Source organism: Microbacterium luticocti DSM 19459, from assembly GCF_000422405.1.
Classification (GTDB): domain Bacteria; phylum Actinomycetota; class Actinomycetes; order Actinomycetales; family Microbacteriaceae; genus Microbacterium; species Microbacterium luticocti.
The window spans coordinates 1-57,015 of sequence record NZ_AULS01000018.1 but is presented as its reverse complement, the minus strand read 5'-3'; the positions used below and the strand labels follow the sequence as shown (position 1 = coordinate 57,015).

Here is a 57,015-nt window from a genome sequence, read left to right as displayed (position 1 = left end):
GGCCGTATCGCGAGAGTCGCGCTTTCTCGGCAACGAGGACTTCGTCCCCGAGGACGGGATTCAGCTGTGGTTGGGAGACTTGGCGCCTACCCCGTAGGGGCGCCTTATGCTGGTTGTGCCTTTCGAGCGGGAAGCACTGCGCTCAGAGCAAGCCAGAATGCTCCGCTGATCAGTAGTACTCCGACGACCGCCCAAGTTCCGAAGCTCAGTGGGGAGGTTCTCCGGATGAAGTACGGCGATGAGGACTTGGAACCCGTGTACAGCCTCTGGTTCGAGCAGCCGGTCATGCTGGACTTCGAGACGCCTTCCCAGCACGGGACGACCCCACAATCCATTGCACGCACTGTGCCGTACCGGCAGAGCATTCTCCAACGGATGGAGCAGTATGTCGAATCCCACCACTGAATTCGTCCCCCACGCAGGCGGCTCGATCGTCTCTCGGAACGTGTTGGACGGAGTGGCGCCGTTGCGGTGGGCGTTCCGCGAGGCACAGGTCAACCCGGTCGACAACGGGTGGAGGTTCTTGTCTGCGATCGACGACGACGCGTACATCAACGATCCGCGGAACATGGTCGTCGTCGACTTCAACACCGTCGTCGGCCTGGAGCCGGCGGTGTTGCCGCTGCTCGACCTCCAGGTCGGTGCCGACATCACTCTCGAGCGTTCTGCAGAGGGACGGATCACCCTGATCGACAACAACACGGCCGAACCCCTCGAACTCTGAGCAGCCGGACCTCTACAAGAACCACCGGCTCTGCACGCTCCTCGCCGCCGGCGGCCTCGACCCCACCACCCGCACCTGAAGTCAGAAGAGCCGGTTTCAGCGTCGGGGCGCCCGGTCACCGAGCCACAGCTCGACCCCGTCAGCTTGGATCAGATCATCGTTACCCAGGAACCTCGTCTCCCGCGAAAGCTGCACGTCGAGCTTCCCCGTTGGCAGCTCGTAATACACCCGGTACTCGGTCGGCGCCGGGATCCCCGCTGCGTCAAAGGCGCTCGTCGCTTCTGCCAGATCGTCGTTCATCAGGGTCAGCACCTGCCGTTGTATCGCGATGCTGCTGTCGGTGCCGGTGACATCGCCCGGCAATCGGATGATGCCCCCTTGGTCGTAGAGCGGAGCAGAGTAGATCTGTTCGCTCCGCCCCAGCCGTTCGTGAGAACCGTACAGGTAGAGTGCACGGACATCAGGCGCATCGGCGAGATACTCCTTGGCAAGTGACACCCACTTTGAGACGAAGTCGTAGATGATGGCTTCTTCTGACATTCAGACTCCTACTTCATGACGGCCTGTTCGGGGTGTCCATTCACGATGTAATCCACGATGAACTGCGTCGGCCTTCCCGTGCTGGCATCCGTGATAACGCGCACATCGACGCTGACAGTACCTGGTGGTACGTCGTTGAGGACCGAACGCCAACTCCGTTCTAGCCCCTCCATACTCGCGCAGGTTGACGTTGTCGAGCATGCTGACGAGGTTGTCGAGGTGGGGCGAGCCGCCGGCCCCGTCTGTCGCGAGATGACCAGCATGATCATCCGGCCCCTTCCCCGGCGTATTCGGGTCGTGGCGTAGCCGCCCCTCGTGCTCCTTCAGCTGCAACTCGTCCGCGTGGAACTGGTCGAACCGGTTGCCGGCTCTGTCGTTGTCGACGTCGAGCGGGCTGATCCTCGAGAACGGCAGTGCCGTGGTCGCGATCTCGCGGGCTCCACGTGATTCCAGGGTTCTGATGTCGGGTGGAGCCTACCGGGTTCGAACCGGTGACCCCCTGCTTGCAAAGCAGGTGCTCTACCAACTGAGCTAAGGCCCCGTAGTGGCGGGCCGAAGCCCTCGGACGATCTTACATGCCGACGCGGCACGCGGCATCCGAGATGCTGCCCAGACACAGCCTCGACGAGCGCAGACACGGCGAGCACATCGACCACGACACCGTCGATCAAGCCGGTCCACGTGGCGACCTGACCGTCCGGGCGGTTGCCGACGCGCCAGAACACCCACCAGGTGCCGGACACAGGCAGCGGTCGCCGGCGGCGACTGCGAGGTCGATGAGTCCCGGTGAATCCAGGATTCTGCGTGGTGGGGGTACCAGGACTTGAACCTGGGACCTCTTCATTATCAGTGAAGCGCTCTAACCGCCTGAGCTATACCCCCGCTGACGTTCACCGTCAACCTCCAAGAGATTACCCGAATCGGCCCGATTTTCCGAATCGGTGAGGCTGTCCTCGCTTGTGCCGCCACGGCCCCGTTGCTTCACTGAAACCATGGACTCACCGGGCGCTCTGCACACCGACGAGCCGCACGGCGACAACCTCGGCCAGCGCCTGAACCGGCTGCGCGCCGGCGTGCTCGGCGCGAACGACGGAATCGTCTCGGTCGCCGCCGTCGTGGTCGGCGTCGCGGCCGCCACCACCGATCTCGGCGCCATCATCACCGCCGGCTCCGCCGCCCTCGTCGGCGGTGCGGTGTCGATGGCGCTCGGCGAGTACGTGTCGGTCAGCAGCCAACGCGACACCGAACGCGCCCTCATCGCCAAAGAGCAGCGCGAGCTCGCCGAGATGCCCGACGAAGAGCTCGACGAGCTCACCGCGCTCTACCGCCAGCGCGGTCTCAGCCCGGCCACCGCACGCCGCGTCGCCGAAGAACTCACCGCCCACGACGCCCTTGCGGCCCACCTCGAAGTCGAACTGCACATCGACCAGGAGGACTTGGTCAGCCCGTGGCAGGCCGCGCTCTCGTCCGCGGTGTCGTTCACGATCGGTGCGCTGCTGCCGATGCTCGCGATCGTGCTGGTGCCGGCATCCGCCCGCATCGCCGTCACGGTGATCGCCGTGCTGGTCGCCCTCGCGGGCACCGGCACCCTGGCCGCGCGCCTCGGCGGCGCACCCAAGCTGCGAGCGGCGACCCGGCTCATCGTCGGCGGCGCGCTCGCCCTGGCAGCGACGTGGCTGATCGGGATGCTGCTCGGCACCGCGGGCGTCGTCTGACCCGGCCCACCGCCGCCCCGCACGCCGCCTTCCGCAGGCTGCGCCGTGCCGCGAGAGTGCTCTTCCCGGACCAGAGTGCGGGCAATCCCCGCATCCTCGTCCGTCAGAAGCACTCTCGCCACAGCGACCACGGCCGCGATCGCCCTGCACCGGGAGGGCGCCGACCTCGGCCGGGATGCGCACAGCCGCGACCGACCTACGCCGGCAGGCGCCGGTCTCAGTTCGAGGTGAAGCCGATCAGCAGGCCACCGGTGATCTTGACCGCCAGGTTGTACAGCCCGGCGATCACCGCGCCCAGCACGGTCATCACGATGAGGTTCAGGATCGCGATGATCGCCGCCATCGCCATCACCTGCGGCAGACCGACGACCGATGACAAGGCGATACCGCCGTCGCTGATGCTCTTGAACAGCTCATCCATCTTCGCGATCAGACCGGTCGCCGACACCACCATGTAGATCAAGAAGAACGACACGATCGTCACGACCGCCATCGCCACCGCCGCCAGGAACGACAGCTTCACAGCCGACCAGAAGTCGACATAGACCAGGCGCAGCCGCACCTGCTTCGCACTCGTCTTGTGACTGGACTTCTTGGCCAGCTTGTCGGCTACCGTGCTCATGCGTCAGTACTCTCTTCGGGGGTCTCGGGGGCCGGGTCGGATGCTGTCGCCGCCGCGTCGGCCGCGTCGCCGGGCGCGGCATCCTCCGCATCCGACTCGCCCAGCCCACGCTCGGAGTTCCGGGCGATCGCGATGATCCGATCGTCGTCGTCAGGTCGGGCGAACACGACTCCCATGGTGTCGCGGCCCTTGGCGGGCACCTCGGCCACGGCAGAGCGTACCACCTTGCCGCTGGCAAGAACCACCAAGACCTCGTCGTCCTCGGTCGCGATCAGACCGCCCGCCAGATGCCCGCGATCGTCGTTGAGCTTGGCCACCTTGATGCCCAGACCGCCGCGGCCCTGCACCCGGTATTCGCCCACCGCGGTGCGCTTGGCGTAGCCGCCCTCGGTCACCACGAACACGTACCCGGAGTCGGTGACCACCGACGCCGACAGCAGGCTGTCGTCGCCGCGGAACGACATGCCCTTCACGCCCTCGGTCGATCGACCCATCGGCCGCAGCGCCTCGTCGGTCGCGGCGAACCGCAGCGACATGCCGTTGCGGCTGATCAGCAGCAGCTCGTCGTCCTCGTCGACCAGCAGTGCGCTGACCAGCTCGTCGTCCTCACGCAGCCGGATCGCGATGATGCCGCCCTGCCGGTTGGTGTCGTACTCGCTCAGCGCGGTCTTCTTCACCCGACCGCTGCGCGTGGCCAGCACCAGGTACTGCGCGTCGTCGTAGGTGCGGATGTCGAGGATCTGGGTGATCTCCTCTTCGGGCTGCAGCGCGAGCAGGTTCGCCACGTGCTGGCCCTTCGCGTCGCGCCCGGCCTCGGGCACCTCGTACGCCTTCGCCCGATACACCCGACCCTTGTCGGTGAAGAACAGCAGCCAGTGGTGGGTGGTGGTGACGAAGAAGTGCTCGACGACGTCATCCGCCCGCAACTGCGCCCCCTTCACGCCCTTGCCGCCACGGTGCTGCGAGCGGTAGTTGTCGCTGCGGGTGCGCTTGATGTAGCCCTCGCGGGTGACGGTGACCACCATCTCTTCTTCGGGGATGAGGTCTTCGATCGACATGTCGCCGTCGTATCCGGGCAGGATCTGGGTGCGCCGGTCGTCGCCGAACTTCGCGACGATCTCGGTCAGCTCGTCGCGGATGATGCTGCGCTGGCGGGCCGGGTCGGCGAGGATCGCGTTGAAGTCGGCGATCTGCAGCTCGAGGTCGGCCGCCTCGTCGATGATCTTCTGCCGTTCCAGCGCGGCCAGGCGGCGCAGCTGCATCGCCAGGATCGCGTCGGCCTGATCGTTGTCGATGTCGAGCAGGCCCTTCAGCCCCTCGCGCGCCTCGTCGACCGTGGGTGAACGCCGGATCAACGCGATGACCTCGTCGAGCGCGTCGAGCGCCTTGAGGTAGCCGCGCAGGATGTGCATGCGCTCCTCGGCCTTGCGCAGCCGGTACCGGGTGCGCCGCACGATCACGTCGATCTGGTGGTTCACCCAGTGCTGGATGAACCCGTCCAGCGCCAGCGTGCGCGGCACCCCGTCGACGATCGCGAGCATGTTCGCGCCGAAGTTCTCCTGCAGCTGGGTGTGCTTGTACAGGTTGTTCAGCACGACCTTGGCGACGGCATCCTTGCGCAACACGATCACCAGGCGCTGCCCGGTGCGGTCGCTGGACTCGTCGCGGATGTCGGCGATCCCGGCGATCTTGCCGTCACGGGCGAGGTCGCGGATCTTGATCGCCACGTTGTCGGGGTTGACCTGGTAGGGCAGCTCGGTGACGACCAGGCAGGTGCGGCCGTGGATCTCTTCGACGTTCACCACGGCCCGCATGGTGATGGAGCCGCGCCCGGTGCGGTAGGCGTCGTGGATGCCGCGGGTCCCGAGGATCTGCGCCGCGGTCGGGAAGTCCGGGCCGGGGATGCGGCGCAGCAGCGCCTCGAGCAGTTCTTCGCGGGATGCCTCGGGGTGCTCCAGCGCCCACAGTGCACCGGAGGCCACCTCGCGCAGGTTGTGCGGGGGGATGTTCGTGGCCATGCCCACGGCGATGCCGACCGACCCGTTGACCAGCAGGTTCGGGAACCTCGAGGGCAGGACGGTCGGTTCCTGGGTCTGCCCGTCGTAGTTCGGCTCGAAGTCGACGGTCTCTTCTTCGATGTCGCGCACCATCTCGAGCGCGAGCGGGGCCATCTTGGTCTCGGTGTACCGGGGGGCGGCGGCGCCCATGTTGCCGGGCGAGCCGAAGTTTCCCTGGCCGAGCGCGAGCGGGTAGCGCATGGTCCAGGGCTGCACGAGCCGCACCAGGGTGTCGTAGATCGGGGCGTCGCCGTGCGGGTGGTACTGACCCATCACCTCGCCGACCACGCGGGCGCACTTCGAGAACGACTTGTCGGGGCGGTACCCGCCGTCGTACATGCCGTAGATGACGCGGCGGTGCACGGGCTTGAGCCCGTCGCGCACGTCGGGCAGCGCCCGGCCCACGATGACGGCCATCGCGTAGTCGAGGTAGCTGCGCTGCATCTCGACCTGCAGGTCGACCTGGTCGATCTTGCCGTGGTTGTGGGCGGGTGCGTCGGTGGGGCGTTCGTCGTCAGCCATGTGTGTTCTCTCTGTGTCACGCTTCGTCTCGCCGTCCGTGCCCGCTCAGCGGGCCGGACGGGTCAGATGTCGAGGAAGCGCACGTCCTTGGCGTTGCGCTGGATGAAGCTGCGGCGGGACTCGACGTCCTCGCCCATGAGCACCGAGAAGATCTCGTCGGCCGCCGCGGCGTCGTCGATGGTCACCTGCCGCAGGGTGCGGGTCTCGGGGTCCATCGTGGTCTCCCACAGTTCCTTCGGGTTCATCTCGCCCAGACCCTTGTAGCGCTGGATGCCGTTGTCTTTCGGGATGCGCTTGCCCTCCGCGAGTCCGTGGGCCAGCAGCGCGTCGCGCTCGTTGTCGGAGTAGACGTACTCGTGGGGCGCGTTCGTCCATTTCAGCCGGTACAGCGGCGGCATGGCCAGGTACACGAACCCGGCCTCGATGAGCCCACGCATGTAGCGGAACAGCAGGGTCAGCAGCAGGGTCGTGATGTGCTGGCCGTCGACGTCGGCGTCGGCCATCAGCACGATCTTGTGGTACCGGGCCTTGTCGATGTCGAAGTCCTCGCCGATTCCGGTGCCGAACGCCTGGATCATCGCCTGGATCTCGTTGTTTCCCAGCGCCCGGTCCAGGCGCGCCCGCTCGACGTTGAGGATCTTGCCGCGCAGCGCGAGGATCGCCTGGGTGTGCGGGTCACGGCCCTGCACGGCCGAGCCGCCGGCCGAGTCCCCCTCGACGAGGAAGATCTCGCTGATCGACGGGTCCTTGCTGGTGCAGTCCTTGAGCTTGTCGGGCATGGACGCCGATTCGAACACGCTCTTGCGTCTCGCGGTCTCGCGTGCCTTGCGTGCGGCCAGTCGTGCGGTGGCCGCCTCGATCGACTTGCGGATGATGTTCTTGGCGGCGGTCGGGTTGCGGTCGAACCAGTCGCCCAGCCGGTCGCCGACGACCTTCTGCACGAAGGCCTTCGCCTCGGTGTTGCCGAGCTTGGTCTTGGTCTGGCCCTCGAACTGCGGTTCTGAGAGCTTGACCGAGATGACGGCGGTGAGACCTTCGCGCACGTCGTCGCCCGACAGGTTGTCGTCCTTGTCCTTGAGTAGGTTGTTGGCGCGCGCGTACCGGTTCACCAGCGTGGTCAGCGCCGCCCGGAAGCCCTCTTCGTGCGTGCCGCCCTCATGCGTGTTGATGGTGTTCGCGAAGGTGAACACGTTCTCGGTGTACCCGGTCGTCCACTGCATGGCGACCTCGAGCGAGATCTTGCGCTCGGTGTCTTCGGACTCGAAGTCGATGATCTCGTCGTGCACGTGCTCGGCCTTGCGCACCCGGTTCAGGTACTCGACGTAGTCGACCAGCCCGCGCTCGTACAAGAAGGTGTCGTGCCGCTGGGTGACGACCTCTTCGCCGTCGACGTCGTCGACCTCGATCGCCTTCTCGCGCTCATCGCGCAGCGAGATGCTGAGCCCCTTGTTCAGGAACGCCATCTGCTGGAACCGCACCCGCAGCGTGTCGTAGTCGAAGTCGACGGTGTCGAAGATCGAGTCATCGGGCCAGAACGTGATGGTCGTGCCGGTCTGGTCGGTGGGCTCGCCCTTCTGCAGCGGGCCCTGCGGAGCACCCCCGTCGGCGAAGGTCTGCCGCCAGACGTGGCCCTTGCGCTTGACCTCGACCTCGAACCGGGTCGACAGCGCGTTGACCACCGACGAACCCACGCCGTGCAGGCCGCCCGAGACCGCGTAGCCGCCGCCACCGAACTTGCCGCCCGCGTGCAGGACGGTCAGCACGACCTCGACGGTGGACTTGGTCGGGTCGGACGAGTGCGGGTCGACGGGGATGCCACGACCGTTGTCGACGCACCGGATGCCGCCGTCGGCCAGGATCGTCACCTCGATGGTGTCGCAATAGCCGGCCAGGGCCTCGTCGACCGAGTTGTCGACGATCTCCTGCACGAGGTGGTGCAGTCCGCGCTCACCGGTCGAGCCGATGTACATGCCGGGGCGCTTGCGGACGGCTTCGAGCCCCTCGAGCACCTGGATGGCGTCGGCACCGTAGTCGTTGTTCACGGGGGCGGGGGTGGGAGCGGGCTGCTCGTTCGCCGGTGCGGACTCGTTCTCCGGTGTCTGTGACGTCATAGGTGATCCGCACTCCGATTCGTTCTGGCCGACCGATCCATCTTACCAATGCGGGCACCGAAAAGCGGCATGTACGCCCGTCTGAGCGCAGAAAACGGTGACGGCCAGGCCCGGACCTGCCTTATCCGTAGGTATCGCGCGGACCGCGCCCTGGAACGGCTCTGGGACCCCATTTCCACGAGGGGACGTCCGGTCCGATGAATCGGATGCTGTCGACGCCCGCGTCCGGGTAGCGCCGCAGGATCTCGGTGAGGATGTGTGCACGCATCAGCTGCAGCTGTTTGGCCCAGGCGGTGGAATCGCACTGCACCGTCAGCATCCCGTCGGCCAGTCCCACCGGTCGGGTGTGTGCGGCGGTCTCGACGCCGGCGACCTCGTCCCACTGCCGCACCAGGTCGGCGCGGGCCAGCGACGAGTCCCAGCCGGCCTGGTGTGTGAACGCCTGCAGCACCTCGCCGACCCCGTGCGGATCACGGCCCGCGGTGAACGGCTGGTTCTCGTCGTCCACGCCCCGTCGCCGGCGCCGCCGGCGGGCGCGCGGCGACGGGTCGAGGCCGCGCAGTCGCAGATAGGTGGCGATGGTTTCGGGCAGCGGCTCGGGCTCATCATCGGTCATCGGCCACCCCCACGGGTGGGACGGCATCGGTCGCCGAGCCGCCGGCATCCATCGCCGGCACGCCGGTGTCGCGCACCGCAGGCTCAGATCCGCCCGCCTCGGATCCAGCCGACCCGGCCGCCACCGGTTCCCCGGCCGCGGGCTCGACGGGCTCGATGCCGACGATGGTACCGGCCTCGACCCGCACCACGTGGGCGCGCAGCGCCTCGGGCACGTCGGCTTCGACGGCGCTGGTGACAATGACCTGTTCGTAGTCCGCGGCGAGGGCGGCCAGTCGCGCGCGGCGGTCGGCATCGAGCTCGGCGAACACGTCGTCGAGGATGAGGATGGGGTCTCCGAGCATCGATTCGGAGCGCAGCAGTTCGGCCGACGCGAGCCGCAGACCCAATGCGACCGACCACGACTCACCGTGCGAGGCGTATCCGCGCACCGGCAGACCGCGCACGCGCAGCACCAGGTCGTCGCGGTGGGGCCCCACGAGGGTGATGCCGCGCTCCAGCTCGGCCGGGCGCTTGGCCGCCAGCGCGGCGCGGAACAGGTCGACGGTGCTGCCCTCGAGCTCGGTGCGTTCGTCGTCGGCCCCCTCTTCGGGGTCGGCGCCCTGCACCGAGAGGGCCCACTCCAGTCGGGGATCGTGGTCGGCGCCGGCGATCGCCGCATAGGCCCGCGACAGCGGGCCGGCCAGGTCGGCGGCCAGGGCGAGGCGGGCGTCGATCAGCGCGGCGCCCAGTGTGACGAGCTTGTCGTCCCAGACGTCGAGGGTGCCGAGTTGATCGCCCCGGATGCCGCGGGCCCGGGCGGACTTCAGCAGCGCATTGCGCTGTCGCAGCACCCGGTCGTAGTCGGCGATCACCCCGGCCATGCGCGGCGATCGCTGCACGAGCAGCTGGTCGGCGAAACGGCGGCGTGCGGACGGATCTCCGCGCACGATCTGCAGGTCTTCGGGCGCGAACAGCACGACCTGCGCGTAGCGCGGCAACTCGGCGGGCTTGACCGGAGCGCCGCCCACCCGCGCCTTGTTCGACCCCTGCTTGTTGATCTGCACCTCGAGCACGACCCGGCGCCGACCGTGGGCCAAGCGGGCGCGCACCACCGCGGCATCCGCCCCGTGCCGCACCATGGGCGCGTCGGTCGACACCCGGTGCGAGCCGAGTGTGGCGAAGTAGGCGAGGGCCTCGGCGAGGTTCGTCTTGCCCTGCCCGTTGCGGCCGATGAACACGTTGGCGCCCGCGCCCAGCACGACGTCGGCGGCCGCATAGTTGCGGAAATCCACCAGGCTGAGGTGCTCGACGATCACCGTATCAAGCCTACCGAGCGCCACCCCCATCCGCCCCCGGCTGCGCCACCCGCCGCCCCACCACGACGCGATGCCGTGCGGCAGCGACGACGCGCACGGGCACGACCGCGCAGCGACGATCCCGGTGACCGGAGGCGGGAGCCGCCGCGCGAGGCAGGCTCAGCGCAGCAACAGGTTGGGCTGCAGCAGGTAGCGGAAGGTGTCTTCGCCGCCCTTGTCGACCGAGGTCTGCGGGGTGATCAGCACCGGGCTGAGCTTGTTCGCGTTCTCGCTCGACGTGAACGTGATGCGGGTGAACTCGCTGCGCACCGCACCGAGGGCCTCGAGCAGGTACTGCGGGTTCAGGCCGAGCGTCACGTCGTCGCCGCCGGTGAGCGTGGCGTCGACGGACTCGGTGGCGCGCGCCTGCTCGGTGCCCGAGGCATCCATCGACACGCCGTCGGCCGTGAACGTGAACCGCAGCGGCGCCGACCGGTCGAGCACGAGCGCGACGCGGCGCACCGCCTCGGCGAGGTCGGCCGTGTTCACGACGGCGTAGTGCTCGGTCTGGTCGGGGAACAGGCGCCGCACCGGCGGGAAGTTGCCCTTGATCAGCAGCGAGGTGACGGTCTTGTTGCCCGAGGTGAACGCGATGATCTCGCGGTCGCCCGCACCCGAGAACGAGACCGAGATGTCGCCGCCGTGCGAGAACGTCTTGCCCACCTCGGTGAGGGTGCGCGCCGGCACCAGTGCCGAGGTACCTTCGGCGGATGCCGCCGACCCGCCGTCCCACGGAATGTCGCGCAGTGCGACACGGTAGCGGTCGGTGGCCACCAGACTCAGCTGGGTGCCGCTGACCTCGAGCTGCACACCGGTGAGCACCGGGGTGACATCATCGCGCGATGCCGCGAACGCCACCTGTGCGATCGCGGTGGCGAAGTCTTCGGCCGGCACGAGTCCGGACTCGCCCGTCACCTCGGGGATGGCGGGGTATTCCTGCACCGGCATGGACGCGAGCATGAAGCGTGCCGAGCCACAGGTGAGCGCGATGCCGTCGTCTTCGAGCTCCATCTGGATGGGCGCGTTCGGCAGCCGACTGGCGATGTCCGAGAGAAGCCGACCGTGAACGAGGATCGTGCCGGGCTCGTCGATGCTCGCCTCGATGGTGGTGCGGGCGGATGCCTCGTAGTCGAACGCCGACAGCGACAGGCCGTTCTCGCCCGCCTCGATGAGGACGCCGGCGAGGATCGGCTGCGGATTGCGCTGCGGCAGGAGCTTCACAACGAACGACACAGCCTCGCTGAAGACGTCGCGACCTACGTGGAACTTCACTTGCGCTCCCTTGATGTGGGCGTGGGCTTTCTCATGCTAGTGCCCTCGGTCCCCTCCTGCCGAGGCATCCGGGCACACCGGCCGTGGCCGGCCGGACCCCGGACCACTGTGCAGCCGGACCCGGAGCGCTGTGCAGAAGGTGATCGGATCGGTCTTTCACGGTTAAGTCTCTGTGATGGTGTTAACCGCTGTGGACACTGTGGATAAGTCGGTGGATGGGCGTCGGCAGTAGGGAACTACATCCGTGTGAGATGTGGATGTGCTGCGGAATCCTGCGGGACAACCCGCGGTGGCCGCGACCGACCGTCCCCGAGTTATCCACACCGTCCGGCGCATCGCCCACATCGGATGACACCTCGGAACGTGTTCTCCACAAGTTATCCACACTGTGCAGAACGCATATTCTGCGGATGCGGCATCCCGCTGTCAAGACCGGATTCGGCGTGGATCGGATGCCGACGTGACGGCGTGCGGAGCGTTCGCAGCCAGGCGGCCGACCTACGCATCGCTCACGGCCGAGAGGCCGACCTGTGCGTCGTCGACGGTGGGAACGCGGCGGCGGGTTCAGCGGCCGTTGCGGCCGAGCTGCGCGGTGATGTCGGTGACGTGGTTGAAGATCGAGCGGCGTTCCTTCATCAGGTCGCTGATCTTCTTGTACGCGTACATGACCGTGGTGTGGTCGCGCCCGCCGAACAGCTGGCCGATCTTGGGCAGTGACAGGCTGGTGCGCTCACGGCACAGGTACATGGCGATCTGCCGGGCCTGCGCCACCGCCTGCGACCGGCTCGACCCGTACAGGTCGTCGACCGAGAGCTTGAAGTAGGCGGCGGTGGCGGTGATGATGTCGGTCGGCGAAATGATGTTGGCGTCGTCCTGGTCGACGATGTCGCGCAGCACGGTCTGCGCGAGGGTCATGTCGAGCGTCGACCGGTTCAGGCTCGCGAACGCCGACACCCGGATGAGGGCGCCTTCGAGCTCGCGGATGTTGGTCGAGACCTTGGTGGCGATGTACTCGAGCACCTCGTCGGGGATCTGCAGCCGCTCGCTCTGCGCCTTCTTTCGCAGGATCGCGATGCGTGTCTCGAGGTCGGGCGCCTGCACGTCGGTGATCAGCCCCCACTCGAACCGACTGCGCATGCGGTCCTCGAAGCCGGTGAGGTGCTTGGGCGGCACGTCACTGGTGATGACGACCTGCTTGTCGTGGTCGTGCAGCTGGTTGAAGGTGTGGAAGAACGCCTCCTGCGTCTCGGCGCGCCCCTGCAGGAACTGGATGTCGTCGATCAGCAGGATGTCGACGTCGCGGTAGCGGGCCTGGAACGCCGAGCCGCGATTGTTGGCGATCGAGTTGATGAAGTCGTTCGTGAACTCTTCGCTCGAGACGTAGCGCACCCGGATGCCGGCGTACATGCTCTGTGCGTAGTCGCCGATCGCGTGCAGCAGGTGGGTCTTTCCCAGGCCCGAGTCGCCGTAGATGAACAGCGGGTTGTAGGCCTTGGCGGGAGCCTCGGCGACGGCGACAGCCGCGGCATGTGCGAACCGGTTGGACTGGCCGATCACGAAGCTGTCGAAGGTGTACTTCGGGTTCAGTCGCGTTTCGTTGCGTGGTGCCTGCGGTGCCGGTTCGAGACGCTCGGGATGCTGCGGCTCGACCGTCGGCGACGGTGCGGTCTGCACCGGGATCGCAGCCGTCAGGTGTGCGTCGGTGATGTCGGGGTTCACGACGACCCGGAACGACGAGACCTCGTCGCCGGCGTGCTCGAGCGCCTCCATGATCGGAGCGCGCATGCGCTTGTTGATCTGCGCCGCGGTGAGGTCGTTGGGCACGTCGATGTAGAGGATGCCGCCCATCACGCCCTGCGGCACGGCCAGGTGCAGAAAGCCCCACATCTGCGGGGTGATCCGGTCGTCGGCCTCGAGCAGGTGCAGCACGGTTCCCCAGATGGGGACGTCGGGATCTTCCTGTGCTGACATGGCCTCCCCCGGCGGTTGATGCGGCACAGGCGACAGCGGGTGCCCCAGCCTGTGGATAACGTGCCCGAGCAACGCTAGTCAGCGCGTGCTCAGAGAGCAAACTCCACTGTAGGGCCGGGCCGCGTGTCCCTTTCAGGGGATGTCGCCCACCTGTGGATAATGTGCGACCCGCGGCATCCGGTTTGAGTTATCCCCGGCTGCGACGTAGCCTTAGTCGGTTGACTTGTGCCCCCAGGGGCGCGGTCCCGCATCGTCGTCTCCGGGCATCAGACCCGGTGAACCTCCGGAGTGTACCCATGAGCAAGCGCACCTTCCAGCCCAACAACCGCCGTCGTGCCAAGAAGCACGGCTTCCGTGCCCGTATGCGCACCCGCGCGGGCCGTGGCATCCTGTCGGCCCGCCGCGCCAAGGGCCGCAGCGAGCTGTCGGCCTGACCCGATTCCGGTGCTCGCGAGGCCGAATCGGCTGACCCGCGGAGCGGATTACAAGGCCGTCGTCCGTCGGGGTGTGAAGTGTGCCGGTCCGCACACCGTGACGTACGTCGTCTCAACCGACGAGCAGCGGGGGCCGCGGTTCGGGTTCATCGTGAGCAAGCAGGTCGGCACCGCCGTCACGCGCAACACCGTGCGCCGTCGCCTCAAGGCAGTGTGCGCCGGCGCGCTGCCGCAGGTGCGCACCGGCGTGGACGTGGTGATCCGTGCACTGCCGGCCGCAGCGCACGCCGATTACGCGCAACTTCAGGCCGAGGTCGCCCGGTGCCTGGCGCGGAGGGCCGCGTGAGCGCGACCACGCTGCCGACGGCCTATGTCGGCAGCGGCGGGTTCCGTCACACCGGTCTGTGGCGCAGCATCCTTCTTCTGCCCCGTAACGTGCTGCTGGCTCTGCTGCACGGCTATCGCGCGACGATCTCGCACACCTACGGCGACGTCTGCAAGTACTACCCCTCGTGCTCGGCCTATGCGGTCGGGGCGGTGCAGCAGCACGGTGCCACGAAGGGCACGGTGCTGGCCGCGGCCCGCATCGCGCGGTGCCACCCGTGGGCGGCCGGCGGCATCGACGATGTGCGCGTGAACCCCCGCTTCTGTTACGAGCTGACTCCGCACGGATTCGTCGTGCCCCCCAGAAAGGACTGATCCGTTGCAGGATCTGCTGTTTCTCGCCGCGAGCACGCCCTCGCCGTCGCCGACCGCCTCAGGCGGCGGCTTCGATCCGATCGGGTTCGTGCTGTGGCCGCTGAAGTGGATGGTCGAGCTCATCCTCGTCGCCTTCCACGCCCTGTTCACATTCGTCGGTATGAACCCGGCTGGCGGTCTGACCTGGGTTTTGTCCATCATCGGCCTGGTCATCGTGGTGCGTGCGGCGCTCGTTCCGCTGTTCGTCAAGCAGATCAAGAGCCAGCGCAAGATGATGGAGATCGCGCCTGAGCTCAAGAAGATCCAGGGGAAGTACAAGGGCAAGCGCGACCAGCTCTCGCGTGAGGCGATGAGCCGCGAGACGATGGCGCTGTACAAGAAGAATGGCACCTCACCGGTGTCGGGCTGTCTGCCGATCCTGGTGCAGATGCCGGTGTTCTTCTCGCTGTACAGCGTGCTGTCGACGATCAAGACCAACGCCGAACTCGGTCACGGCGGCATCTTCTGGTTGACGCCCGAGCTGACGCTAGAGTTCTACAACGCGCGGCTGTTCGGCGTGGCGTCGCTGCACGAGTCGCTGCAGGGCGTGCTGCAGCTGAAGGAAGCCGGCTGGCAGACCACCACGACGATCATGGTGACGCTGGTCGTGCTGATGATCGCGTCGCAGTTCTTCACCCAGTTGCAGATCGTCTCGAAGAACCTCTCGCCCGAGGCCAAGCAAGGCCAGGCGTACAAGATGCAGCGGATGATGGTCTACATCCTGCCGTTCGCGTTCGTGTTCTCGGGTGTGTTCTTCCCGCTCGGTGTGGTCATCTACTGGTTCACCTCGAACATCTGGACCGCGGTGCAGCAGTTCATGGTCATCCGCAACATGCCGACGCCCGGCTCGCAGGCGGCCAAGGAGCGCGAAGAGCGTCTGGCGCGCAAGGGCAAGGCCCTGGACGCCAACGGCAAGATCGTGCCGATGGAGAAGTACGTCGCGGAGCAGCAGCGTCTGCTCGAGGAGGCCGAGAAGGCCAAAGCCCAGGCACCGAAGCGTCAGCAGCCGATGAGCAAGCAGCGGGCCAAGAAGAAGAGACCGGGTGCGGCCGATGGGCCGGCGCCCACGAAGTCCTGACCTGTCGAGAGTAAGGAACACCATGTCGACGACAGAGATCCCTGCCCCCTCCGACGATCAGGACGTGACGGTCGAGCAGCTCGAAGAAGAGGGTGACATCGCCGCCGACTTCGTCGAGGGACTGCTCGACATCGCCGACGTCGACGGTGACCTGACCCTCGATGTGCGCAACGGCCGTGCGTATGTGTCCGTCGAGGCGGAGGATGCCGCGGCATTGGGCGCTCTGGCCGACCCCGACACCGTGCAGGCCGTGCAGGAGCTCACCCGGTTGGCGGTGCAGAACCGCACCGGCCGGTTCTCGCGACTGATCCTCGACATCGGTGGATCACGCGACGCGCGGCAACGCGAGCTCGCCGTGCTGGTCGACCGCGCGATCGAAAAGCTCGAGGACGGTGCGTCACAGGCGTCGCTGCCGGCCATGTCGAGCTACGAGCGCAAGCTGGTCCACGACATCGTGGCCGACCGGGGCTTCGTCTCGGAGTCGTACGGTGACGGCGCCGACCGACACACGGTCATCCGCCGCGGCTGATGTTTCACGTGAAACATGACTGACGACACGGTTCCGCCGGTCGAGTCGGAGCCGGCTGCGGCGGCCGTCGTGTTCGGTGATCGCATCGAACCGGCCCGCCGGTTCGCCACCGCTCTCGCCGAACACGGCGAAGAACGTGGTCTTATCGGCCCACTCGAACGGCCGCGGCTGTGGTCGCGCCACATCCTGAACAGTGCAGTGATCGCGCCACTGTTCTCCGGGCGGGTGGGCGATGTCGGTTCGGGCGCCGGCCTGCCGGGCCTGGTGCTGGCGATCGCGCGACCGGACGTCGAGTGGGTGCTCATCGAGCCCATGGAACGGCGGGTGGCCTGGCTGCAGGAACAGAAGCAGCAGCTGGGGCTGGACAACGTCGAGGTCGTGCGTGCGCGGGCCGAGGAGTGGAAGCAGGGGCCGGTGCTGGATGCGGTGACCGCTCGTGCGGTGAGCGCACTGCGCACACTGATCCCGCTGACGGCACCGTTGGTGCGGGACGGTGGCGAGCTCGTGTTGCTGAAGGGTGCGGGGGCGCCGGCCGAGATCGAGGCGGCACAGAAGCAGATCCGACGGTTCGGACTGAGTGATGTGCGCGTCGAGCTGGTCGGTGAGGGGATCGTCCCCGAGCCATCTCGCGTCGTGCGGGCCACCGTCGGTCATCGTCGCTAGAACGGTGTGGCGCTGGCGTTTCGGTGCCGTGATGACGATTGACGACCGCGAGGTCACCGCACCCTGGGCGAATCACGGGAGGTGATCCCGGTCTGCACGCGCTGATGCGTCGTGGCGTTGTCGCATCTGCGTGGGGCTGGGCCAGTGGAGCTGGTGACGAACGGGACGACGTTTCACGTGAAACAAGCAGCATCCTGTTCGCCTCCCCCGCTCTGGCATCACTCGCGGGCTGGTTCGCCACCGGGTTGTTCGCCATCGGATTGGGGTGTGCGGGAAAGCGTCCGGTGATCCGCTGGCGCGAGCGGGTTGGAGCTCGCAGCTTGTGGACGTGGGGCTCGTTGTGTGAGGGGAGGCCGCACGCGAAAGCGTACGTCACGCCGGCACCCGGGTCCACGTGAACGTTTCACGTGAAACACTGCGATGACAGCCCGCGATGGTTGCCGAACCGCGGGCGGCAGAGGCGACCGGGCGGTGGGTGCGCGGTGCATGTTTCACGTGAAACGGAATGCGCCGGTATCGGCTCGGTCCGGTTGACCGGGTGGCCGCCGTCACCGAAGCGGTGGCCGTGTGGAGCGGACGTATCCATCGCATCGAGACGATGTTTCACTTGAAACGGCCCGGACCCAGCGGGAACACCTCTGTGTTGGACTCTGCGCCCCACTCGCGCAGGTCGTGTTGTCTCGATCACATCGTGTTGTGGCTATCACCACGCGGTCGCATCTGCTGCCGTGTTCTCACACATCGTTGGGCGTATCCGAATAGTTGATTCGACGTCAGTGCTGGTGGACGCGTCGGGTCACGCAGAGACGATGTTTCACGTGAAACGGGTCGGCCGGAGGGATCCTTCGCTTTCCGACTGCACGCTCCACTCGCCCACGTCGTGTTGTCTCGCCGACATCGTGTTGCGTGCGCCCCGGCCATGTTGTCTCACCTGCTGCCGTGTTCTGACACGTGGTTGGCCGTGATGGTCGGTTGGACGGCAGTCTGTGCGTCCGACGCGTTCGTTGCGATTAGACGATGTTTCACGTGAAACGGGTGGGGGCTCGCGGCGAACACCTCTGTCTGTTTCGGACCGCCCACTCGACACACTCGACTCGTCCGCGTCGCGCCCCACATCGTGTTGCATACGCCACCGCCGGGTTGTCCGAGCCGCTGCCGTGTTCTCTCGCGTGGTTGGGTAATGGCCGGATGGTCGACTCGGGGACGGTGTGTGGCGGCCGCACCGTCGCGCCGAGACGATGTTTCACGTGAAACGCGTCTGGCGCGGGAGGAATTGTTGATCGGCCTCCGGGTGCTTCCTTCCACGGCCGGCGTGCGGGTGTGTGACGCGGCGGTATCGGGGGCGCGATCGCGGCCCGCGTGAGCGTCCCGATGGGCCGGCGGTGGGGGAGGTGCCGTCTAGACTTGACGGGGTCGACCGCACGAAGAGGGAGTGTGTTTCACGTGAAACAATCCGAGAACTCGGACGTCACGGCACTCGACCCTCTCGACGACAGCCCCATCGCGCGCGAACTCGCCGATCTGACCGCGCGGCGCAAGAACCTGGACTCAGCGACGGTCTCACTTCCCGGGCGCACGCGCATCATCACCGTGTCGAACCAGAAGGGTGGCGTCGGTAAGACGACGACCGCCGTCAACCTCGCTGCCGCGCTCGCGAACGTCGGTGCTCGCGTGCTCGTCGTCGACCTCGATCCCCAAGGGAACGCGTCGACCGCACTCAGCATCCCCCATGGCACGGACACCCCCAGCGTCTACGACGTCCTGATCGACGAGTTCCCGATCTCAGACATCGTGCAGACCAGCCCCGAGTCCGACCTGCTCACCTGCGCACCCAGCACGATCCACCTCGCCGGCGCCGAGATCGAACTCGTATCTCAGGTCGCCCGCGAACACCGGCTGCGCACCGCACTCGAGGACTACCTCAGCACCGTGGAGCACAAGCCGGACTTCGTCATCATCGACTGCCCGCCGTCGCTGGGGCTGCTCACGATCAACGCCTTCACCGCCGCACACGAAGTGCTCATCCCGATCCAGTGCGAGTACTACGCGCTCGAGGGCCTGAGTCAGCTGCTCGGCAACGTGCGCATGATCCAGAAGCATCTCAATCCGGCTCTGCACGTCTCGACGATCCTGCTCACGATGTACGACGGGCGCACCCGCCTCGCACAGCAGGTCGCCGAAGAGGTGCGCTCGCACTTCGCCGAGCAGGTGCTCGACACCGTGATCCCCCGTTCGGTACGGGTGAGTGAGGCGCCCAGCTTCGGTCAGACGGTCATCGCCTACGACGGCCAGTCGGCCGGTGCCATCGCCTACCGCGAGGCCGCCGTCGAGATCATCCAGCGGTACAACGACACGCACGCCGAGTCGGCGGCGAATGAAGGAGGCGCCTGATGGCGGCCAAGCGGACAGGACTCGGGCGTGGCATCGGCGCGCTCATCCCCACGGCAGAGGCGACGCAGGAGCGCCCCGTCGACGTCTTCTTCCCGGGCGCGACGCCGCGCACGGCCGGTACGCGTACGGAGAAGCCGAAGACCCCTGCCACGGATGCCACGGCCGACGCCCCCGACGCCGAGCTCGTCGCCGTCCCGGGTGCCCGCCTGATCCAGGTCGATCCGCGCCGGATCGTCCCCAACCCCCGACAGCCGCGCACGGTCTTCGACGCGGACGATCTCGCCGAACTGGTGCACAGTGTGCGTGAGTTCGGTGTGCTGCAACCGGTCGTGGTGCGCGAGAACGGCGATGGCGACTACGAACTCATCATGGGCGAGCGCCGCACCCGTGCCGCTCGCGAGGCGGGACTGGAATCCATCCCCGCGATCCTGCGCGACACCGCCGACGAGCACCTGCTGCGCGACGCCCTGCTCGAGAACCTGCACCGCTCCGAACTGAACCCCCTCGAAGAGGCGTCCGCGTACCAGCAGCTGCTCGACGACTTCGGCATCACCCAGGAGGAGCTGGCCACCCGCATCGGACGGTCCCGCCCCCAGATCAGCAACACGATCCGGTTGCTCAAGCTGCCGGTTCCGGTGCAGCAGCGGGTCGCCGCCGGGGTGCTCAGCGCCGGCCACGCCCGCGCCATCCTCTCGCTCGACGACCCCGACGCCATGGCACGCCTGGCCGACAAGATCGTCAATGAGGACCTGTCGGTGCGCGCGGCCGAGGCCGCCGCGAAGGCGAAGGATGCCGCGGCGACCCGCAGCACGCCACCCAAACCGGGTGCGCGGCAGGCCTACCTCAACGAGGTCGCCGAGCGGCTCGGTGATCGGCTGAACACCAAGGTCAAGGTCAGCTTGGGTGCGAGAAAAGGCCAGATCAGCATTGACTTCGCAACGGTTCAGGATCTGAACCGGATTCTCGCCGAACTGGGGGAGTCGACCTTCGGCGCGTGACCGGCACGCCATGACGGGACTGGCTGCGGGCACGCGTAGGCTGGGACGATGACCGACTCCGCCGGCGACCCGACGCGCGATGTGAGCATCCCGCGTCGTGCGAGCCTCGAGTTGCTGCGGGCCGAGGCCGCCGACGAGCTTGCCGTGCTCGTGCACGAGCGTCTGCTCGGCGGCGAGGACCCGTGGGACTTCATGGAGGACCTGCCGACGGTCGACGAGCTCGTCGTCTTCACGCTGCGCGCCGAGAACATCGCCGCGAACGGTGGCGTGCGGCCGACCGCCGCCCGGCACTATCGGGTGCTGCGCCAGATTGCGCTGGAGTACCCACCGTTGACACCGGCGGTGTGGCGTCTGCTCGGTGACGCCAACACGCATCGGCGGTGGGATGCCGTCATCCAGGCCGACGCCTCCTGACCACCCACCCGGCAACAGCACATCCACCGAGCGTGCCCGGCACGCGTCGCTCGGTCGCCCCGCCCGCGCCACGCGCCTGCCCGCGCCCAGCCGCACTCCCACGTCGCACGCGGGGTCGCGCGGATCACGAGAAAGCCCCCGCGACCGGACGGTCACGGGGGCTGCTCCCTGAGGAAGGCTCAGCGCAGATACGCGGCGAGATCCTGCTCGAGCGCGAACTTCGGCTTGGCTCCGACGATCGAGGTCTTCACCTCGCCGTTCTCGAACACCTTCATCGCCGGGATCGAGGTGATCTGGTACTTCATCGCCAGATCCGGGTTCTCGTCCACGTTCAGCTTGAGGATGGTGATCTTGTCGGCGTTCTCGGCGGCGATCTCGTCGAGCACCGGCGAGACCATGCGGCAGGGGCCGCACCACGCGGCCCAGAAGTCGACGAGGACGGGGCCGGAGGCCTGCAGGACGTCCTGGTCCCAAGTGGCGGATGTGGTCGCCTTGGCGGTCATGTCTCTCCTTCGGTGGGAAGTCTGTGTGAAGCTACAACGCCGCAGCCGGCGACTTTGTTCCGCGTGGTGGCTCAGACGGCAGGGGATGCCACGTGGGCGCGCCCGCCGATCTCATCCGCGGCGGGGTCCGGGGTTCCCGCCTCGCCGAGTGCGGCGAGATAGTGTTCGGCGTCGAGCGCGGCGACCGTACCCGAACCGGCCGCGGTGGCCGCCTGCCGGTAGGTCGGGTCGATCACGTCGCCGGCGGCGAACACACCGGGAACGGACGTGCGCGAGGAACGCCCGTCGACCCAGACCGTGCCCTCGGCGGTCAGCTCGAGCTTGTCGTGCACCAGGTGGGTGCGCGGGTCGTTGCCGATCGCGACGAACACGCCCTCCAGCGCCAGCTCGCGCCGACTGCCGTCGACCGTGGATTCGAGCACCACACCGGTGACGGCATCCGTCCCCAGGATGTCGACCACCTGGCTGTTCCAGACGAACTCGATCTTCTCGTTGGCGAACGCCCGTTCCTGCATGATCTTCGACGCGCGCAGTTCGCCGCGGCGGTGGATCACGTACACCTTCGAGGCGAAGCGGGTGAGGAAGGTGGCCTCTTCCATCGCGGAGTCGCCACCGCCGACCACGGCGATGGTCTTCTCGCGGAAGAAGAAGCCGTCGCAGGTGGCGCACCACGACACGCCGCGCCCCGAGAGGCGCTCTTCGCCGGCGATGCCGATCTTGCGATACGCGGAACCGGTGGCGAAGATCAGCGCATCCGCCTCTTCGACCGTGCCGCTGCCGAGCGTGACCCGCTTGACCGGGCCGGCGATGTCGAGCTCGACCGCGTCGTCATAGCGGATCTCGGCGCCGAACCGCTCAGCCTGCGCCTGGATCTTCGCCATCAGCTCGGGACCCTGGATGCCGTCGGGGAAGCCGGGGAAGTTCTCGACGTCGGTCGTGTTCATCAGCTCACCGCCGACGTCCACGCTGCTGGCGACGACCAGCGGGTTGAGGTTGGCGCGGGCCGCATAGATCGCCGCGGTGAGCGCGGCGGGACCCGATCCGATGATGATGAGCTGGCGCACGGTATCTCCTGTCTGCAGGCGGCGGGCCGCCTGGATGCCTCAACACATCGTAACCGCGGGGCATTCCGGGCCGCCGCAGACTGCTCAGCGGCGCACCAGACGGCGGACCGCGGCGACGGCCGGCCGCAGTTCGGGGGCGCGCAGCGCGGCCAAGAACAGCACGTACACCACCAGCGCGACCCCGCCGATCAGCAGGCACCCGACGGCGGCGAGCACCCGGTTGTCGGTCGTCCAGCCGGTGGCCCCGCCGGTGAGCGTGAACAGGCCCCAACCGACCAGGCCCGCGGGCACACCGGCGGCGACGAACCGCAGCAGTGCGAGAAGCCACGACCGCGCCCCCAGGTCGCCGATCTTGCGGTGCAGCAGCCAGGTGGCCAGCAGCACCTGCACCACCGTGGCGATCGATTGGATGAGCGCGAGCCCGGCCGCCAGCACCGCCACCGGCAGCAGCGCGCCCGCGATCGGCGAGGCGACCGCGATCAACACCGCCTGTACGGCCGTGAACACGAACGGCGTGCGCGTGTCGTTGTACATGTAGAAGGTGCGCTGCACGGTGAACTGCACCGCGTGCGGGATCAGGCTGATCAGAAAGCACAGCAGCACGATCGCCGCCGCCTGTGCCTCGCCGGCCGTCTCGGTGAACAGACGCGACGCGGGCACGGATGCCGCGGCCAGGGCGGCCGTGGCCACCACGATGAACACGCCGAGGGTGCGGATGCTGCGTCCGAAGTCGGCACGCACCTGGTCGTGCCGCCCCGCGGCGGCGTGCTCGGCGAGTCGGGTGAAGTACGGGGTGCCGATCGAGATGATGATCAGCGAGTACGGGATCATGTACAGCAGCCACGCGTTCTGCGTGACGAGGATGCCGGGGTCATGCTCGGCGGCGGCGGACAGCACACCGGACTGCACCGCGCCCGAGACCTGACCGACCACGACCATCAGGAACGTCCAGCCGGCCAGTCGCCCGATGCGGTTCAGGCCGACGCCCCGCCAGTGGAAGTCGGGGCGGATGCGCAGACCGGTGCGCGGCCAGTACACGGCCAGCAGTACGGCCTGCACGACGATGCCGAGGGTGGCCGTGCCGCCCATCATCGCGATCTTTCCGGGTGTCCACGCCACGATGTCGCCGGTGGGCCCGAGCAGCACGATGAACAGCCCGAACCCGGCGATCGAGACGATGTTGTTCACGATCGGCGCCCACGTGAACGGGCCGTACACCCGCCGCGCGTTCAGCGACTCGCCGACCAGTGCATACAGCCCGTAGAACAGGATCTGCGGCAGACACCAGTAGGCGAAGGCCGTGGCCAGGGCCTGCTGCTCGGGCGGGAACTTGTACCCGTACAGGTGCACCAGCCACGGTGCGCACACCATCGCGATCGCGGTCGCCGCGAGCAGTCCGACCGCGCCGAGGGTGAACAGCTTGGAGATGAAGGCGCTGCCGCCGTCGGGATGCGACGCCGCCTGGATGACCTGGGGCACCACGACCGCCGCGAGCAGCCCGCTGGAGATGATCGCGTAGATGTTGTTGGGCAGCTGGTTCGCCAGCGCGAACGCGTTGCCGCCGGCCGTGGTCGCACCGGCCAGTGCCGCCACCAGCACCATCTGGCGCAGGAACCCGGTCAGCCGCGAGACGACCGTGCCAGCGCCGATGAGCACGCTCGCCCGTCCGATGCCGCTCATCGTGTCGTCCCGTCATCGTGGGCGTCGCCGGCGTCCGGGGCGTCGGTGCCCGCGTCGGTGTCGGAGGCGCCGCCGGTGTCGGGCGTCTCGTCGACGTCTCGGGCAGCGCCCGTGGGGGTGCCCGGGTGCGAGCCGGAACCGCCGGGTGTGCCTGTGTCGGGGTCGGTGCGTGTGCCGGCATCCGGATCGGCGCCCGGGCCGGTGGCATCCGTGCCCTCGCCGTCGGTGCGCCGCCGCCGCGTGATGATCATGCGGATCAGCCCGATCACCAGGAACGCCCCCACGGCCACGCCGAGCACGACCAGGCCGATCTGCTCCCAGTCGGCGTGCACGGTCACCGCGACCGACCGCGATTCGCCGATGCGCACGCCGGTGGGACTGCGCAACTGCAGGTCGAGGGTGACCTCGCCGCTGCCGATGCGGGCGCGCACCGGCACCCGCACCGTGGTGGTGCTCGACGCGTGCGCGACGACCGTGGTGGTGGTCTGCACCTCGAGCCGCAGGTCGTCGGGATGCACGATGAGGCTGAGGTTCACCGGCCAGGGCAGCTCGTTGCGCACCCCGAACTGCAGGCTCGCGACGGTGCCGGCCAGGTTCACGTCGCTCGACGGCGCCAGCGAGACCGCGTTCAGCGTCTGCTGCGTCGCGGTGCGGTGCTGCGCCAGCGCGTCGCGCCAGCCGGCGGCCTCGTCCAGCCAGCCTCCCCCGATCAGCTGGAGGATCGCGGCGCGCTCCGGACCGGTCAGCAGCGACGGATCGTCGAGGATCGACGCGAACGTGGTGAGCGTGCGCTCGTCGGACAGCAGGCCGTCCAGCGCGTTCACCCGGGCGGGGTCGACGACCCCGTCGCCCACCGTGACCGGGTGGGCGGATGCCGCAGACAGCTCCGACAGCGTCGCCGTCGAGGTGTCGGGAGCCCGGGTCACCGCCTCGACCGCGGCCGACAGGCCGAGCCCCGACCGCGTCGCCGACCGGTCGATCACTGCGAGCAGCGGAGCGCTCCCCGTCGTGTGCGGCGCCAGTTCGAGATAGGCGGTCGCGGCCGACAGCGACGACCCGCGCACGGCCGGATCGTCTTCGGTCGAGGCGGTGCGCAGCGCATCCGAGACCGCGGTGTCGTACACGAGCACGTCGGCGGTTCCCGCCCGCCCGCGCGCGGGCGCCGCCCCCGTCGCCCCGGCACCGGCGGTGTCGGAGGGGATGAGCGTCAGCGACGGGGTGCCGTCGGCCGAGATCGCGCCGAGGGTCGTGACATCCTTCGCCCCCGCCGTACCCGAGAACGGCCACAGCACCGCGCCGCGCGTGTTCGGACCGAGGTACTGCAGCGCCTCGAGCGTCGGGTACGTCGGTCCGCCCGGCGCGGGCGAGGGCGTCTGGTCGGGCGTGGGCGTCGCGGTCGGGGTGGGGCTCTGGCCGGGCGGCGGAGTGGGGGCGGTGGCGAAGTCCTCGGGCGACATGTACGACTGCAGCGATGTGGGCTGCAGCAGCGAGGTGCGCCCGCTGCGGGTCTGCACGGCCACGCCGGCGTCGCCGAACTGCAACGCGAACCGCTCGTTCGAGAGCATGGTCAGCCGGTCGAGCCAGTCGGTCGCGCTGCGCGGCGCCGACGACCCGAGCACGCGGATGGCGGCGGGCACCGCGGGGTCGACGGCGAGGATGGCCGAGGTGCCGGCGACGGCGTTGAGCTCGGCGGTGAGCAGGCCGTCGGGGGCGGTGAGCGCCTCGAGCTCGTCGGCGCCCAGCAGGCCGGTGCCCAGCGCCCCCGCGGTGATCGGCACGACCAGGCCGACCGGGGTGCGGTGCTTCGCATCGGGATCGGGCACGACGATGACGCTGGTGACCGTGCGGGCGGGACCCGCCCCGGTGATCGTCGCCGCCAGCGGGTAGACGCCGGGCCCCAGCGCGCCCAGCACCGGGTCGTCCTCGGGCACGGTGACCATGGTGCGGCCCACTTCGCCCGAGGCGACCGGGTCGATGGATGCCTCACCCAGCGCCTTCATGCCGGATCGGGCTGTGGTCGTGCTCAGCCACGTGGCCAGCGCGGCGCGGTCGGCGATCGGATGGGTGTCGATGCGCAGCGAGACCGAGGCCGGCGACAGCGTGGAGTCGGTGCCGTTGCGCAGCGCGGCCCACACGCTCAGCGCACGCCCGGCGCGCAGCACGCCGTTGTCGGTGGGCGAGAGGTAGGCGTCGACGCGGCCCGACAGCGTCGGTGTCGGGGTGGGGGTGGGGGTGGCGTCGTCGGCGACGGCGGCCGGCAGCGCGCCGGCCGTGCCGAGCCCCGACGCGGACGCCAGCGGCGACAGCAGCACGGCGGTGGCGACGGCGATCGCGCCCAGGATCGCACTCCGTCGGCTGGTGCGGGGGCTGGTGCGGGGGCTGCGGGTGTGGCGGCGGCTGCGGGGGCGGCCGGTGCGGTCGGCACAGGCGCGCGGGTCGGCGGGCGGGCGCTCGGCGGCGGCCTGTGACGCGCGCGTGACGGGATCAGGATCGGTCACGGACATGCTGGCTGGTCGCGGGCGGATGCCGCGGACTGGTGCGATTCTACGGGGCGGGCCCATCCGCCTCCCGAGTGCGCGCCGTAAGCGGCACACCGCGCAGGCCCAGAACGCAGCGCCACCCGGTCTGATGTCGTCGCACCAGGCGGGTTCTGCTCGGGTGGTCCCGCGCACCGTGACGACGAGAGTCCCGAGGCGGCGTGCGCGGTGTGCCGCGACAGCGCCGGGTCGCGCCGGGGCGAGCGCGCCGGTGCAGGCAGGGTTGAATGGGAGGATGCCGCTGCCCGAACCCGATCCCACACTGTGCCGCGCCCTCGCGGCCGACCTGGACGCCGCCGGCTACCGCACCGACGCGCTGCGGGATGCCTGGGGCACGGCCGCCGACGGAGTACTCGGCCGCGGGCACGCCCTGCCTGCCCGTCGCCGTCTGTCCGGTGAGCCCGGCGCGCTCGCGGTCGTGGCGAGGCTCTTCGGCCTCGGCGATCCGGTCACCGTGGCCGAGGCATCCGCCACCTTCACCGCCAGCGGCGTCGACGGCCTCGTGCGGCTCGGACTGGCCCGGCGCGACGGCGACACGGTGTGCGCGCTCGCGCTCATCCGCCCGCAGGCGTTCGCCGACGCGGCCGGTGAGGGCGAATGGTGGATCGCGAGCGACCTCGACGAGGCGGCCCTGGGCGGGCCGCTGCCCGCCGACCACGTGCTGGGCGTCGGCCGGGCCTCACTCACGCTTGCCGGACTGGCGTTGCCCGACCCGGTCGACCGGGTGCTCGATCTCGGTTGCGGCTGCGGCATCCAGGCGTTGTGGGCGCGGCGGGCCGCGGCATCCGTCGTCGCCACCGACGTCTCCCAGCGGGCACTGCGGTTCACGCGGCTGAACGCATTGCTCAACGATGTCGACGGCATCGACACCCGATGCGGCGACCTGTTCGCGCCGGTCGCCGGCGAGCGGTTCGACCGCGTGGTGTCGAACCCGCCGTTCGTGATCACCCCGCGCGACGGCGACGTGCCCGAGTACGAGTACCGCGACGGCGGACGCACCGGTGACGGCCTGGTCGCCGAGGTGATCGCCGGTGCCGCCGGCCACCTCACTCCCGGCGGCACCGCCGTGCTGCTCGGCAACTGGGAGAGCCGCGACGGCATCGCCGGACTCGACCGGGTGCGCGCCTGGGTCGACGCGACCGGACTGGATGCGTGGGTGCTCGAGCGCGAAGTGCTCGACCCGGTCGCCTACGCCGAACTGTGGATCCGCGACGGCGGCACCGTCCCCGGCACGCCCGCCTACGACCGGCTGCTGGGCGCCTGGCTCGGCGACTTCGCTGCGCGCGGGGTCGCCGAGATCGGGTTCGGGTACGTGCTGCTGCGGCGGCCGGTCTCGGGCGCGCCGACGCTGGCGCGGTACGAGCGGGTGATGCAGCCGCTCGCCGACCGCGCACTCGGGGAACACCTGGGGCGGTGCCTGGCCGCGCACGACCGGCTTGTGACGCTGGACGACGCCGGGCTCGCGGCATCCCGCCTCGTCGTCGCCGGCGACGTCACCGAGGCGCGGCATCACCTGCCGGGGGCGGCGTCGCCGAGCGTCATCGAACTGCACCAGGGCGGCGGATTCGGGCGGGTCATCCCGGTCGATCCGGCGCTGGCGGCCCTGGTCGGCTCGTGCGACGGCGACCTGGCACTGGGAGCGCTGATCGCGGCGGTCGCCGAGCTGATGGAGGTGGATGCGGCATCCCTGCGCGCCGAGCTGCTGCCGCGCGTGCGCGACCTGCTGCTGGTGGGCGTGCTCACGTTCGCGTGACCGCGTGCCGGCGGTCTCGCCCCGGGGCGGGATGCCACGGCCGATAGGCTGGAATCCATGCTGAACATGGCGGAGGGTCTCGCGCGCCTGGACGCGTTGGCGGCGGTCCCCGCGGTGTCGGCGCTCGCCGAGGCGTTCGCCGCCGCCGGCCACGAGTTGGCGATCGTCGGTGGACCGGTGCGCGACGCGCTGCTGGGCCGGACCACCCACGATCTCGACTTCACGACCGACGCGCGACCCGACGACATCCTGCGGCTTGTGAAGCCGATCGCCACCGCGCACTGGGACATCGGCCGCGAGTTCGGCACGATCGGCGCCCGCGTGGCCGGTGAACAGGTCGAGATCACCACCTACCGCGCCGACAGCTACGACGGCACCACCCGCAAGCCCGTCGTCGCGTTCGGCGACACGATCACCGGCGATCTCAGCCGCCGCGACTTCACCGTCAACGCGATGGCGCTGCTCCTTCCCGCCAAGCGGCTCGTCGACCCCACCGGCGGCGTCGAAGACCTGGTCAGAGGCATCCTGCGCACCCCCATCGACCCGCGCGTCAGCTTCGGCGACGACCCGTTGCGGATGCTGCGGGCCGCTCGGTTCTCGTCGCAACTCGAGTTCGACGTCGACGACGACACGGTGGCCGCGATCGAGCAGCTGCGCGAGACGATCCAGATCGTGTCGGCCGAGCGCATCCAGGGCGAGCTGATGCGGCTGTTGGCCACCGACGACCCGGTGCGCGGCATCCGGCTGCTGGTCGACACCGGGCTGATGGCACAGTTCCTGCCCGAGATCCCCGCGCTGCGCCTCGAGGTCGACGAGCATCACCACCACAAGGACGTGTACGAGCACTCGCTGACCGTGCTGCGGCAGGCCATCGACCTCGAGCACGCGCGCCATCCCGGTGCCGCACCCGACCTGCCGCTGCGGCTGGCGGCGCTGCTGCACGACATCGGCAAGCCCGCCACCCGCAAGCTCGAGCCGGGCGGGGTGGTCACCTTCCATCACCACGACGTGAAGGGCGCGCGCATGGCGCGCAAGCGGCTGCGCGAGCTGCGGTTCGACTCGGCCACCACCGACGCGGTCGCCACGCTCATCGAGCTGCACCTGCGGTTCTTCGGGTACGCCGAGGGGGCGTGGACGGATGCTGCGGTGCGCCGCTACGTGCGCGACGCCGGCGACCAGCTCGAGCGGCTGCACATCCTCACCCGCGCCGACGTAACCACGCGCAACAAGCGCAAGGCGCACCGGCTCGCCGCGGCGTACGACGACATCGAGCGGCGCATCGACGAGCTGGCCGCCCAGGAGGAGCTTGCCGCGATCCGGCCCGAACTGGACGGCAACCGCATCCAGCAGATCCTGGGCCTGAAGCCCGGACGTGAGGTCGGCGAGGCGTACCGGTTCCTGCTCGACCTGCGGCTCGACGAGGGCATGCTCGGCGAGGACGAGGCCGAGCGTCGGCTGCGGGACTGGTGGGCCGCGCGCGGCTGACGCCCGGCTGACGCGGCACGCGCGCGGTCGGCACGCGCGCGGTCGGCACGCGCGCGGTCGGCACGCGCGCGGTCGGCACGCGCGCGGTCGGCACGCGCGCGTGCGGCACGCGCTCGATCGGCGGGGCCGGGTCCGCGCCGGCCGTGCCGGCACGGCGGAATCAGACCCGCCCGATCAGCGCCCGCTCGACCCGAGCGCCTGACGCACCAGGAACGTCACGTCGACGCTGACGATGCCCTCGCCGGTGACCAGGTCGGGCCCGATCCAGGATGCCGCGGCGGCACGCTCCTCGGGCGCCCGGTCCTCCGGGGGCGTGGCCGGCACGGCCTGCGCGGGGCTCATCCGTCCGCTCCCACCGTCGGCGTCGGCGCCGGTCCGGTCGGCGATGGGTGCGGTGAGGCCCCGGACGACGCGTGCGGCGTGGCGGATGCCTCGGGCCCCGGCGTGGCGGATGCCTCGGGCCCGGGCGTGGCGGTCGTCGCGGGCGCTGTCAGCCGCTCCACCGACGGCACCTGCGCGAACGGCGGGGCTGCCGGCTGCGCCAGATCGGGAGAGTACCTGCCGTTCTCGTCCGGCTGGGCGCCCGCGGGGATTTCGGCCAGCGGGAACACGTTCCAGATCGGCGCCCGACCCGGTACCGTGACCGCGACCGGCACGGGTCCGCCGCCGCCGAAGAAGTAGCCGTCGGTGTCGTCGTGCGCGTACTCGGAGCCCACCGTCGTCAGTGGCCTGCCGTCCTGGTCGAACAGCTGCACATCGGTGAGCGGGTTGCCGTCCTTGTCGTAGGCGAACACGTTCCGTACGCGCCCGCCGTCCACCACGAGCCCGGGCTGAGACGGCTCGTATCCGCCGCCGTAGGAGCCGCTGTCGCGCCAGCTCTGGATCTGCGCGAAGGTGAACCCCACCAGGAACGGAAGCATGACGACCGACACCACGCTGAGCACGACGACTCCCGCGCGCAGCCAGCGGCGCGGCATCCATCGTCCCCGTCCCCACTGGACGCTGACCACCGCCGTCGCGGCCACGAGGATGCCGGCGAACCCCGAGCGGGGGATCGGCAGCGACTCCAGCAGATCGCGCCAGAGGGTCAGGCCGAGGATCAGCACGACCAGCACGTACAGCGCCCACCCGCGCGCCAGCCACCACACCGGCCGCAGGGCGACGGCGAAGTCGAGCAGCCACGCTCCGGCCCGGGTCGAACGGATGCTGCGGCCCGTGCGTTCCCGCCACTCGGTGACACGCTCACCCAGCGGTCGCCGCAGCCGGGCGGGCGCCGGCCGCTCGGGCAGTCCCGCGGCCACACGCAGCTCGGCGGCGTACGCCGCGGCATCCGGAATCGTGAAGTCATCGCCGCGCTCAGCGGCCTGCTCGGCCAGATCCGACTCCAGCCCGTCGACGATGTCGTCGACCTCGTCGACGGGCAGGTCGCGCAGTTGCGCGCGGACGGCGGCGGCGAACGCCGCGATCTCGGGGGTGACGGTGGTGTTCATCGGTTCTCTCCGATCGTGCGCAGAGCGGGAGCGGGCGCGGTGGACAGCAGCCCCGACATGGCGGTCGAGAACCGTTGCCAGTCGTCACGCTGCTCGTCGAGCAGGGTGCGGCCGGCGGGGCTGATCGCGTAGTACTTGCGGTGCGGTCCGCCCTCCGAAGGGACGACGTAGCTCGACAGCGCCCCCGCCGAGTACAGCCGCCGCAGCGTGCCGTACACCGAGGCATCCCCCACCTCGCCGAGGCCGGCATCGCGCAGGCGTCGCACGATGTCGTAGCCGTATCCGTCGTCGTGCTGCACGACCGCGAGCACCGCCGCGTCGAGCACGCCCTTGAGAAGTTGTGTGGTGTCCATGGCCTCCCCGCCTCTTCTGCCAGAGACAGTACCACGCACTGCACAGTAGTGTGGGAAACGCGAGAGTCGGCGTGTTCCGGGCAAGGCGGGACAAACGAGGGGCGAGGGACGCCGACACCGGACGCGCGAGAGAAGCAACGCGCGAAAGACGCGACGCGCGAAAGACGCGACGCGTGACCGACGGGACGGGGCGCCCGCTACAGCCAGCCGTTGGCCTCGGCGATGCGCGCCGCGTCGGCTCGGTTGCGTCCGCCGGTCTTGCCGATGGCGCTGGAGAGGTGGTTGCGCACCGTGCCCTCGGACAGGTGCAGGATGCGCGCGATGTCGGCGATCGATCCGCCGGTGCGCGCCACCGACAGCACGTCGGTCTCACGCTCGGTCAACGGCGAGTCGCCCTGCGCCAGCGACTCCGCCGCCAGCACCGGATCGACCACCCGCAACCCCTGCGCCACCCGCCGCACCGCATCGGCCAGCTGCGGCGCCGGCGTGTCCTTCACGACGAAGCCGGCCGCCCCGGCCTGCATCGCCCGCTTCAGGTACCCCGGCCGACCGAACGTGGTGACGATCAGGGCGCGACATCCCGGCACCTTCTCTCGCAGTGCCGCCGCCGCGGCGATGCCGTCGATGCCCGGCATCTCGATGTCCAGCAGCGCCACATCGGGCTGCGCCTGCCGCGCCGCAGCCACGACCTCATCGCCGCGCCCCACCTCGGCGACCACCTCGATGTCGCTCTCGAGGTTCAGCAGCGCCGACAACGCACCGCGCACCAGCGCCTGGTCATCGGCGATCAACAGCCGGATCATCACAACCCCACCTTCAGGCTGAACCCGCCCAGGTCGCTGCGGCCGACCGACATCCGTCCGCCCGCGGTCTCGACGCGCTCCCGCAGCCCGCTCAGCCCGGTCGACGAGGCGATGGATGCCGCCGGCCCCACGCCGTCGTCGGCCACCTCGACCTCGCGCTGCCCGAGCCGCACCGCGCACCGGCGCGCACCGGAGTGCCGCACCACGTTCGTCACGCCCTCACGCACCACCCACGCCGCCAGCTCGCGCGCGGCGGGGGGAACGGCATCGGTCGCCGTCGGCAGCTCGGCCGCGATGCCCGCCGCCTCGAGCGCCGCGCGCGCCGCCGCCAGCTCGCCGCCCAGGGTCACGCCGCGGAACCCGGCGACCGTCGCGCGCACGTCGGCCAGCGCGCCGCGGGCGAGCTGCTCGATGTCGCCGACCTCGGCCTTGGCCCGCGCCGGATCGGCGTCGATCAGCCGGGCCGCCAGCTCGCTTTTCACGGTGATCACGGTCAGCGAATGGCCGAGGATGTCGTGGATGTCGCGGGCCACGCGACCGCGCTCGCGCTCGGCCGCCATCTGCTCGAGGCTCTCTTGCGTGCGGCGCAGCTGGTTGAGCGCAGCGAAGGCGTTCGCGAACGCCGCCATCATCAACGAGATCGAGAACGTGATCGCCGGGATCCACAGGTCGTCTTCGGTGAAGCCGTCCAGCAGCGCCCCGAACCACAGCGCCGTCAGCGACAGCGCGGTGATGCCGAGGATCGTCACCCGCCAGCCCAGCAGCATCATGCCCAGCGACACCCCGACGTAGGTCCACAGGCCCCGCACGCCCCAGCTCAGCCAGGGGAACAGTGTGAACGACAGCGCGAACAGCGCCAGTACCGGCAGCGCGCGCCACGGCGCCGGCAGCGACCACCCGGTGGGCACGGTCACCAGGAACCCGAGGCCGAACAGCACGGTCAGCGCAATGCCGACGATCGCCGTCGCCACCGAACCGGACTGCGAGATCACATCCTGCCCGGTGCCGATCAGCCACAGCAGCGACAGGCCACCGCCGACGTACCAGCTCACCGCCCCGCGCGAGTACAGCGCCTGCGGCAGCGTCGTGAACGGCGCGGGCCCGGCCGCGCGCGGGAGCACCGGCCAGGGCGGACCCAGCGCCCGCCGCCGGTTCGCGGCCGTGTCCTCGTCCATCGTCCTCACCCTAATCTCGTGATCGGCCACACGACCGGCGCACGGTGCCCCACCACGGATGGCGGGTGCACCGTGCGCGCGCAGGGAGCGGTCAGACGCGCTGGGTGTCGCGGCGGAACAGCGCCGCGGTACCGGCGATGAACAGCGCCAGCCACAGCAGCACGTTCAGGAACGCGCCCAGGTCGAACCCGGCCCCGGTCAGCGGAGCCCGGCTCAGCTCGCCGATACCGAACACCGGCGTCCACGCCGCGACATCCTGCAACACCTGGGGCATCATGCTCACCGGGTAGAACAGGCCGCCGATGAACGCCAGGAACACGATCACCAGGCTCGTCAGCTGCATGGCGTTCTCGCCGGGCACGAGGTATCCCATCATCAGCCCGAGTGCGGTGAACACCGCCGCGCCCAGCAACCACGCCACCAGCGCCGACACGATCCACTGCGACCACGACATGCGCACCCCGGTGAGGGCCCCGGCCAGGTAGGTCGCGACGATCGCGAGCAGGCCGAACAGCATCCCGGCGATCACCTTCGTGGCCACGGCCGCGACCGGGCTCAGCGGAGTGAGCCGCAGCTGCCGGCTCCAGCCCAGTGACCGCTCGAGCGCGACGGCCGCGCCCGAGGCGGTGGCCGACATCATCGCGCCGTACACGGCCATCGACACCATGATGTAGGCGGCCACCGACAGCCCGCCCGATGCGATCGGCTGGTGGTCGATCAGCGGCACGTCGCGCTGCGGATACCCCACCATGAAGTACATCGCCACCGGGAACACCACGGTGAACACCAGCGTGCGGTAGTTGCGGATGCGGCGCTTGAGCTCGATGCCGAGGAACCGCAGGTTGAAGCCGCCGAACGGCGGCACCGTGCGCTCCAGCGACACCGGGGCGGTCGTGGTCACAGCGCTCATCGCGCCTCTCCTTCCGTGGTGAGCGCGAGGAACACGCTCTCGAGGTTCTGCGACGAGATCTCCACGTCGCACGCCGGGGTCGCCGTCAGCAGGTGTCGCACCAGCGCGTCGGAGTCGGAGGTGCCGATCACGACGCGGTCGCCTTGCACCTCGACGTCCTTGACGCCGTCGATCGCCGCCAGGGCCACCGGGTCGGCGCCCGGCAGCGTCGCCTTCACGATGCGCCCGGCCACCAGGTTCTTGATGTGTGCGGTGGTGCCGTCGGCGACGATGCGCCCCTGGCTCATCAGCACGATGCGATCGGCGTACGCATCGGCCTCTTCGAGGTAGTGCGTCGCGAACAACACGGTGCGGCCGCGGTCGGCGTCGGCGCGGATCGCCTGCCAGAACGAGCGGCGGCCCTCGACGTCCATGCCGGTGGTCGGCTCGTCGAGGATCAGCAGGCCCGGGTCGCTCAGCAGCGCCATCGCGAACCGCAGCCGCTGCTGCTGCCCGCCCGAGCACTTGCCCACCATCCGCGCGGCGATCTCGGCGATGCCCGCCCGCGCCAGCACCTCGTCGACCGGACGGGTCTGCGAGAACAGGCTCGCGGTCAGCTCAACCGTCTCGCGCACCGTGAGGTCTTTGAGCAGCCCCCCGGTCTGCAGCACCGCCGACACGTAGCCGCGGGCGATCGCGCCGCGCGGCGTGGTGCCGAACACGCTGATCTCGCCGGTGTCGGGGCGGCTCAGCCCCAGGATCATGTCGATCGTGGTGGTCTTGCCCGCCCCGTTCGGCCCGAGGAAGGCGACGACCTCACCCGCGTTCACGTGCAGGTCCACGCCCTGCACGGCACGCACCCGCCCGAAGCTCTTGGTCACCCCGCTGGCCGCGATGGCCGGCGGCGGGGCGTCGGATGCGGCATCCACCCGCCCTGCCCGTGTCACTGCTGTCGTTTCCATGCCTCCATGCTCGGATGCCGCGGCCGCCGCGCCCGCACACGCCCGTCACGATCCGCCCATGACATTCGTCACGGACGCCGGTGGTGGCCAGGGTGTCGACCGCCGGTTCGCGCGGTGGCGATGGATGCCGTACCCGGCCGAAGCCCCGGTCGGACCTCCGCCTGGGGCCCGCGTGTCTGACCGGCCAGACGTCACGTGATCGGATCGTCACCGTCGATCTGGCAGTGTGTACATAGAATTCAGGACATCGGCGCCGACCCGTAGGCTCCGCTATCCCTCAACGACGAGGAAGGTACGACATGCGAAGAATGCTCGCTCTGCCCGTGGCCGCGGTCGCGGCGGTACTGCTGCTGACCGGCTGCGTGAACAACGAGGCGGCCGAGAACCCCGGTGCCTCAGGCGACGGCGGCTCCGGCACAAGCGCGGGGGCGAACCCGTACGGCGTCACCAAGGACGACGCGCTCGCCGCCACACTGCCCGACGCGGTCAAGACCGCCGGGGTGCTCAAGATCGGCACCGACCCGACCTACGCGCCGAACGAGTACAAGGACGACGCCGGCAACCCGATCGGATGGGACATCGACCTGGCCGACGCGATGGCCGCCAAGCTGGGCGTGAAGACGCAGTACACCACGGCGAAGTTCGACAACATCATCCCGTCGATCGTGGGCGGCAAGTACGACCTCGGCGTCTCGTCGTTCACCGACACCGTCGAACGCGAGAAGCAGGTCGACTTCGTCAACTACTACAGCGCCGGTGTGCTGTGGGCCTCGGCCAAGGGCAAGGACGTCGACCCGAACAACGCCTGCGGTCTCAAGGTCGCCGTCGAGGCCGGCACGTACGAAGACACCGAAGAGGTGCCCGCCAAGTCGAAGGCCTGCACCGACGCCGGCAAGGCCGCGATCCAGGTGCTCAAGTTCGACGGTCAGGACCAGGCCACCAACGCCCTGGTGCTCGGCCAGGTCGACGCGATGAGCGCCGACTCGCCGATCACCGAGTACGCGATCCACCAGCAGGCCGACAAGATCCAGGCCGCCGGCGAGACCTTCGACGTGGCCCCCTACGGGTTCGCGACCAAGAAGGGCGGCGAGCTGACCGACGTCATCAAGAACACCCTGCAGGCGCTGATCGACGACGGCACCTACCTGAAGATCCTGCAGAAGTGGGGCGTCGAGGACGGCGCGGTCACCGCCGCCGACGTCAACGCGGCCTCGAAGCAGTAGCCATGAGCGACGCACAACGACCCGGGTCGGCTTCGGCCGGCTCGGGGTCGGGGCCGGCACCCGGCCCGATCGACACGTCGAACATCCCGATCGAACGCGCCGAGGCGATCAAGGCGGTGCGGCTGCGGCATCCGTGGCGCAACACGGTCGCGGTGATCCTGATCATCCTGGTGCTGCTGTTCATCCTGGACGCCGCACAGCGGCAGGCGTTCCAGTGGGACATCGTCGGCAAGTACCTGTTCGACACCCGCGTCACCCAGGCGGCGATGATCACGCTCGCGCTCACGGTGCTGTCGATGGTGTTCGGCATCGTGCTGGGCCTGATCCTCGCGGTCATGCGGCTCTCGCCCAACCCGGTGCTGAAGTGGATCGCCTGGGCGTTCCTGTGGGTGTTCCGCGGTACGCCGGTGTACGTGCAGCTGGTGTTCTGGGGCCTGGTGACCCTCATCTACAAGACGTTCATCATCGGCATCCCGTTCGTGCACACCTGGGCCGAGATCCCGATCAGCTGGACACCGCCGCTGTTTCTGATCGCGGTGGTCGGCCTGGCGCTGAACGAGTCGGCGTACATGGCCGAGATCGTGCGTGCCGGCCTGCTGTCGGTCGACCCCGGTCAGGAGGAGGCCTGCACGGCGCTCGGCATGTCGTGGGGTCAGACCATGCGCCGCGTGGTGATCCCGCAGGCGATGCGCGTGATCATCCCGCCCACCGGCAACGAGGTCATCTCGATGCTGAAGACCACGTCGCTGGTGGTCGCGATCCCGTACACGATGGACCTGTTCGGGCGCACCCGCGACATCTCGGCGACGATCTTCGCTCCGATCCCGCTGTTGATCGTGGCATCCGTCTGGTACCTGTTCTTCACCTCGGTGCTGATGGTCGGGCAGTACTTCGTCGAGAAGCGGTTCGCGCGTGGCACCGACCGCTCACGACCCGTCGTCGGTGCCGCCGGCGAGACCGTGGTCGGCGTGGGCATCGAGATCGGGGGGAAGGGATGACCGTTCCGGCGCAGACCGTGCCGATGGTGGAGGCCATCGCCGTGTCGAAGAGCTTCGGCGCCAACGAGGTGCTGAAGTCGATCTCGCTGACCGTGCAGCGCGGCCAGGTGATGTGCGTGATCGGGCCCAGCGGCTCGGGCAAGTCCACGTTCCTGCGCTGCATCAACCATCTCGAGCGCATCGACGCCGGCCGGCTGTTCGTCGACGGCGAGCTGATCGGCTACCGCCAGCGCGGTGACCGGCTCTACGAGCTCAAGCCCACCGAGGCGTCCCGGCAGCGCCGCGACATCGGCATGGTGTTCCAGCACTTCAACCTGTTCGCGCACATGACGGCGCTGCAGAACGTGATGGAGGCGCCGATGCGGGTGAAGGGCGTGTCGAAGAAGGATGCCGAAGCCCGCGGCCGCGACCTGCTCGCGCGCGTCGGGCTCGCGCAGCAGGCCGGGCACTATCCCGCCCAGCTGTCGGGCGGCCAGCAGCAGCGGGTGGCGATCGCCCGGGCGTTGGCGATGGACCCGAAGCTGATGCTGTTCGACGAGCCGACCAGCGCCCTCGACCCCGAACTGGTCGGCGAGGTGCTGGACGTGATGCGGGAGCTGGCGACCTCGGGCATGACCATGGTGGTGGTCACGCACGAGATGGGCTTCGCCCGCGAGGTGGGCGACCAGGTGGTGTTCATGGACGGCGGCGTCGTGGTCGAATCCGGCGACCCGCACGAGGTGCTCACCAACCCGCAGCACCAGCGCACCAAGACGTTCCTGTCGAAGGTGCTCTGACCGGCCGCGAACCGGACATGCGCAAGGCGGCCGGCCCTTGTCGGGGCCGGCCGCCTCGGTGTGATGCCGCCGGATGCGCACGTGAACCTGGCGGTGCGCGGTGAACCTAGCGGCGCACCGTGATCTTCGCGGTCTTGGCGACGCCGCTCTGGGCGCCGGTCACGGTGACCTTGACGACCTGCTGGCGGCCGGTCGGCACCGGTGCGGTGAACACGGCATTCACACGGCCGTCGATCACGTCGACCCGCTGGGTCTGGCCCCCGAACGCGACTGTGGCCTGGCGGTCGCCGGCGAACCCGGTCGCGGTGACGGTGACCTTCTTGCCGGGCTTGGCGTAGCCCGACTCGACACCGGCCTTGCGGCTGAGCGCCGCGGTGTCGGTCTTCAGGCCCAGCGTGCGGGCGATCGTGGTGAACGTGTCGGTCTGGTCGCTCAGCCCCACGATGTTCGCCGCCCCCGGACCGTACCCGGCGATCCGCAGCTGGGTGCCGGTGTGCTGCTGCGAGCCGCCGGCACCGGACGTGCCGTACGAGATCTTCATGACGGTGCCGTCGGCGGTGGTCACCGCGGTCGACAGCGAGGTCGGCGGGGTGGAGTCCACGATCTGGCTGGAGTGGGCGTGGTCGGCGGTCACCAGCACGAGGGTGTTCTTGTCTTTCTTGGCGAACTCGAGCGCCACCTGCACGGCCTCGTCGAGGTCGAGCGTCTCGCCGATCTGGCCGCACGCGTCGGCGGCGTGGTCGCGCTTGTCGATCGAGGCGCCCTCGACCTGCAGGAAGAAGCCCTTGCCGCTGTTGGTGCGACCCGCCGACAGCAGGTCGATCGCCTTGTCGGTCAGCGCCGCCAGCGACAGGTCCTTCGGCAGTCGGTCGGGCGATTCCTGGCAGGTCACGGCCTTGTCCGCCCCGCCCACGGTCGCCGTGGTCGCCGCGTAGCGGGTGGGGAAGTTGCCCGGCGTGAACAGGCCGAGCAGCGGCTGCGACTGGTTCGCCTTCGTCACGCGCTTCAAGCCGGCGGCATCCGTCACCACCTGGTACCCGCGGGCGGTCGCCTGCTGGAACAGCGTCGACCCCTGCCACGGGCCGGCCTTCGCCTTCTGCCCGAACGAGGCCGAGCCGCCGCCGAGCACGACGTCGGGGCGGGTGTCGAGCAGCTGCTCCGAGATCGAGCCGAGGCCACCGCGATCGAGCGCGTTCTCACCGCACGAGGCGCTGTCGGGGCCGTAGCACGAGCGGCTGTCGACGTGCGCGACCTGCACCGCCGGGGTGGCGTCCTGGATCTCGGCGGTCGACACGTCGCCGGTGCGCAGGCCGTTCGCCTTGGCGATCTCGAGCAGCGTGGGCAGCGGCGTGTGGTCGACGTCGACCGAGATGGCGCCGTCGTAGGTCTTGGTGCCGGTCGACCAGCCGGTGCCGCTGGCGGCCGAGTCGGTGACGTAGTCGGGCTTGCCCTTGTTCGGGCCGTCCTCGTACACCGAGTAGGTGGTGTACGAGCCGGTCAACGGCAGCGCGTCGATGCCGGGCAGGGTGCCGGCCGCGCCGTAGGCGTAGTTGCGGGCGATGGTGATCTCGCTGTCGCCCATGCCGTCGCCGATCAGCAGGATCACGTTCTTCGCCTTGCCGGAAACGATCGCCTGCCGCACATCCTGCGTGCGATCGTGCGTGACGCGGTGCGAGTCGGCCGTGACGGCGCCGGAGCCCATGGCGGCACCGGCGCCGAGCGCCAGCACGGTGCCGGCGGCGACGGCGGATGCCGCGACCAGGGCGACGCCGCGACGAACGCGGCGACGGGTGGTGGTGGGGGTCATTCCAGTTGCTCCCGAGTGTGTCAGTGATGGATGCCGGAACCCGGCCCGCCTCCACACCACAGGCTGCGGGCGAACACCGCGCGACCGGCGGGTGACATCGCGGTGACCTGGCGGCGAAGCCGCGGCGAACCCCGTGGCAGACAGGCGGGGAGCCTGAGGCACCGGAGCGACCGTTCGGCGGTGAGCGCATTGCGGTCTGATCACGGAAGCGGCGTGGTGATTGCCTGAATGCACCGCGAACAACAAAGATGGAGGGCATCCGGCTGCGTCACCCTGCGCGGCCTCTTCGCTCACAGCAGAGGGAACGACATGTCATCGAAGACACCCACGCGCACGCGCGTGCTGTTCGCGCTCGGCGCGCTCAGCGCGTCGGCGATCGTCCTGGCCGGCTGCGCCGGCGGCGGCGGAAACAACGGCGGAAACAACGGCGGCGGAAACACCTCGCCGCTGCTGATCGGCACGACCGACAAGATCACCTCCATCGACCCGGCCGGTTCGTACGACAACGGGTCGTTCGCGGTGATGAACCAGATCTACCCGTTCCTGATGAACACCGCCTACGGCAAGGCCGACGTCACCCCCGACATCGCCACCGAGGCATCCTTCACCGCCCCCACCGAGTACACGGTCAAGCTCAAGCCGGGCCTGAAGTTCGCCAACGGCGACGACCTCACCTCGTCGGACGTGAAGTTCTCGTTCGAGCGCATCATCAAGATCAACGACCCGAACGGTCCCGCCTCGCTGCTGGGCAACCTCGACAGCATCGACACCCCCGACGACACGACGGTCGTGTTCCACCTCAAGAGCGCCGACCAGACCTGGCCGCAGGTGCTCTCCAGCCCCGCCGGTCCGATCGTCGACGAGCAGGTGTTCGCCGCCGACAAGGTCACCCCCGACGACGACATCGTCAAGGGCAAGCCGTTCGCCGGTCAGTACACGATCACCTCGTACAAGGTCAACGAGCTCATCAACTACGAGCCGAACAAGGACTACCAGGGCGAGCTCGGCGCCGCCGAGAACAGCGGTGTGACCACCAAGTACTACGCGGATGCCTCGAACCTGAAGCTCGCGATCGCCAACGGCGACATCGACGTGGCCTACCGCAGCCTGTCGGCCACCGACGTGGACGACCTGTCGAAGAACGACAAGGTGCAGGTCGTGAAGGGACCGGGCGGCGAGATCCGTTACATCGTGTTCAACTTCGACACGATGCCGTTCGGTGCCAAGACCGCCGACGCCGATCCGGCCAAGTCGCTGGCGGTGCGCCAGGCGATGGCCGACCTCGTCGACCGCGACCAGCTGGCCTCGGACGTCTACAAAGACACCTACACGCCGCTGTACTCGTACGTCGCCTCGGGCCTGACCGGAGCGAACGAGGCGCTGAAGTCGCTGTACGGCGACGGCAACGGCGGGCCCTCGCTCGACAAGGCGAAGAAGACGCTGCAGGACGCCGGCGTGAAGACCCCGGTCACCCTGAACCTGCAGTACAACGGCGACCACTACGGCCCGAGTTCGGGTGACGAATACGCCGCGATCAAGACCCAGCTCGAGCAGGGCGGCCTGTTCAAGGTGAACCTGGCGCAGACCGAGTGGGTGCAGTACTCCAAGGACCGCACCTCCGACGTCTACCCGATGTACCAGCTGGGCTGGTTCCCGGACTTCTCGGACGCCGACAACTACCTGTCGCCGTTCTTCACGAAGGACAACTTCCTGTCGAACCACTACGACAACAAGCAGGTGCAGGACCTGATCGCCAAGGAGCAGGCCGAGACGGATGCCGCGGCCCGCACCGACGAGATCGGTCAGATCCAGGACCTGGTGGCCAAGGACCTGTCCACGCTGCCGCTGCTTCAGGGCACCCAGGTCGCGGTCGTGGGCAAGGACGTGCAGGGCACCACCCTGGACGCCTCGTTCAAGTTCCGCTACGCCCCGCTGCACAAGTAGTCGAGCAATCCACAACCCGCTCGTCGCGTCCGCCCCAGTCGCCCAGCGAGCCGGGCGAGTCGACACCTCCCGCCGGATGGTGTCGACCCGCCTGGCGGCTCGCTGGGCGACCGGGGCCCGCCGAGCGACGGGTTCTGAGTAAGGTTCACGCATGACCACCGTCGTCGAAGACGCCGACCTCGCCGCCAAACCCGTGCGCGCCCGCAGCGGCGGGCTGTGGCGGTTCATCCTGGTCCGCCTGCTGCTGATCATCCCGACGGTGTTCATCCTGGTCACCGTCGTGTTCTTCCTGATGCGGCTGACCGGCGACCCGATCACCGCGGCCCTGGGCGGCAAGCTGCCGCCGGCCCAGCTGGCCGAGCGCGTGCACGAGGCCGGTTATGACCGACCGCTGATCGTGCAGTACGCCGACTACCTCGCGGGGGTGTTCCGGGGGGACTTCGGCACCACCCTCACCGACCATCGACCGGTCACCACGATCCTGCTGCAGTACGGTTCGGCCACACTCGAGCTGGCGTTCTACGCCCTGATCGTCGCGTTCATCCTCGGCATCCCGCTGGGCCTTCTCGCCGCATACAAGCGCGACCGCTGGCAGGACGCCCTGCTGCGGGTGGCCGCCATCCTCGGCTACGCCACCCCGATCTTCTTCATCGCGATCCTGCTCAAGCTGGTCTTCGCGGTGCAGTTCAACATCCTGCCCGTCTCGGGCCGGGCCTCGACCCGGGTCGAGTTGCAGTTGCAGAGCCTCGACCATCCCACCGGCATCTATCTCATCGACGCGATCCGGCTGGGCAATCCCGACGCCGTCGCCGACGTGCTCTGGCATGCCGTGCTGCCGGGGCTGGCGCTGGGCATCCTCACCGCCGGGGTCTTCCTGCGCCTGGTGCGCATCAACGTCATCGGCACGCTCGGCGCCCAGTATGTGACATCCGCCCGCTCGCGCGGCGTCGGCGAATACCGGCTGCTGACCAAACACGCCTACCGACCGGCGCTGATCCCCATCGTCACCCTGATGGGGTTGCAGATCGCGATGCTGCTGGCCGGCGCGGTGCTCACCGAGACCTCGTTCGAGTGGAAGGGCATCGGGTTCATGCTGGCCGACTACCTCAAGGCGCGCGACTTCGTCGCCGTCCAGGGCATCGTCATCATGATCGCGGTGGTCGTGGCCGTCACGAACTTCATCGTCGACGTGATCGCCGTGCTCATCGATCCGCGAGTGAGGTACTGACGATGAGCGAGAACCTGCCTGCCGAACCGGCCGAACCCACCCCAGACGCACCCGTCACCGATCCCACCCCCACGGGCGTGCTCGACCCGATGCCCACCGGCGTGCTGCCGGCCACCGCGCCGCGCAAGCGTCCCCTGGCCGACCGCATCCCGGTGATCTCGCACCTGCGGCACAGCGTCGGCTGGCAGCGCACCATGCTCGTGACCGGACTGGTGCTGACCGGCCTGTTCGTGATCGTGGCGATCTTCGCGCCGTTGATCGCCCCCTACGGCTATGCGCAGCGCACCGTCGACGGACACGACTTCGGCACCCTGCAGCCGCCGAGTGCCGCGCATCCGCTGGGCACCACGGTGAGCGGCTTCGACGTGCTCTCGCGCACCATCTGGGGCGCGCAGACCGCGCTGCTGGTGATCGTGTGCGCCATCCTGTTCTCGATCTTCATCGGTATCTTCATCGGTCTGGTCTCCGGGTACTTCGGTGGTTGGCTCGACCGCATCCTCGTGGTCATCGCCGACGCCATCTACGCGTTCCCGTCGCTGCTGCTGGCGATCGTCATGGCGATCGTGATCAGCCACGGTCAGTCCACTCTGTGGGGCGGCATCCTGGCCGCGGCGATCTCGATCACCGTGGTGTTCGTGCCGCAGTACTTCCGCATCGTGCGCAGCGAGGTCGTGCGGGTCAAAGCCGAGCCGTTCGTCGAGTCCGCGCGGGTCATCGGCGTACCGACCTTCCGCATCCTGGTGCGGCACGTGCTGCGCAACTCGACCCGGTCGGTGCCGGTCGTGGTCACGCTCAACGCGTCCGAGGCCGTGCTGACCCTCGCCGGGCTCGGCTTTCTCGGGTTCGGCATCGAGGCCACCGCCGCCAGCGAGTGGGGCTACGACCTGTCGCGCGCGGTGTCGGATGTCACCAGTCACATCTGGTGGACGGCGATCCCGCCCGGGGTCGCGATCGTCATCGTCGTGCTCGGCATCACCCTGGTCGGCGAGAGCCTCAACGACCTCAGCGACCCGCGTCTGCGCCGCCGGCGCCGGGCGGCATCGGCGGCCAAGGCCCCCACCGGAGGCGACGAATGAGCGAGACAGTGCAGCAGCCGCGGGACGCGGCATCCATTCGCGATCTCACCGTCACCTTCGCGACCGACGCCGAACCCGTCGTCGCCGTCAACGGCATCTCGCTCGCGGCGCATGCCGGCGAGGTGCTGGCCATCGTCGGCGAGTCGGGGTCGGGCAAGACCGTGACCGCCAACGCGCTGCTCGGGCTGCTGCCCGAGACCGCGACGCTGTCTGGTGCGCTCATCATCCGCGGGCGTGAGGGCGACGAGACCGACGTGGTGCACGCCTCGCACGCGCAGCTGCGCGCGATGCGCGGGCGTGACGCGGCGATGGTGTTCCAAGAGCCGTCGACGGCGCTGAACCCGGTGTACACGGTCGGGTTCCAGATCGCCGAGGGCCTGCGTGCGCACCACCGCATCTCGAAGCGCGAGGCGCGCGAGCGTGCCGTCGACATCATGCGCCGGGTGGGCATCCCCGAGCCCGAGCGCCGCGTCGACGACTACCCGCACCAGTTCTCGGGCGGCCAGAAGCAGCGCATCGTGATCGCGATGGCGCTGGTGCTGAACGCCGGACTGATCATCGCCGACGAGCCGACGACCGCGCTGGATGTGACCGTGCAGGCCGAGATCCTCGACCTGCTGCGCACCGCCCGCGACGAGTTCGGCGCGACGGTCGTGCTGATCACGCACAACATGGGCGTGGTCGCCGACCTCGCCGACCGCGTGATCGTGATGTACCAGGGCGACATCGTCGAGCAGGCGCCGGCGCGCGAGCTGTTCGCCGCGCCCCGCGAGGACTACACCAAGAAGCTGCTGGCGGCGGTGCCCCACGTGGGGCGCGGCAAGAGTGCCACGCAGGATGCCGCGGCCCCGACCCCGACCGCGGCGCCCGAGGGGTCGCCGGTGGTGGCCGAGAACCTGCACATCGCCTACCCCGGACGGTTCGGCCGCACCGGCGTGGTGGCGGTCAAGGGCGTGGACTTCTGGGTCGCGCCCGGCGAGGTGCTCGGACTGGTCGGTGAGTCGGGGTCGGGCAAGACCACCATCGGGCGGGCCATCGTGGGCCTGACCCAGGTGGTGGACGGGTCGCTGCGGGTGCTCGGGCACGAGATGCGCGGCACGTCGATGCGCTCGCTGAAGAGACTGCGCCCCGACATCGGGTTCGTGTTCCAAGACCCGGCGACGAGCTTCAACCCGTTGCTGACGATCGCCGAGTGCATCGCCGAGCCGTTGATCGTGCACGGCCGCGCGGCGAACCCGCGCGCCGCACGCGGCCGGGTGGACGACCTTCTCGACGCCGTGCATCTGCCGAGATCGTTCGGCGACCGGTTCCCGCACGAGCTGAGCGGCGGGCAGCGCCAGCGCGCGTCGCTGGCGCGGGCGATCGCCCTGCAGCCGAAGCTGCTCATCGCCGACGAGCCCACCAGTGCGCTCGACGTCTCGGTGCAGGCGCGGGTGCTCGAGCTGTTCGGTGAGCTGCAGCGCGAGCTCGGGTTCGCGTGCCTGTTCATCAGCCACGACCTGGCCGTCATCGACGAGGTGGCCGACCGCATCGTGGTGCTGCGGCGCGGGGTGATCCGCGAGCAGGGCAGCACCGCCGCGGTACTCGGCGACCCGCAGGACGACTACACGCGCCGGTTGCTCGCCTCGATCCCGGTGCCCGACCCCGAGCAGCAGGCGGCCCGCCGCGCCGCCTGGGTCGCGGCATCCGCCGCCGAGGCCGCCGCCGACTCCGGGCGCTGACTCTGGTCGTTGACTCTGGTCGTTGACTCTGGGCGCTGAGCCCGGTCGTTGACCGGTGCCGGCGCGGCGGACGGGGTCGCAGAAGGTGCCGCCTCTGGCGTCCCGGGTGGGCGTGTTCTGCGACCGGCACGGCGGCCGGTCGCAGTAGTGGCCGGTATCCCTGGGTCCGGTGGGCATGTTCTGCGACCGAGCAGAAGCGAGCGGCGCGCGCTCAGTGCCCGGGGTCGGGCCAGGCGCCGGTGGCGGCGAACTCCTCGAGCACGGCGGCGGGGCCGGCGAGGTCGATGTCGCGATCGGTCAGCCAGTCGTCGCAGCAGTAGGTGTCGCGGTACCGGTCGGCCGAATCGCACAGCAGCGTGACCACGCTCCCGGTCTCGCCGCGGCGCAGCATGTCGGCGATCAGGCCGAACGCGGCCCACAGGTTCGTGCCGGTCGAGGCTCCGCCGCGAAACCCGGTGCGCGCGGCGAGGAACCGCATCGCCGCGATGGAGGCGGCATCCGGCACCCGCACCATGTGGTCGACGATCTGCGGCAGAAAGCTCGGCTCGACCCGGGGCCGGCCGATGCCCTCGATGCGGCTGGGCGCGTCGCCGGTGACGGCGGCGTCGCCGGTCGACCACGCGTCGAAGAACACCGAGTTCTCGGGGTCGGCCACGCACAGCTGGGTGGGATGCCGCTGATAGCGCAGGTAGCGACCGATGGTCGCGCTCGTGCCTCCGGTGCCGGCGCCGACCACGATCCACCGGGGCACGGGGTGCCGCTCGCGCGCGAGCTGCTGGAAGATCGACTCGGCGATGTTGTTGTTGCCGCGCCAATCGGTGGCGCGCTCGGCGTAGGTGAACTGGTCCATGTAATGGCCGCCGCACTCGGCGGCGATCCGCGCCGCCTCGGTGTAGACGGTGGCCGGGTCGTCGACCAGGTGGCAGCGACCGCCGTAGAACTCGATGAGGTCGATCTTCTCCTGGGTGGTGGTACTGGGGATCACGGCGACGAACGGCAGCCCCAGCATCCGTGCGAAATACGCCTCGGACACGGCCGTCGATCCGCTGGAGGACTCGACGATCGTGGTGCCCTCGACGATCCAGCCGTTGCACAGCCCGTACAGGAACAGTGAGCGCGCCAGTCGGTGCTTGAGGCTGCCGGTGGGATGCGTGGACTCGTCCTTCAGGTACAGCTCGATGCCCCACTGCTCGGGCAGCGGCACCGTCAACAGGTGCGTGTCGGAGGACCTGTTCGCGTCGGCTTCGACCCGGCGCACCGCCTCGCTCACCCACGCCCGCGTGGCGTGCGCCTGCTGAAGATCGTGCATCGTCGCTCCCTTCGCTCTCGCGAGCCTATCCGCTCGACCCCGGCTGTGCCGATACGATCCGACCGTGACAGACTCCGCCGACGACCCGCGGCTGCAGCGCGTCTACTCGTCCGAACGGGCCAAGGCGTTCATCGACGCCGTGGTCGCGATCGCGATGACGCTGCTGATCCTGCCGCTGATGGAGAGCGTCGGCGACGCCGACCCTGCCGCCGGCACCATCACGTGGCTGGCCGAGCACCAGTGGCAGCTGATCAGCTTCGTGCTGAGTTTCGCCGTGATCGCGAGCTTCTGGGTCAACCAGCACCACCTGTTCGCGCAGGTGCACCGCGTCTCGGGCGGGCTGCTGTGGGTGTGCATCGCGTGGTTGCTGTCGATCGTATGGATGCCGGTGGCCACGGCTCTGATCGGCGTGATGCCCGACGACGATCAGCTGGTGAAGGCCGTCTACATCGGAACGATGATCTGCACGAGCATCCTGGCCCTGGTGCAGCGCCTGGTGCTGTTGCGCCGGCCCGAGCTGCACGAGGTGCCCACCGTCGCGCTGCGACGCGGCATCGCGTTCGACATCGCCATGGCCGTGCTGTTCGCTGCGGCACTCGTGGTCGCCGTGACCGTCGCGGCGGTGAGCTACTACGCGCTGTTCCTGCTGTTTCTCACCGGCCCGCTCGGGCGGCTGCTGGCACGGATGCTGAAGGCCGGGCCCGGCGCACACGACTGACCCGACTGAGCCGTCCGTGCAGGTCGGAGTCAGTGCAACATCGCCGAGAAGAACGAGCCGAAGGTCCCCCACAGCCAGATCACGACGAAGACCCCGACCACCACGAGGCCGACCACGGGTGCGGTCCGGCGCAGCCGACGCCCCTCCGGTGCGACGCCCGGCGGGGGCGTGCGCGCGTGGCCGGGCGCCGCGAACGGCAGCGCCGCCGCCCCCGGATGGGGCGATCTCGGCACCGGCGCGGATCCGGCGGGCACCGAGGCGGCCGCGTCGGCCGGGCCGGCGGCATCCGTCCCCCCGTTGCCGGGTCGCATCGCACCGGCCGAGGTCGTGGCATCCGTCGCCGAATGCCCGTCACGCCAGCGCCCCCACTGCGCGAGCTTGTCGAGGATGGCGCCGACCGTCGCGAACAGCCACGCCCACGTGGCCGGGTCGATGGTGGACAGCGGGCGCGGCGCGTACAGGAACAGCCAGTCGTCGACGATCTCGACGTCGAGCGCGGCGGCGTGGTCGATGAAGCGGGCCATGATGTCGGGGGTGAACAGGTACAGCGCGTCGCGCTCGTAGCCGGTGGGGCAATACAGCGCGAAGTGCTCGTCGAAGTCGCCCTCGAGATGCAGGCGCTGGTTGCGCGCGAACGAGGCGGGCAGGTCCGACCCGAACAGGGTGTTGTTGCCGACGGCATCTAGCACGATGTTCGGCAGCGGCACGTCGAGCTTGACCGCGACGTATCCCCACCGATGCGTCACCTCGTTGCGGCCCGATCCGGTCTTGTAGACGTAGTTGCCGAACTCGACGAACCGCGGCCGCTGCCCGCGCACCAGATCGGACGAACGACGGCTGTGCCCCTGGGTGAAGATCATGCCCGGCAGGGCCGGCTCGTCGACTCCGGGCGTGTAGCTCATGCCGTTCGCGCGCGCGAATCGGTCGAGCCGGTAGGCGCGCACCGCATCGCCCGCGCCGAAGAAACCGCGCACGATGCCGATGGCGCCCGCCACCACGACCGCGCCGAACAGGACCGCGCCGAACCCTCCGCCGACGCTCCCGCCCGCCCGGAAGAACGCCCCGAACACCTGGCCGGCGGTGATCACGAAGAACACCGCGAACACCGCCAACAGCACGGCGCCGAGGATCTTCGGAACGTCGGCGCCCGCCGGCCGCACCCGGTTCCAGAACGCGCGCGCGGCGCGTTTGTCGACCGGCTCGGTGAGCGGCGACGGGTCGAAGGATGCCACGGCCTGGCTCATCGGTTCTCCTCATCTGCGTCCCACGACAGGTCGGCGTCGGCGGGGACGGATGCCGCCTCCAGTGCCGGATCGGCCACGATCGCGTCGATCAGCTCGGTCGAACCGGCCACGATCGTCGAGTCCCAGTCGATCTCGCTGACCATCACCCAGGCGTGGTCGTCGGGCCAGACCAGGTTCGGCGGGCGGGACGACGGCGGGAATCCGTGCTCTTCGGCCGGCAGATCGCGCCACGGCACGTCCAGCACCCATGCCGGGTCGGTGAACGCCGAGATCCCGCCGCGGAACAGCACGTACGACCGGTTCGGCAGTTCCAGGCGCGGTCCGCGTGAGATCTCATCGGAGAGGATGCCGGGGCGCCAGGTCGCCTTGCGGAAGGGGTTGTTGAAGACGTCCTTGAGCGAGCGGTACAGGATGGCCTCGGTCCGTGCCTGTCCGGGGGAGTCCGGCGCGCCACCGACGTAGCGCCTGGGCATACCGGGCTCGGGGAAGAAGAAGCCATGCGGCTGGTCCACGTGCATGCCGCCGACCAGGTCGCCCCAGCCCTCCCAGATCGCGATGCACCCGGCATCCGGCGTCGTCGTCGCTTCGGCCAGCAGCGCCGCCAGCGTCGCGAGGGGCTGCGGGTCGAGGGCGCCCAGTTCCGGGTCGAGGTAGCGCCAGCCGTCGCTGTCGGGGGAGAAGTCCTCGTTCTCGACGATGACTCCGGGCGCCACCAGGTGCGTCCACTGCGCGAGCGGGTGCATCGTCGTGCCCATCGCGGCGGCGGTCTGCGCCCAGGTCACCGGTTCGGTGATGGTCTTCGGATTCGCGCGGTGGAAGGCATCCCATTCTCTCCGGTGGGCATCGAACGGCAGCGCAGGCCATGGCCGCCCCTCTGGGCGCTCCCGTGCTGCGGGGTGGAACACGCGCGCGTACGCCTCGAACCCGCGCGGCACGACGTCGTGCATCGTGTATGCCCATGGGGCGTCGAGCCGTTCGCGCAGCCAGTCGCCGGTCGCGACATCCGCCGTCCACTCCATGAGGCCACGCTACCGGGGGCCCCGCGCCGTGGCATCCCGGACACAGGGACCGAACGTGACGCCCGAACACACCGAACGTGACGCCCGAACACAGGGACCGAACGTGACACTCGAACACAGGGCCCGAACGTGACCCCCGAACCCAGGACTCGAACGTGACACCCGAACACAACGGCGGGGATTTTCGGCGACACGCCGTGCGAACCGCGCGACACGCCGCACCGCGGTGAGAATCCCCGCAGTTGTGCACCGCGGGTGCCGGGGTGGGCCGGGTGACCGGATGCCAGGTGCCGGATGTCGCGGGCAGATGCCAGGGGCCGGATGCCGGGGCCGGATGCCAGGTGTCGGATGCCAGGTGTCGGGTGCCGGGGCCGGGTGCCACGCCGCGGCGGAGGATGACGAGGTACGCGTGGGCCGTGGCATCCGATACACTGTGAAGGTTGTCCGGCGCAATCTGCGTCCGGACGACGTGCACCACACCCTCCTGCCCGTGGGAAATGCCTGCGAGCCGTTCTAGTCCGAAGGAGGTGGGTTAGTGACGCACCAGTACGAACTCATGGTCATTTTCAACCCTGAGATCGATGAGCGCCAGGTGCCGACGCACCTGGACAAGTTCCTCAAGGTCATCACCGACGCCAAGGGGACGATCGACAGCATCGACATCTGGGGCCGCCGCCGTCTGGCGTACGAGATCCAGAAGAAGTCCGAGGGCATCTACGCCGTGGTGAACTTCACCGCGACCAGTGAGGCCACCCAGGAGCTCGATCGCCAGCTCAAGCTCAGCGAGCTGATCATGCGCACCAAGGTTCTGCGTGCCGAGGAGGCGATCGCCCTGGTCGCCGCCGAGAAGCAGCGCTCCGAGGCGAAGGCCGCCCGCAAGGCGGCCGCTCCCGCGAAGGCGTAACGACGATGGCCGGCGAGACGATCATCACCGTCGTGGGAAACCTCACGGCAGACCCCGAGCTGCGCTACACGCAGTCCGGCCTGCCCGTCGCGAACTTCACGATCGCGTCGACGCCGCGTACCTTCGACCGTCAGGCGAACGAGTGGAAGGACGGCGAGGCGCTGTTCTTGCGCGCGAGCGTCTGGCGCGACTTCGCCGAGCACGTCGCCGGGTCGCTGACCAAGGGCATGCGCGTCATCGCGTCGGGGCGCCTCAAGCAGCGCTCGTACCAGGACCGCGAGGGCAACAACCGCACCGCGATCGAGCTGGAGGTCGACGAGATCGGCCCCTCGCTGCGCTACGCGACCGCCCAGGTCACCCGCGCGGCCTCGTCCGGCGGCTCTGCCGGTGGCTCCGGCGGCCAGCGCCCGCAGCAGGTCTCGGAGGAGCCGTGGGCGACCCCCGGCTCGTCCGGCGGCGGCGACGCATGGTCGACCCCCGGGTCCTACGGCGACGACACGCCGTTCTGACGCCGGGCATCCGGTCGTCGAGCGCCCGGAGGGCGCGAGTCGAGACGTGCATGGGTGACCAGAACGCCCGGGCCGAGGCATCCCACACAAGAACTCATCTGATCTAAGGAAACAACATGGCTGGAAAGTCGAGCGGCGACCGCCGCAAGCCGCGGAAGGGCGCGAAGAACGCCGCCCCCGCGAAGTCGATCCGGGTCGGCGTCATCGATTACAAGGATGTCGCCACCCTTCGCAAGTTCATCTCGGAGCGCGGCAAGATCCGTGCCCGTCGTATCACCGGTGTCTCCGTGCAGGAGCAGCGCCTCATCGCCCGCGCCATCAAGAACGCGCGCGAGATGGCGCTCCTGCCCTACGCCGGCGCCGGCCGCTAAGGAGCACCGCAATGGCAAAGCTGATTCTCACGAATGAGGTCGCCGGGCTCGGAAGCGCCGGCGACGTGGTCGAGGTCAAGAACGGGTACGCCCGCAACTACCTCATCCCGCAGGGCTTCGCGGTGACGTGGACCCGTGGCGGCGAGAAGCAGGTGGCGTCGATCCGCGCCGCCCGCGAGGCGCGCGCGATCCACGCGCACGAAGACGCCGTGGCCCTCAAGGAGGCCCTGGAGTCGAACAAGGTCCGGCTCACCGTCAAGGCCGGTGCCGAGGGGCGCCTGTTCGGCTCGGTGAAGACCGGCGACATCGCCGACGCCGTCAAGGCCGCGGGCCTGGGCGAGCTCGACAAGCGCAAGATCCACATCACCTCGCCGATCAAGGCTGTCGGTGAGCACGAGGCGACCGTTCGTCTGCGCGACGAGCTGACCGCCGTGATCACGCTGCAGGTGGTCGCCGCCAAGTAAGGCAGCACCGTCGTCACAGCGGCCGTCGACCTTCGGGTCGGCGGCCGCTGCGTATGTGCGGGCGGCCGGGTGGTGAGGGCGGCCGAGTGGTGCGGGCGGGCGCGGTGGATGCCGCGGGCGGCGGGACATGGGATGTACCGTCCGCGGCATCCGAGGTGCGGCGTTGCGGGCGGGCGCGCTGGGGACGGCGCCCGCTCGCGGGGATCACGCCGCGCGACGCCTCAGCACGGGGACCATGCCGAGGGCGATGAGGACCAGGCCGAGCAGCAGCACACCGAACGGCACGGTGCCTCCCGTGTACGCCAGCTGTCCGTCCGCGGCTGCGGTGACAGCGACGGCGGCCGGGGCCGGCGCGGTTCCGGTCGGCGTCGCGCCGGTGGGCGTGGTGCCGGGCTGGTCGGTGCCGGTGGGCGTCGTGCCGGGTTCGTGCGTGCCGGGGGTGCCGGGCTGGTCGGTTCCGGGGGTACCCGGTTCGTCGGTGCCGGGGGTACCCGGTTCGTCCGTGCCCGGAGTGCCGGGTTCGTCGGTGCCGGGGTTGCCGGGCTCGTTGGTGCCGGGGTTGCCGGGCTCGTCCGTCCCCGGGGTGCCGGGTTCGTCGGTGCCCGGGGTACCCGGGGTCTCGGTCGTGGCGTCACCGATCACCGAGACGGCGTCCCCGCCGATCGTGACGGGAGCGGTCACCGGCAGCACGATCTGCGTGCCGCCGAGGATCCCTCCGATCCCGCTGGTGTCGATCACGCCCGGCGTGCCGCCCGACGTCACCGGCACGGTGCCGGACGACCCGGTCGACGTGCTGTCGCCGATGACCGAGATGGCGTCGCCGGTGGCGGTGACGGGTGCGGTGATCGGGGCGACGACTTGGGTGCCGCCGAGGATGCCGTCGTCACCGCTGGTGGTAGCGGCGGGGCCCGTCGTCGCCGGGCCGGCGGCCGGGGCGGTGGTGGCGGGCGTCGTGGTTCCGGTCGACGTGCTGTCGCCGAGCACCGAGATGGCGTCGCCGCCGACGGTGACCGGTGCGGTGATCGGGGCGACGACCTGGGTCCCGCCGAGGATGCCGTCGTCACCGCTGGTGGTAGCGGCGGGGCCGGTCGCTGCCGGGCCGGTGGCCGGGGCGGTGGTGCCGGGCGTCGCGGTTCCGGTCGAGGTGCTGTCGCCGAGCACCGAGACGGCGTTGCCGTCCACGGTGACCGGTGCGGTGATCGGGGCGACGACCTGGGTGCCGCCGGCGATCGCGTCGGTGCCGGAGGTGCTCGCCGCCGGGCTGGTGGCCGCCGGGCTGGTGGCCGCCGGGATGGTGGTGGCATCCGTGCCCTGTGCCGATGTGGTGGCGTGCTGCGACGTGCTGTCGCCGAGCACCGAGACGGCGTCGCCGCCGACGGTGACCGGTGCGGTGATCGGGGCGACGACCTGGGTGCCGCCGGCGATCGCGTCGGTGCCGGAGGTGCTCGCAGCCGGGCTGGTGGCCGCCGGGGTGGTGGTGGCATCCGTGCCCTGTGCCGATGTGGTGGCGTGCTGCGACGTGCTGTCGCCGAGCACCGAGACGGCGTCGCCGCCGACGGTGACCGGTGCGGTGATCGGGGCGACGACCTGGGTGCCGCCGGCGATCGCGTCGGTGCCGGAGGTGCTCGCCGCGGGGCCGGTGGCCGCCGGTGTGGTGGTGGCATCCGTGCCCTGTGCCGAGGTGGTGGCGTGCTGTGACGTGCTGTCGCCGAGCACCGAGACGGCGTTGCCGCCGACGGTGACCGGTGCATCCACGTGCACGAGCGCCTGGGTGCCGGAGGCCGTTCCTGCGGCGCCGGACGTCGACGCAGCCGGCTGGGACGCCGGAGTGGTCGCCTTCGGCGTCGCGGGCGGCGCCGCCTTGGGTGCTGCGGGCAGCGCCGCCTTGGGCGCCGCGGCCGGCGCGTCGGCGGTGGTCGAGTCGCCCACGGCCGACACTGCCGTGCCGGTGAGGGTGACCGGCAGGTGCACCGAGATGAGAGCCTGCGTCCCCGACCCGGCGCCCCCCTGGCCGGTCGTGGACGCAGACGGCGTGGTGGCCGCGCTCGCGGGAGCGGTGCCCCCGTCGGAGTGCGAGCCCGAGTCGCCCACGAGTGAGATCGCGTTGTCGGTGATGCTCACCGGGGCGTCGATGCTGATGATCCCCTGGGTGCCGGACAGCAGTCCGTCGCCCCCCGAGGTTTCGGCCGCGTTGGCGACCGTGGCGCCGACGAGCGTGATGCCGCCGGCCAGGAGCGTGCCCCACAGGGCGCGCTTGACGAACGTGTGCATGAGAGAGTCCTCCTCGGACTGATCGGAAGGGACGCGCGAAAGCGCGCAGGAACCATGCCGCCTCCAGGGCGGTCGGATCCCCGATCAGTCGGGAGAGACGTCGGTGCCGTACACGGGTGCCGGCGGCGACATCTCGTCGTCCGGCCGTCCTCGGCGCGCCCAGGCACGATGCGCGAGGACCAAACCGACCGCGAGCATCGCGGCCGCCGCGGATCCCGCCCCTGCGGGACCGCTCGAACCCGCCGCGGCCGTGACGCCGGGCAGGGAAGACAGCTGTGGCAACGCGCCGAGTGCGGCCGGCAGCGTCGACGCTGAGGTGATGACCGCGACCGAAGCCGCGGCGGTCAGATGCGATCCGGTCCGTGCCGCGGCCGCCCACCAGGCTGCGAGCGTCGTCGCAGACGGCGCGGCCGAGACGTATGCCGCAGCCCGACTGTCGGTCGTGGGCTGCGCACCCGCGGAGGTGGCCGTGGAACTCGCGGGAGTCGCCGAGGATGGGGCGCCGGGAGCGCCGTCGACAGGAACGCCCGGCGTCGGGCCGGTTTCCGTAGCGGGAGGCGGTACCGGCACGGGTGGAGTATCCACGACGGGGAGGGTGGTGACCGTGGTGACGGTGGAACCGACGATGTCGTCGACGGTGCCTGCGGCGTTCTCGACGATGCCGGTGACGGTGTCGGTCACGTCGGCGACCGTGCCGTTCAGATCGAGCGGGGTGACCACGGCCCCGACCACCGGCAGCTTCTCGACGGTCTTCACGACCGGGGCCACCGCATGTACGACGGGCGTGATCACGGCGACGACGGGTGTGGTCGCCGTCTTGACGATCCCGGTGTCTGCGGCGGTGGTCACGGCCTTCACGACGGGCGTGAGCACCGGCGTGACGACGGCCTTCGCGACCGGCGTGACCACGGCTTTCGCGACCGGCGCGACGACCGCCTTGGCGACCGGCTTGACCACGGCCTTCGCGACGGGCTTGACGACGGTGGTCACGACGGGCGCCGCGGCATCCTTCACCACCGTCTTCGCCGCGTTCGCTGCGGGGCCGGCCGCCGGCGTCTCGTCGGCTTTGACCGCCTTCGTCGCCGTGGCGACGGTATGAGTGACGGTGCGCGCGGTGTGATCGACCGTGTCGAGGGCGGTGTCGGCCGTGTCGCCGACGGCGTTCACGACCGCGCCGACCAGCGATGACAGCCCGTGGTGTCCGGGCGGCTGATCTTGCGGGCCGGTGTCGGCGTGCGCCCCCGGGGCGCCCCAGCCAAGCACGACGGCGAGCACGATCCAAGCGAGCGAGAAGCCCACGCCGATGAGCGCGAGCCACACGGCTCGTCCGAACTTCGACGGAACGTCCACACTCACCCCCCTGAGTCGTGGTCCCCCTGTTGGGGCTGACCATACCCCCGCTCGCCGACACTGTCCATACCCCGACGAGACTCACGAGGGATGCCCGCGAAACGCCCTCGGTGCCTCAGTTGAGATTGCCCGCGAAACGGTGATCGTCGTGGCATGGGAAGTGAGCTGTCGATGGCGACGCGGGTGGAGATCACGGCGAAGTATGCCCGGGCGTATGCGAAGGCGTCGAAGAAGGATCGTGGCCGGTTGCTGGACGAGGTCGTCGCGGTCACGGGCTGGTCGCGGGACAACGCCCGCCGTCGCCTCGCGCTGGCGGTGAAGCCGCGTGCGGTGAACAAGGCCCGTAAGCCGAGGGGCCGGAAGTTCTCGTATGACGCGGTGAAGGTGCTGCAGCGGGTGTGGGCGTGGTCTGGGCATGAGTGCGGCAAGTATCTGGCGGTGTCGATGCCGACGCATCTGGACTCGCTGGAGCGGCACGGCGAGCTCGTTGATGGGAAGGCCAGGTACTGTCCTGAGGTCCGTGCCGAGCTGCTGCAGATGAGTCCGGCAACGATCGACCGGTACCTGGCTCCAGCGCGCGCGAAAGACCCGCTGCGGGGGCTGACCAGCACACGGCCCTCGCCGTTGCTGCGCACCTCGATCACCGTCCGTAACGCCG

The 57,015-nt window shown here is 69.7% G+C and carries 52 protein-coding genes, 2 tRNA genes and 1 pseudogene (1 of these 55 only partly in view); 27 read left to right on the top strand and 28 right to left on the bottom strand.

Features of this window, described 5'->3' with window-relative positions:
- Together H577_RS0111790 and H577_RS0111780 are read left to right on the top strand one after the other, a co-directional pair.
- Positions 1-97: the 3' end of a hypothetical protein gene (locus H577_RS0111790; protein ID WP_029146117.1), read on the top strand. Its footprint begins 347 nt before the window's first position; only the last 97 of its 444 coding nucleotides appear in the window; its start codon lies beyond the left edge, outside the window; the stop codon is at positions 95-97.
- A 288-nt stretch (positions 98-385) separates the two neighbouring features.
- Entirely contained in the window at positions 386-724 is a 339-nt protein-coding gene (locus tag H577_RS0111780; RefSeq protein ID WP_029146115.1) for a DUF2185 domain-containing protein, read from the top strand.
- A gap of 96 nt (positions 725-820) precedes the next feature.
- Here the strand turns inward: H577_RS0111780 and H577_RS0111775 are convergent, their stop codons facing one another.
- From H577_RS0111775 to H577_RS0111765, 4 genes are all read right to left on the bottom strand, one after another.
- Positions 821-1,264, bottom strand: coding sequence for a hypothetical protein (locus H577_RS0111775; protein ID WP_029146114.1), 444 nt, complete (start codon positions 1,262-1,264; stop codon positions 821-823).
- Complete coding sequence (locus tag H577_RS18280) at positions 1,265-1,663, bottom strand: DNA/RNA non-specific endonuclease (RefSeq protein ID WP_425411319.1); 399 nt, start codon at positions 1,661-1,663, stop codon at positions 1,265-1,267.
- A gap of 69 nt (positions 1,664-1,732) precedes the next feature.
- A tRNA-Ala gene (locus tag H577_RS0111770) sits at positions 1,733-1,805 on the bottom strand.
- Between the two features lie 264 nt (positions 1,806-2,069).
- Positions 2,070-2,146 (bottom strand) — tRNA-Ile (locus H577_RS0111765).
- Positions 2,147-2,256: 110 nt separating this feature from the next.
- Between H577_RS0111765 and H577_RS0111760 the strand changes: the two genes are divergently transcribed.
- Entirely contained in the window at positions 2,257-2,979 is a 723-nt protein-coding gene (locus H577_RS0111760; protein WP_029146113.1) for a VIT1/CCC1 transporter family protein, read from the top strand.
- A gap of 217 nt (positions 2,980-3,196) precedes the next feature.
- On the opposite strand, the gene H577_RS0111755 is transcribed toward H577_RS0111760, so the two are convergent.
- The 7 genes from H577_RS0111755 to dnaA form a co-directional block, all read right to left on the bottom strand.
- Positions 3,197-3,601: a DUF3566 domain-containing protein gene (locus H577_RS0111755; protein WP_029146112.1), complete on the bottom strand. Its 405-nt coding sequence runs from the start codon at positions 3,599-3,601 to the stop codon at positions 3,197-3,199.
- The gene (gene gyrA / locus H577_RS0111750) at positions 3,598-6,180 is read right to left on the bottom strand and encodes a DNA gyrase subunit A (protein ID WP_029146111.1); all 2,583 of its coding nucleotides are present in this window, start codon (positions 6,178-6,180) and stop codon (positions 3,598-3,600) included. The genes H577_RS0111755 and gyrA overlap by 4 nt, the downstream gene beginning before the upstream one ends.
- 62 nt (positions 6,181-6,242) lie before the next feature.
- A complete protein-coding gene (gene gyrB / locus H577_RS0111745; protein WP_029146110.1) occupies positions 6,243-8,291 on the bottom strand; it encodes a DNA topoisomerase (ATP-hydrolyzing) subunit B in 2,049 nt (682 codons plus the stop codon).
- A 121-nt stretch (positions 8,292-8,412) separates the two neighbouring features.
- Positions 8,413-8,907: a DciA family protein gene (locus H577_RS0111740; protein ID WP_029146109.1), complete on the bottom strand. Its 495-nt coding sequence runs from the start codon at positions 8,905-8,907 to the stop codon at positions 8,413-8,415.
- Complete coding sequence (recF, locus tag H577_RS16350) at positions 8,897-10,204, bottom strand: DNA replication/repair protein RecF (RefSeq protein WP_084516186.1); 1,308 nt, start codon at positions 10,202-10,204, stop codon at positions 8,897-8,899. The genes H577_RS0111740 and recF overlap by 11 nt, the downstream gene beginning before the upstream one ends.
- A gap of 159 nt (positions 10,205-10,363) precedes the next feature.
- Positions 10,364-11,515, bottom strand: a complete 1,152-nt coding sequence (gene dnaN / locus H577_RS0111730; RefSeq protein ID WP_029146108.1) for a DNA polymerase III subunit beta — start codon at positions 11,513-11,515, stop codon at positions 10,364-10,366.
- A gap of 564 nt (positions 11,516-12,079) precedes the next feature.
- Positions 12,080-13,486 carry a chromosomal replication initiator protein DnaA gene (gene dnaA / locus H577_RS0111725; protein ID WP_029146107.1) on the bottom strand — a complete coding sequence of 469 codons (1,407 nt, stop codon included), beginning with the start codon at positions 13,484-13,486 and terminating at the stop codon, positions 12,080-12,082.
- 296 nt (positions 13,487-13,782) lie between these two features.
- Between dnaA and rpmH the strand changes: the two genes are divergently transcribed.
- The 9 genes from rpmH to H577_RS0111680 all read left to right on the top strand — a co-directional run bounded on the left by rpmH (position 13,783) and on the right by H577_RS0111680 (position 20,731).
- Positions 13,783-13,920, top strand: a complete 138-nt coding sequence (rpmH, locus tag H577_RS0111720; RefSeq protein WP_029146106.1) for a 50S ribosomal protein L34 — start codon at positions 13,783-13,785, stop codon at positions 13,918-13,920.
- Positions 13,868-14,266, top strand: a complete 399-nt coding sequence (rnpA, locus tag H577_RS0111715) for a ribonuclease P protein component (protein ID WP_342664749.1) — start codon at positions 13,868-13,870, stop codon at positions 14,264-14,266. Before rpmH ends, rnpA begins: the two co-directional genes overlap by 53 nt.
- An 11-nt stretch (positions 14,267-14,277) precedes the next feature.
- On the top strand, positions 14,278-14,619 hold the full coding sequence (gene yidD, locus H577_RS0111710; protein WP_245570392.1) for a membrane protein insertion efficiency factor YidD: 342 nt from the start codon (positions 14,278-14,280) through the stop codon (positions 14,617-14,619).
- 13 nt (positions 14,620-14,632) lie between these two features.
- Positions 14,633-15,736 (top strand): membrane protein insertase YidC, encoded by a 1,104-nt coding sequence (gene yidC / locus H577_RS0111705; protein ID WP_281166863.1) that lies wholly within the window; start codon positions 14,633-14,635, stop codon positions 15,734-15,736.
- A 22-nt stretch (positions 15,737-15,758) separates the two neighbouring features.
- Complete coding sequence (locus tag H577_RS0111700; RefSeq protein WP_029146102.1) at positions 15,759-16,265, top strand: Jag family protein; 507 nt, start codon at positions 15,759-15,761, stop codon at positions 16,263-16,265.
- A 15-nt stretch (positions 16,266-16,280) separates the two neighbouring features.
- Positions 16,281-16,928: a 16S rRNA (guanine(527)-N(7))-methyltransferase RsmG gene (rsmG, locus tag H577_RS0111695; RefSeq protein ID WP_029146101.1), complete on the top strand. Its 648-nt coding sequence runs from the start codon at positions 16,281-16,283 to the stop codon at positions 16,926-16,928.
- A 1,443-nt stretch (positions 16,929-18,371) separates the two neighbouring features.
- Positions 18,372-19,319 (top strand): ParA family protein, encoded by a 948-nt coding sequence (locus H577_RS0111690; RefSeq protein WP_051191992.1) that lies wholly within the window; start codon positions 18,372-18,374, stop codon positions 19,317-19,319.
- Complete coding sequence (locus H577_RS0111685; RefSeq protein WP_029146099.1) at positions 19,319-20,317, top strand: ParB/RepB/Spo0J family partition protein; 999 nt, start codon at positions 19,319-19,321, stop codon at positions 20,315-20,317. The genes H577_RS0111690 and H577_RS0111685 overlap by 1 nt, the downstream gene beginning before the upstream one ends.
- A gap of 48 nt (positions 20,318-20,365) precedes the next feature.
- Positions 20,366-20,731, top strand: coding sequence for a hypothetical protein (locus H577_RS0111680; RefSeq protein WP_036284924.1), 366 nt, complete (start codon positions 20,366-20,368; stop codon positions 20,729-20,731).
- A 179-nt stretch (positions 20,732-20,910) separates the two neighbouring features.
- Here the strand turns inward: H577_RS0111680 and trxA are convergent, their stop codons facing one another.
- The 4 genes from trxA to H577_RS16345 form a co-directional block, all read right to left on the bottom strand.
- Positions 20,911-21,234, bottom strand: a complete 324-nt coding sequence (gene trxA / locus H577_RS0111675) for a thioredoxin (protein WP_029146097.1) — start codon at positions 21,232-21,234, stop codon at positions 20,911-20,913.
- 71 nt (positions 21,235-21,305) lie between these two features.
- A complete protein-coding gene (gene trxB / locus H577_RS0111670; RefSeq protein ID WP_029146096.1) occupies positions 21,306-22,298 on the bottom strand; it encodes a thioredoxin-disulfide reductase in 993 nt (330 codons plus the stop codon).
- 84 nt (positions 22,299-22,382) lie between these two features.
- Positions 22,383-23,978, bottom strand: coding sequence for a murein biosynthesis integral membrane protein MurJ (murJ, locus tag H577_RS0111665; protein ID WP_029146095.1), 1,596 nt, complete (start codon positions 23,976-23,978; stop codon positions 22,383-22,385).
- The gene (locus tag H577_RS16345; RefSeq protein ID WP_156876645.1) at positions 23,975-26,482 is read right to left on the bottom strand and encodes a DUF6049 family protein; all 2,508 of its coding nucleotides are present in this window, start codon (positions 26,480-26,482) and stop codon (positions 23,975-23,977) included. Before H577_RS16345 ends, murJ begins: the two co-directional genes overlap by 4 nt.
- A gap of 268 nt (positions 26,483-26,750) precedes the next feature.
- Here H577_RS16345 and H577_RS0111655 point away from each other — a divergent pair, with 268 nt between their 5' ends.
- Both H577_RS0111655 and H577_RS0111650 read left to right on the top strand, forming a co-directional pair.
- The gene (locus tag H577_RS0111655) at positions 26,751-28,268 is read left to right on the top strand and encodes a DUF7059 domain-containing protein (RefSeq protein WP_036284918.1); all 1,518 of its coding nucleotides are present in this window, start codon (positions 26,751-26,753) and stop codon (positions 28,266-28,268) included.
- Between the two features lie 57 nt (positions 28,269-28,325).
- A complete protein-coding gene (locus tag H577_RS0111650) occupies positions 28,326-29,753 on the top strand; it encodes a CCA tRNA nucleotidyltransferase (RefSeq protein WP_029146093.1) in 1,428 nt (475 codons plus the stop codon).
- Positions 29,754-29,927: 174 nt separating this feature from the next.
- Here the strand turns inward: H577_RS0111650 and H577_RS17705 are convergent, their stop codons facing one another.
- From H577_RS17705 to H577_RS0111615, 7 genes are all read right to left on the bottom strand, one after another.
- Positions 29,928-30,095: a hypothetical protein gene (locus H577_RS17705; RefSeq protein ID WP_156876644.1), complete on the bottom strand. Its 168-nt coding sequence runs from the start codon at positions 30,093-30,095 to the stop codon at positions 29,928-29,930.
- Positions 30,092-31,243, bottom strand: coding sequence for a hypothetical protein (locus H577_RS0111640; RefSeq protein WP_029146092.1), 1,152 nt, complete (start codon positions 31,241-31,243; stop codon positions 30,092-30,094). Before H577_RS0111640 ends, H577_RS17705 begins: the two co-directional genes overlap by 4 nt.
- A complete protein-coding gene (locus H577_RS0111635) occupies positions 31,240-31,596 on the bottom strand; it encodes a PadR family transcriptional regulator (protein WP_029146091.1) in 357 nt (118 codons plus the stop codon). Before H577_RS0111635 ends, H577_RS0111640 begins: the two co-directional genes overlap by 4 nt.
- Before the next feature lie 197 nt (positions 31,597-31,793).
- Positions 31,794-32,399 carry a response regulator transcription factor gene (locus H577_RS0111630; RefSeq protein WP_029146090.1) on the bottom strand — a complete coding sequence of 202 codons (606 nt, stop codon included), beginning with the start codon at positions 32,397-32,399 and terminating at the stop codon, positions 31,794-31,796.
- Entirely contained in the window at positions 32,399-33,574 is a 1,176-nt protein-coding gene (locus H577_RS0111625; protein ID WP_029146089.1) for a sensor histidine kinase, read from the bottom strand. The genes H577_RS0111630 and H577_RS0111625 overlap by 1 nt, the downstream gene beginning before the upstream one ends.
- A gap of 91 nt (positions 33,575-33,665) precedes the next feature.
- Positions 33,666-34,484: an ABC transporter permease gene (locus H577_RS0111620; RefSeq protein WP_036284913.1), complete on the bottom strand. Its 819-nt coding sequence runs from the start codon at positions 34,482-34,484 to the stop codon at positions 33,666-33,668.
- Positions 34,481-35,425 carry an ABC transporter ATP-binding protein gene (locus H577_RS0111615; RefSeq protein ID WP_029146087.1) on the bottom strand — a complete coding sequence of 315 codons (945 nt, stop codon included), beginning with the start codon at positions 35,423-35,425 and terminating at the stop codon, positions 34,481-34,483. The genes H577_RS0111620 and H577_RS0111615 overlap by 4 nt, the downstream gene beginning before the upstream one ends.
- 308 nt (positions 35,426-35,733) lie before the next feature.
- Between H577_RS0111615 and H577_RS0111610 the strand changes: the two genes are divergently transcribed.
- The 3 genes from H577_RS0111610 to H577_RS0111600 are packed head-to-tail and all read left to right on the top strand — an operon-like array spanning position 35,734 to position 38,422.
- Positions 35,734-36,648, top strand: a complete 915-nt coding sequence (locus H577_RS0111610) for a transporter substrate-binding domain-containing protein (protein WP_036284909.1) — start codon at positions 35,734-35,736, stop codon at positions 36,646-36,648.
- A gap of 2 nt (positions 36,649-36,650) precedes the next feature.
- Positions 36,651-37,646, top strand: coding sequence for an amino acid ABC transporter permease (locus H577_RS16340; RefSeq protein ID WP_084516182.1), 996 nt, complete (start codon positions 36,651-36,653; stop codon positions 37,644-37,646).
- The gene (locus H577_RS0111600; RefSeq protein WP_029146085.1) at positions 37,643-38,422 is read left to right on the top strand and encodes an amino acid ABC transporter ATP-binding protein; all 780 of its coding nucleotides are present in this window, start codon (positions 37,643-37,645) and stop codon (positions 38,420-38,422) included. The genes H577_RS16340 and H577_RS0111600 overlap by 4 nt, the downstream gene beginning before the upstream one ends.
- A gap of 106 nt (positions 38,423-38,528) precedes the next feature.
- Here the strand turns inward: H577_RS0111600 and phoA are convergent, their stop codons facing one another.
- A complete protein-coding gene (gene phoA / locus H577_RS16335; RefSeq protein WP_036284906.1) occupies positions 38,529-40,229 on the bottom strand; it encodes an alkaline phosphatase in 1,701 nt (566 codons plus the stop codon).
- A 309-nt stretch (positions 40,230-40,538) separates the two neighbouring features.
- On the opposite strand from phoA, the gene H577_RS0111590 reads away from it, so the two are divergent.
- From H577_RS0111590 to H577_RS0111575, 4 genes are all read left to right on the top strand, one after another.
- Positions 40,539-42,173: an ABC transporter substrate-binding protein gene (locus tag H577_RS0111590; RefSeq protein WP_029146084.1), complete on the top strand. Its 1,635-nt coding sequence runs from the start codon at positions 40,539-40,541 to the stop codon at positions 42,171-42,173.
- Between the two features lie 151 nt (positions 42,174-42,324).
- Complete coding sequence (locus tag H577_RS0111585; RefSeq protein ID WP_029146083.1) at positions 42,325-43,401, top strand: ABC transporter permease; 1,077 nt, start codon at positions 42,325-42,327, stop codon at positions 43,399-43,401.
- A gap of 89 nt (positions 43,402-43,490) precedes the next feature.
- Complete coding sequence (locus H577_RS16330) at positions 43,491-44,477, top strand: ABC transporter permease (RefSeq protein ID WP_036284944.1); 987 nt, start codon at positions 43,491-43,493, stop codon at positions 44,475-44,477.
- Positions 44,474-46,198 carry a dipeptide ABC transporter ATP-binding protein gene (locus tag H577_RS0111575; RefSeq protein ID WP_051191989.1) on the top strand — a complete coding sequence of 575 codons (1,725 nt, stop codon included), beginning with the start codon at positions 44,474-44,476 and terminating at the stop codon, positions 46,196-46,198. The genes H577_RS16330 and H577_RS0111575 overlap by 4 nt, the downstream gene beginning before the upstream one ends.
- A gap of 211 nt (positions 46,199-46,409) precedes the next feature.
- On the opposite strand, the gene cds1 is transcribed toward H577_RS0111575, so the two are convergent.
- Positions 46,410-47,507, bottom strand: coding sequence for an L-cysteine desulfhydrase Cds1 (gene cds1 / locus H577_RS0111570; RefSeq protein ID WP_029146081.1), 1,098 nt, complete (start codon positions 47,505-47,507; stop codon positions 46,410-46,412).
- Positions 47,508-47,571: 64 nt separating this feature from the next.
- On the opposite strand from cds1, the gene H577_RS0111565 reads away from it, so the two are divergent.
- Complete coding sequence (locus H577_RS0111565; protein ID WP_036284903.1) at positions 47,572-48,225, top strand: TMEM175 family protein; 654 nt, start codon at positions 47,572-47,574, stop codon at positions 48,223-48,225.
- A gap of 29 nt (positions 48,226-48,254) precedes the next feature.
- On the opposite strand, the gene H577_RS0111560 is transcribed toward H577_RS0111565, so the two are convergent.
- Both H577_RS0111560 and H577_RS0111555 read right to left on the bottom strand, forming a co-directional pair.
- Entirely contained in the window at positions 48,255-49,469 is a 1,215-nt protein-coding gene (locus tag H577_RS0111560; RefSeq protein ID WP_029146079.1) for a hypothetical protein, read from the bottom strand.
- On the bottom strand, positions 49,466-50,488 hold the full coding sequence (locus tag H577_RS0111555; protein ID WP_029146078.1) for a hypothetical protein: 1,023 nt from the start codon (positions 50,486-50,488) through the stop codon (positions 49,466-49,468). The genes H577_RS0111560 and H577_RS0111555 overlap by 4 nt, the downstream gene beginning before the upstream one ends.
- Positions 50,489-51,023: 535 nt before the next feature.
- Between H577_RS0111555 and rpsF the strand changes: the two genes are divergently transcribed.
- The 4 genes from rpsF (at position 51,024) to rplI (ending at position 52,736) form a co-directional block, all read left to right on the top strand.
- On the top strand, positions 51,024-51,392 hold the full coding sequence (gene rpsF / locus H577_RS0111550) for a 30S ribosomal protein S6 (RefSeq protein ID WP_029146077.1): 369 nt from the start codon (positions 51,024-51,026) through the stop codon (positions 51,390-51,392).
- Between the two features lie 5 nt (positions 51,393-51,397).
- Positions 51,398-51,901 (top strand): single-stranded DNA-binding protein, encoded by a 504-nt coding sequence (locus H577_RS0111545; protein WP_029146076.1) that lies wholly within the window; start codon positions 51,398-51,400, stop codon positions 51,899-51,901.
- A 116-nt stretch (positions 51,902-52,017) separates the two neighbouring features.
- Positions 52,018-52,272 carry a 30S ribosomal protein S18 gene (gene rpsR / locus H577_RS0111540; RefSeq protein ID WP_029146075.1) on the top strand — a complete coding sequence of 85 codons (255 nt, stop codon included), beginning with the start codon at positions 52,018-52,020 and terminating at the stop codon, positions 52,270-52,272.
- Positions 52,273-52,283: 11 nt separating this feature from the next.
- Positions 52,284-52,736, top strand: a complete 453-nt coding sequence (gene rplI, locus H577_RS0111535; protein WP_029146074.1) for a 50S ribosomal protein L9 — start codon at positions 52,284-52,286, stop codon at positions 52,734-52,736.
- Positions 52,737-52,940: 204 nt separating this feature from the next.
- On the opposite strand, the gene H577_RS18180 is transcribed toward rplI, so the two are convergent.
- Together H577_RS18180 and H577_RS0111525 are read right to left on the bottom strand one after the other, a co-directional pair.
- Positions 52,941-55,007 (bottom strand): beta strand repeat-containing protein, encoded by a 2,067-nt coding sequence (locus tag H577_RS18180; protein WP_029146073.1) that lies wholly within the window; start codon positions 55,005-55,007, stop codon positions 52,941-52,943.
- 84 nt (positions 55,008-55,091) lie between these two features.
- Positions 55,092-56,363: a hypothetical protein gene (locus H577_RS0111525; RefSeq protein WP_029146072.1), complete on the bottom strand. Its 1,272-nt coding sequence runs from the start codon at positions 56,361-56,363 to the stop codon at positions 55,092-55,094.
- A gap of 165 nt (positions 56,364-56,528) precedes the next feature.
- Between H577_RS0111525 and H577_RS17700 the strand changes: the two are divergent.
- A pseudogene (locus H577_RS17700) lies at positions 56,529-57,015 on the top strand (integrase catalytic domain-containing protein); the annotation flags it as partial.

Bases quoted from the DNA above. Each gene is read 5' to 3' on its own strand.
- H577_RS0111700 (WP_029146102.1), top strand. From the start codon at position 15,759: ATGTCGACGACAGAGATCCCTGCCCCCTCCGACGATCAGGACGTGACG.
- H577_RS0111760 (WP_029146113.1), top strand. From the start codon at position 2,257: ATGGACTCACCGGGCGCTCTGCACACCGACGAGCCGCACGGCGACAAC.
- H577_RS0111635 (WP_029146091.1), bottom strand. From the start codon at position 31,596: ATGGACACCACACAACTTCTCAAGGGCGTGCTCGACGCGGCGGTGCTC.
- H577_RS0111610 (WP_036284909.1), top strand. From the start codon at position 35,734: ATGCTCGCTCTGCCCGTGGCCGCGGTCGCGGCGGTACTGCTGCTGACC.
- rsmG (WP_029146101.1), top strand. From the start codon at position 16,281: ATGACTGACGACACGGTTCCGCCGGTCGAGTCGGAGCCGGCTGCGGCG.
- H577_RS0111685 (WP_029146099.1), top strand. From the start codon at position 19,319: ATGGCGGCCAAGCGGACAGGACTCGGGCGTGGCATCGGCGCGCTCATC.
- H577_RS0111640 (WP_029146092.1), bottom strand. From the start codon at position 31,243: ATGAACACCACCGTCACCCCCGAGATCGCGGCGTTCGCCGCCGCCGTC.
- H577_RS0111590 (WP_029146084.1), top strand. From the start codon at position 40,539: ATGTCATCGAAGACACCCACGCGCACGCGCGTGCTGTTCGCGCTCGGC.
- H577_RS0111740 (WP_029146109.1), bottom strand. From the start codon at position 8,907: ATGACCGATGATGAGCCCGAGCCGCTGCCCGAAACCATCGCCACCTAT.
- phoA (WP_036284906.1), bottom strand. From the start codon at position 40,229: ATGACCCCCACCACCACCCGTCGCCGCGTTCGTCGCGGCGTCGCCCTG.
- H577_RS0111585 (WP_029146083.1), top strand. From the start codon at position 42,325: ATGACCACCGTCGTCGAAGACGCCGACCTCGCCGCCAAACCCGTGCGC.
- H577_RS16330 (WP_036284944.1), top strand. From the start codon at position 43,491: ATGCCCACCGGCGTGCTGCCGGCCACCGCGCCGCGCAAGCGTCCCCTG.
- murJ (WP_029146095.1), bottom strand. From the start codon at position 23,978: ATGAGCGGCATCGGACGGGCGAGCGTGCTCATCGGCGCTGGCACGGTC.
- rpmH (WP_029146106.1), top strand. From the start codon at position 13,783: ATGAGCAAGCGCACCTTCCAGCCCAACAACCGCCGTCGTGCCAAGAAG.
- H577_RS0111775 (WP_029146114.1), bottom strand. From the start codon at position 1,264: ATGTCAGAAGAAGCCATCATCTACGACTTCGTCTCAAAGTGGGTGTCA.
- H577_RS16345 (WP_156876645.1), bottom strand. From the start codon at position 26,482: ATGTCCGTGACCGATCCTGATCCCGTCACGCGCGCGTCACAGGCCGCC.
- H577_RS16340 (WP_084516182.1), top strand. From the start codon at position 36,651: ATGAGCGACGCACAACGACCCGGGTCGGCTTCGGCCGGCTCGGGGTCG.
- H577_RS0111620 (WP_036284913.1), bottom strand. From the start codon at position 34,484: ATGAGCGCTGTGACCACGACCGCCCCGGTGTCGCTGGAGCGCACGGTG.
- H577_RS0111755 (WP_029146112.1), bottom strand. From the start codon at position 3,601: ATGAGCACGGTAGCCGACAAGCTGGCCAAGAAGTCCAGTCACAAGACG.
- gyrB (WP_029146110.1), bottom strand. From the start codon at position 8,291: ATGACGTCACAGACACCGGAGAACGAGTCCGCACCGGCGAACGAGCAG.
- H577_RS0111650 (WP_029146093.1), top strand. From the start codon at position 28,326: ATGCTGAACATGGCGGAGGGTCTCGCGCGCCTGGACGCGTTGGCGGCG.
- H577_RS0111780 (WP_029146115.1), top strand. From the start codon at position 386: ATGTCGAATCCCACCACTGAATTCGTCCCCCACGCAGGCGGCTCGATC.
- dnaA (WP_029146107.1), bottom strand. From the start codon at position 13,486: ATGTCAGCACAGGAAGATCCCGACGTCCCCATCTGGGGAACCGTGCTG.
- H577_RS0111575 (WP_051191989.1), top strand. From the start codon at position 44,474: ATGAGCGAGACAGTGCAGCAGCCGCGGGACGCGGCATCCATTCGCGAT.
- H577_RS0111545 (WP_029146076.1), top strand. From the start codon at position 51,398: ATGGCCGGCGAGACGATCATCACCGTCGTGGGAAACCTCACGGCAGAC.
- H577_RS0111560 (WP_029146079.1), bottom strand. From the start codon at position 49,469: ATGAGCCAGGCCGTGGCATCCTTCGACCCGTCGCCGCTCACCGAGCCG.
- rpsR (WP_029146075.1), top strand. From the start codon at position 52,018: ATGGCTGGAAAGTCGAGCGGCGACCGCCGCAAGCCGCGGAAGGGCGCG.
- H577_RS0111615 (WP_029146087.1), bottom strand. From the start codon at position 35,425: ATGGAAACGACAGCAGTGACACGGGCAGGGCGGGTGGATGCCGCATCC.
- rplI (WP_029146074.1), top strand. From the start codon at position 52,284: ATGGCAAAGCTGATTCTCACGAATGAGGTCGCCGGGCTCGGAAGCGCC.
- H577_RS0111625 (WP_029146089.1), bottom strand. From the start codon at position 33,574: ATGGACGAGGACACGGCCGCGAACCGGCGGCGGGCGCTGGGTCCGCCC.
- H577_RS0111655 (WP_036284918.1), top strand. From the start codon at position 26,751: ATGCCGCTGCCCGAACCCGATCCCACACTGTGCCGCGCCCTCGCGGCC.
- gyrA (WP_029146111.1), bottom strand. From the start codon at position 6,180: ATGGCTGACGACGAACGCCCCACCGACGCACCCGCCCACAACCACGGC.
- H577_RS0111555 (WP_029146078.1), bottom strand. From the start codon at position 50,488: ATGGAGTGGACGGCGGATGTCGCGACCGGCGACTGGCTGCGCGAACGG.
- H577_RS18180 (WP_029146073.1), bottom strand. From the start codon at position 55,007: ATGCACACGTTCGTCAAGCGCGCCCTGTGGGGCACGCTCCTGGCCGGC.
- H577_RS0111630 (WP_029146090.1), bottom strand. From the start codon at position 32,399: ATGATCCGGCTGTTGATCGCCGATGACCAGGCGCTGGTGCGCGGTGCG.
- trxA (WP_029146097.1), bottom strand. From the start codon at position 21,234: ATGACCGCCAAGGCGACCACATCCGCCACTTGGGACCAGGACGTCCTG.
- H577_RS0111680 (WP_036284924.1), top strand. From the start codon at position 20,366: ATGACCGACTCCGCCGGCGACCCGACGCGCGATGTGAGCATCCCGCGT.
- H577_RS0111600 (WP_029146085.1), top strand. From the start codon at position 37,643: ATGACCGTTCCGGCGCAGACCGTGCCGATGGTGGAGGCCATCGCCGTG.
- H577_RS17705 (WP_156876644.1), bottom strand. From the start codon at position 30,095: ATGAGCCCCGCGCAGGCCGTGCCGGCCACGCCCCCGGAGGACCGGGCG.
- cds1 (WP_029146081.1), bottom strand. From the start codon at position 47,507: ATGCACGATCTTCAGCAGGCGCACGCCACGCGGGCGTGGGTGAGCGAG.